The organism is Sanguibacter inulinus (genome assembly GCF_013415325.1).
Classification (GTDB): Bacteria; Actinomycetota; Actinomycetes; order Actinomycetales; family Cellulomonadaceae; genus Sanguibacter; species Sanguibacter inulinus.
Map to the genome: position 1 here is coordinate 1 of NZ_JACBYE010000002.1, position 56099 is coordinate 56099.

General features: G+C 71.5%; 53 protein-coding genes (1 of these 53 running past the window's edge). 9 read left to right on the plus strand and 44 right to left on the minus strand.

Annotated features, from left to right (window positions below):
* Nucleotides 1-83 precede the first annotated feature (83 nt).
* The 12 genes from HZZ10_RS00955 to HZZ10_RS01010 form a co-directional block, all read right to left on the minus strand.
* The gene (locus tag HZZ10_RS00955; protein WP_179912099.1) at nucleotides 84-1184 is read right to left on the minus strand and encodes a right-handed parallel beta-helix repeat-containing protein; all 1101 of its coding nucleotides are present in this window, start codon (nucleotides 1182-1184) and stop codon (nucleotides 84-86) included.
* Nucleotides 1172-3571: a right-handed parallel beta-helix repeat-containing protein gene (locus HZZ10_RS00960; protein ID WP_179912100.1), complete on the minus strand. Its 2400-nt coding sequence runs from the start codon at nucleotides 3569-3571 to the stop codon at nucleotides 1172-1174. The genes HZZ10_RS00955 and HZZ10_RS00960 overlap by 13 nt, the downstream gene beginning before the upstream one ends.
* On the minus strand, nucleotides 3568-4923 hold the full coding sequence (locus HZZ10_RS00965; protein WP_228086779.1) for a glycosyltransferase: 1356 nt from the start codon (nucleotides 4921-4923) through the stop codon (nucleotides 3568-3570). Before HZZ10_RS00965 ends, HZZ10_RS00960 begins: the two co-directional genes overlap by 4 nt.
* A 550-nt stretch (nucleotides 4924-5473) precedes the next feature.
* Complete coding sequence (locus HZZ10_RS00970) at nucleotides 5474-7222, minus strand: succinic semialdehyde dehydrogenase (RefSeq protein WP_179912101.1); 1749 nt, start codon at nucleotides 7220-7222, stop codon at nucleotides 5474-5476.
* Between the two features lie 107 nt (nucleotides 7223-7329).
* Nucleotides 7330-9000, minus strand: coding sequence for a phosphoenolpyruvate--protein phosphotransferase (ptsP, locus tag HZZ10_RS00975; protein ID WP_179912102.1), 1671 nt, complete (start codon nucleotides 8998-9000; stop codon nucleotides 7330-7332).
* Nucleotides 9000-9272, minus strand: coding sequence for an HPr family phosphocarrier protein (locus HZZ10_RS00980; RefSeq protein WP_056128838.1), 273 nt, complete (start codon nucleotides 9270-9272; stop codon nucleotides 9000-9002). Before HZZ10_RS00980 ends, ptsP begins: the two co-directional genes overlap by 1 nt.
* A 126-nt stretch (nucleotides 9273-9398) precedes the next feature.
* On the minus strand, nucleotides 9399-10916 hold the full coding sequence (locus tag HZZ10_RS00985; protein ID WP_056128835.1) for a PTS fructose transporter subunit IIC: 1518 nt from the start codon (nucleotides 10914-10916) through the stop codon (nucleotides 9399-9401).
* Nucleotides 10913-11377 carry a PTS sugar transporter subunit IIA gene (locus HZZ10_RS00990; protein WP_056128832.1) on the minus strand — a complete coding sequence of 155 codons (465 nt, stop codon included), beginning with the start codon at nucleotides 11375-11377 and terminating at the stop codon, nucleotides 10913-10915. The genes HZZ10_RS00985 and HZZ10_RS00990 overlap by 4 nt, the downstream gene beginning before the upstream one ends.
* Nucleotide 11378: 1 nt before the next feature.
* Complete coding sequence (locus HZZ10_RS00995; RefSeq protein ID WP_179912103.1) at nucleotides 11379-12377, minus strand: 1-phosphofructokinase family hexose kinase; 999 nt, start codon at nucleotides 12375-12377, stop codon at nucleotides 11379-11381.
* Nucleotides 12374-13135 carry a DeoR/GlpR family DNA-binding transcription regulator gene (locus HZZ10_RS01000; RefSeq protein ID WP_056128826.1) on the minus strand — a complete coding sequence of 254 codons (762 nt, stop codon included), beginning with the start codon at nucleotides 13133-13135 and terminating at the stop codon, nucleotides 12374-12376. The genes HZZ10_RS00995 and HZZ10_RS01000 overlap by 4 nt, the downstream gene beginning before the upstream one ends.
* A 375-nt stretch (nucleotides 13136-13510) precedes the next feature.
* A complete protein-coding gene (locus HZZ10_RS01005; protein ID WP_179912104.1) occupies nucleotides 13511-14056 on the minus strand; it encodes a GNAT family N-acetyltransferase in 546 nt (181 codons plus the stop codon).
* 24 nt (nucleotides 14057-14080) lie between these two features.
* On the minus strand, nucleotides 14081-15205 hold the full coding sequence (locus tag HZZ10_RS01010) for a GuaB3 family IMP dehydrogenase-related protein (protein ID WP_056128819.1): 1125 nt from the start codon (nucleotides 15203-15205) through the stop codon (nucleotides 14081-14083).
* Between the two features lie 107 nt (nucleotides 15206-15312).
* Between HZZ10_RS01010 and HZZ10_RS01015 the strand changes: the two genes are divergently transcribed.
* Nucleotides 15313-16038, plus strand: a complete 726-nt coding sequence (locus HZZ10_RS01015; protein WP_179912105.1) for an exonuclease domain-containing protein — start codon at nucleotides 15313-15315, stop codon at nucleotides 16036-16038.
* A 35-nt stretch (nucleotides 16039-16073) separates the two neighbouring features.
* Here HZZ10_RS01015 and HZZ10_RS01020 read toward each other — a convergent pair whose 3' ends face one another.
* The 3 genes from HZZ10_RS01020 to HZZ10_RS19260 all read right to left on the minus strand — a co-directional run bounded on the left by HZZ10_RS01020 (nucleotide 16074) and on the right by HZZ10_RS19260 (nucleotide 19998).
* Nucleotides 16074-16961, minus strand: coding sequence for an RluA family pseudouridine synthase (locus tag HZZ10_RS01020; RefSeq protein ID WP_308507452.1), 888 nt, complete (start codon nucleotides 16959-16961; stop codon nucleotides 16074-16076).
* 110 nt (nucleotides 16962-17071) lie between these two features.
* Nucleotides 17072-18595, minus strand: coding sequence for an IMP dehydrogenase (gene guaB / locus HZZ10_RS01025; RefSeq protein WP_056128814.1), 1524 nt, complete (start codon nucleotides 18593-18595; stop codon nucleotides 17072-17074).
* A 107-nt stretch (nucleotides 18596-18702) separates the two neighbouring features.
* Nucleotides 18703-19998 (minus strand): MerR family transcriptional regulator, encoded by a 1296-nt coding sequence (locus HZZ10_RS19260; RefSeq protein WP_228086781.1) that lies wholly within the window; start codon nucleotides 19996-19998, stop codon nucleotides 18703-18705.
* A 348-nt stretch (nucleotides 19999-20346) separates the two neighbouring features.
* On the opposite strand from HZZ10_RS19260, the gene HZZ10_RS01035 reads away from it, so the two are divergent.
* On the plus strand, nucleotides 20347-20652 hold the full coding sequence (locus HZZ10_RS01035) for a WhiB family transcriptional regulator (protein ID WP_012867840.1): 306 nt from the start codon (nucleotides 20347-20349) through the stop codon (nucleotides 20650-20652).
* A 240-nt stretch (nucleotides 20653-20892) separates the two neighbouring features.
* Here HZZ10_RS01035 and groES read toward each other — a convergent pair whose 3' ends face one another.
* Complete coding sequence (gene groES, locus HZZ10_RS01040) at nucleotides 20893-21186, minus strand: co-chaperone GroES (protein ID WP_056128811.1); 294 nt, start codon at nucleotides 21184-21186, stop codon at nucleotides 20893-20895.
* Nucleotides 21187-21928: 742 nt separating this feature from the next.
* On the opposite strand from groES, the gene HZZ10_RS01045 reads away from it, so the two are divergent.
* The gene (locus HZZ10_RS01045) at nucleotides 21929-22093 is read left to right on the plus strand and encodes a hypothetical protein (RefSeq protein WP_179912106.1); all 165 of its coding nucleotides are present in this window, start codon (nucleotides 21929-21931) and stop codon (nucleotides 22091-22093) included.
* A 131-nt stretch (nucleotides 22094-22224) separates the two neighbouring features.
* On the opposite strand, the gene HZZ10_RS01050 is transcribed toward HZZ10_RS01045, so the two are convergent.
* The 7 genes from HZZ10_RS01050 to HZZ10_RS01080 form a co-directional block, all read right to left on the minus strand.
* Complete coding sequence (locus tag HZZ10_RS01050; RefSeq protein WP_179912107.1) at nucleotides 22225-22872, minus strand: DUF1684 domain-containing protein; 648 nt, start codon at nucleotides 22870-22872, stop codon at nucleotides 22225-22227.
* 72 nt (nucleotides 22873-22944) lie between these two features.
* Entirely contained in the window at nucleotides 22945-23898 is a 954-nt protein-coding gene (locus tag HZZ10_RS01055; RefSeq protein ID WP_228086783.1) for a MurR/RpiR family transcriptional regulator, read from the minus strand.
* Nucleotides 23895-24725, minus strand: a complete 831-nt coding sequence (phnE, locus tag HZZ10_RS01060) for a phosphonate ABC transporter, permease protein PhnE (RefSeq protein WP_179912108.1) — start codon at nucleotides 24723-24725, stop codon at nucleotides 23895-23897. Before phnE (HZZ10_RS01060) ends, HZZ10_RS01055 begins: the two co-directional genes overlap by 4 nt.
* Nucleotides 24722-25579 carry a phosphonate ABC transporter, permease protein PhnE gene (gene phnE / locus HZZ10_RS01065; RefSeq protein ID WP_373367303.1) on the minus strand — a complete coding sequence of 286 codons (858 nt, stop codon included), beginning with the start codon at nucleotides 25577-25579 and terminating at the stop codon, nucleotides 24722-24724. Before phnE (HZZ10_RS01065) ends, phnE (HZZ10_RS01060) begins: the two co-directional genes overlap by 4 nt.
* A 38-nt stretch (nucleotides 25580-25617) precedes the next feature.
* Entirely contained in the window at nucleotides 25618-26421 is an 804-nt protein-coding gene (phnC, locus tag HZZ10_RS01070) for a phosphonate ABC transporter ATP-binding protein (RefSeq protein WP_056128803.1), read from the minus strand.
* Nucleotides 26418-27389 carry a phosphate/phosphite/phosphonate ABC transporter substrate-binding protein gene (gene phnD / locus HZZ10_RS01075; protein WP_056128799.1) on the minus strand — a complete coding sequence of 324 codons (972 nt, stop codon included), beginning with the start codon at nucleotides 27387-27389 and terminating at the stop codon, nucleotides 26418-26420. Before phnD ends, phnC begins: the two co-directional genes overlap by 4 nt.
* Complete coding sequence (locus HZZ10_RS01080; RefSeq protein ID WP_179912109.1) at nucleotides 27386-28198, minus strand: HAD family hydrolase; 813 nt, start codon at nucleotides 28196-28198, stop codon at nucleotides 27386-27388. Before HZZ10_RS01080 ends, phnD begins: the two co-directional genes overlap by 4 nt.
* A gap of 192 nt (nucleotides 28199-28390) precedes the next feature.
* Here HZZ10_RS01080 and HZZ10_RS01085 point away from each other — a divergent pair, with 192 nt between their 5' ends.
* Both HZZ10_RS01085 and HZZ10_RS01090 read left to right on the plus strand, forming a co-directional pair.
* Nucleotides 28391-29698: a class I SAM-dependent methyltransferase gene (locus HZZ10_RS01085; RefSeq protein WP_179912110.1), complete on the plus strand. Its 1308-nt coding sequence runs from the start codon at nucleotides 28391-28393 to the stop codon at nucleotides 29696-29698.
* Nucleotides 29699-29700: 2 nt separating this feature from the next.
* On the plus strand, nucleotides 29701-30837 hold the full coding sequence (locus HZZ10_RS01090; protein ID WP_179912111.1) for a glutamate--cysteine ligase: 1137 nt from the start codon (nucleotides 29701-29703) through the stop codon (nucleotides 30835-30837).
* Between the two features lie 151 nt (nucleotides 30838-30988).
* Here HZZ10_RS01090 and tsaD read toward each other — a convergent pair whose 3' ends face one another.
* The 8 genes from tsaD to HZZ10_RS01130 all read right to left on the minus strand — a co-directional run bounded on the left by tsaD (nucleotide 30989) and on the right by HZZ10_RS01130 (nucleotide 38574).
* Nucleotides 30989-32032 carry a tRNA (adenosine(37)-N6)-threonylcarbamoyltransferase complex transferase subunit TsaD gene (gene tsaD, locus HZZ10_RS01095; protein ID WP_179912112.1) on the minus strand — a complete coding sequence of 348 codons (1044 nt, stop codon included), beginning with the start codon at nucleotides 32030-32032 and terminating at the stop codon, nucleotides 30989-30991.
* A 98-nt stretch (nucleotides 32033-32130) separates the two neighbouring features.
* Nucleotides 32131-33024 (minus strand): sulfurtransferase, encoded by an 894-nt coding sequence (locus HZZ10_RS01100; protein WP_179912113.1) that lies wholly within the window; start codon nucleotides 33022-33024, stop codon nucleotides 32131-32133.
* Nucleotides 33021-33665 carry a GNAT family N-acetyltransferase gene (locus HZZ10_RS01105; protein WP_056128779.1) on the minus strand — a complete coding sequence of 215 codons (645 nt, stop codon included), beginning with the start codon at nucleotides 33663-33665 and terminating at the stop codon, nucleotides 33021-33023. The genes HZZ10_RS01100 and HZZ10_RS01105 overlap by 4 nt, the downstream gene beginning before the upstream one ends.
* Entirely contained in the window at nucleotides 33665-34372 is a 708-nt protein-coding gene (tsaB, locus tag HZZ10_RS01110) for a tRNA (adenosine(37)-N6)-threonylcarbamoyltransferase complex dimerization subunit type 1 TsaB (protein WP_179912114.1), read from the minus strand. The genes HZZ10_RS01105 and tsaB overlap by 1 nt, the downstream gene beginning before the upstream one ends.
* Before the next feature lie 4 nt (nucleotides 34373-34376).
* On the minus strand, nucleotides 34377-34967 hold the full coding sequence (gene tsaE, locus HZZ10_RS01115) for a tRNA (adenosine(37)-N6)-threonylcarbamoyltransferase complex ATPase subunit type 1 TsaE (RefSeq protein ID WP_179912115.1): 591 nt from the start codon (nucleotides 34965-34967) through the stop codon (nucleotides 34377-34379).
* Nucleotides 34968-34986: 19 nt separating this feature from the next.
* Nucleotides 34987-36207 carry an alanine racemase gene (gene alr, locus HZZ10_RS01120; RefSeq protein ID WP_179912116.1) on the minus strand — a complete coding sequence of 407 codons (1221 nt, stop codon included), beginning with the start codon at nucleotides 36205-36207 and terminating at the stop codon, nucleotides 34987-34989.
* A gap of 46 nt (nucleotides 36208-36253) precedes the next feature.
* Nucleotides 36254-36889, minus strand: coding sequence for a nucleoside/nucleotide kinase family protein (locus HZZ10_RS01125; RefSeq protein ID WP_444547560.1), 636 nt, complete (start codon nucleotides 36887-36889; stop codon nucleotides 36254-36256).
* Between the two features lie 23 nt (nucleotides 36890-36912).
* Nucleotides 36913-38574, minus strand: coding sequence for a bifunctional ADP-dependent NAD(P)H-hydrate dehydratase/NAD(P)H-hydrate epimerase (locus HZZ10_RS01130; protein ID WP_179912117.1), 1662 nt, complete (start codon nucleotides 38572-38574; stop codon nucleotides 36913-36915).
* An 84-nt stretch (nucleotides 38575-38658) separates the two neighbouring features.
* Here HZZ10_RS01130 and HZZ10_RS01135 point away from each other — a divergent pair, with 84 nt between their 5' ends.
* Entirely contained in the window at nucleotides 38659-39645 is a 987-nt protein-coding gene (locus HZZ10_RS01135) for an LLM class F420-dependent oxidoreductase (RefSeq protein WP_179912118.1), read from the plus strand.
* Nucleotides 39646-39888: 243 nt separating this feature from the next.
* On the opposite strand, the gene HZZ10_RS01140 is transcribed toward HZZ10_RS01135, so the two are convergent.
* Both HZZ10_RS01140 and glmS read right to left on the minus strand, forming a co-directional pair.
* Nucleotides 39889-40239 carry a holo-ACP synthase gene (locus tag HZZ10_RS01140; protein ID WP_056128760.1) on the minus strand — a complete coding sequence of 117 codons (351 nt, stop codon included), beginning with the start codon at nucleotides 40237-40239 and terminating at the stop codon, nucleotides 39889-39891.
* Nucleotides 40240-40342: 103 nt separating this feature from the next.
* Nucleotides 40343-42208 carry a glutamine--fructose-6-phosphate transaminase (isomerizing) gene (glmS, locus tag HZZ10_RS01145; protein WP_179912119.1) on the minus strand — a complete coding sequence of 622 codons (1866 nt, stop codon included), beginning with the start codon at nucleotides 42206-42208 and terminating at the stop codon, nucleotides 40343-40345.
* 53 nt (nucleotides 42209-42261) lie between these two features.
* Between glmS and coaA the strand changes: the two genes are divergently transcribed.
* Nucleotides 42262-43212 carry a type I pantothenate kinase gene (gene coaA, locus HZZ10_RS01150; RefSeq protein ID WP_156382652.1) on the plus strand — a complete coding sequence of 317 codons (951 nt, stop codon included), beginning with the start codon at nucleotides 42262-42264 and terminating at the stop codon, nucleotides 43210-43212.
* A gap of 23 nt (nucleotides 43213-43235) precedes the next feature.
* Here coaA and HZZ10_RS01155 read toward each other — a convergent pair whose 3' ends face one another.
* From HZZ10_RS01155 to HZZ10_RS01185, 7 genes are all read right to left on the minus strand, one after another.
* Complete coding sequence (locus HZZ10_RS01155) at nucleotides 43236-43991, minus strand: DedA family protein (protein WP_308507453.1); 756 nt, start codon at nucleotides 43989-43991, stop codon at nucleotides 43236-43238.
* Nucleotides 43992-44206: 215 nt separating this feature from the next.
* Nucleotides 44207-44842 (minus strand): peptide deformylase, encoded by a 636-nt coding sequence (locus HZZ10_RS01160; RefSeq protein ID WP_179912120.1) that lies wholly within the window; start codon nucleotides 44840-44842, stop codon nucleotides 44207-44209.
* A gap of 54 nt (nucleotides 44843-44896) precedes the next feature.
* Nucleotides 44897-46243 (minus strand): phosphoglucosamine mutase, encoded by a 1347-nt coding sequence (gene glmM, locus HZZ10_RS01165; protein WP_179912121.1) that lies wholly within the window; start codon nucleotides 46241-46243, stop codon nucleotides 44897-44899.
* 120 nt (nucleotides 46244-46363) lie between these two features.
* Nucleotides 46364-46852 carry a 30S ribosomal protein S9 gene (gene rpsI / locus HZZ10_RS01170; RefSeq protein WP_012867906.1) on the minus strand — a complete coding sequence of 163 codons (489 nt, stop codon included), beginning with the start codon at nucleotides 46850-46852 and terminating at the stop codon, nucleotides 46364-46366.
* A 45-nt stretch (nucleotides 46853-46897) separates the two neighbouring features.
* A complete protein-coding gene (gene rplM / locus HZZ10_RS01175; RefSeq protein WP_012867907.1) occupies nucleotides 46898-47341 on the minus strand; it encodes a 50S ribosomal protein L13 in 444 nt (147 codons plus the stop codon).
* 416 nt (nucleotides 47342-47757) lie between these two features.
* Nucleotides 47758-48687, minus strand: coding sequence for an oxygen-dependent tRNA uridine(34) hydroxylase TrhO (gene trhO / locus HZZ10_RS01180; RefSeq protein ID WP_056128744.1), 930 nt, complete (start codon nucleotides 48685-48687; stop codon nucleotides 47758-47760).
* Nucleotides 48688-48718: 31 nt separating this feature from the next.
* Complete coding sequence (locus HZZ10_RS01185) at nucleotides 48719-50407, minus strand: ABC-F family ATP-binding cassette domain-containing protein (RefSeq protein ID WP_056128740.1); 1689 nt, start codon at nucleotides 50405-50407, stop codon at nucleotides 48719-48721.
* A 145-nt stretch (nucleotides 50408-50552) separates the two neighbouring features.
* On the opposite strand from HZZ10_RS01185, the gene HZZ10_RS01190 reads away from it, so the two are divergent.
* Nucleotides 50553-50954: a DUF5709 domain-containing protein gene (locus tag HZZ10_RS01190; protein WP_056128737.1), complete on the plus strand. Its 402-nt coding sequence runs from the start codon at nucleotides 50553-50555 to the stop codon at nucleotides 50952-50954.
* 158 nt (nucleotides 50955-51112) lie between these two features.
* Here HZZ10_RS01190 and truA read toward each other — a convergent pair whose 3' ends face one another.
* Nucleotides 51113-51976 carry a tRNA pseudouridine(38-40) synthase TruA gene (truA, locus tag HZZ10_RS01195; protein ID WP_056130625.1) on the minus strand — a complete coding sequence of 288 codons (864 nt, stop codon included), beginning with the start codon at nucleotides 51974-51976 and terminating at the stop codon, nucleotides 51113-51115.
* Nucleotides 51977-52160: 184 nt separating this feature from the next.
* On the opposite strand from truA, the gene HZZ10_RS01200 reads away from it, so the two are divergent.
* Nucleotides 52161-52931: an ROK family protein gene (locus tag HZZ10_RS01200; protein ID WP_179912122.1), complete on the plus strand. Its 771-nt coding sequence runs from the start codon at nucleotides 52161-52163 to the stop codon at nucleotides 52929-52931.
* 61 nt (nucleotides 52932-52992) lie between these two features.
* Here the strand turns inward: HZZ10_RS01200 and HZZ10_RS01205 are convergent, their stop codons facing one another.
* From HZZ10_RS01205 to rplQ, 3 genes are all read right to left on the minus strand, one after another.
* Nucleotides 52993-53730, minus strand: a complete 738-nt coding sequence (locus HZZ10_RS01205; RefSeq protein ID WP_235533816.1) for an alpha/beta fold hydrolase — start codon at nucleotides 53728-53730, stop codon at nucleotides 52993-52995.
* 19 nt (nucleotides 53731-53749) lie between these two features.
* On the minus strand, nucleotides 53750-55855 hold the full coding sequence (locus tag HZZ10_RS01210) for a DUF6541 family protein (protein ID WP_179912123.1): 2106 nt from the start codon (nucleotides 55853-55855) through the stop codon (nucleotides 53750-53752).
* 155 nt (nucleotides 55856-56010) lie between these two features.
* Nucleotides 56011-56099 carry the end of a 50S ribosomal protein L17 gene (gene rplQ, locus HZZ10_RS01215; protein WP_056128725.1) on the minus strand. It continues 457 nt past the right edge of the window, so 89 of the gene's 546 nt are visible here — the last part of the coding sequence; its start codon lies beyond the right edge, outside the window — the gene reads right to left on this strand; its stop codon occupies nucleotides 56011-56013.

A 56099-nucleotide genomic window follows, 5' to 3' on the forward strand; every position in this document is an offset into this window, starting at 1 on the left:
GAGGGAGAGAGTCTGTGGTCGGGACAGATCGGTGGCCGGGCAGGGAGGTGGTCGGGACAGGGAGGTGCCCGCTGCGAGCAGGGTCAGCCCGCGCCGCACTCCACGTTGCTGAGACCCTCACCGGCGCCTGGCGCCGTGTTGTCGCACTCGACGACGTTGGAGAGCTCAGGGGTGAGCGAGAAGCCGAAGCCTGTGCCGTCGACGGTCGCGACGTTCCCGCGGAAGACGTTGTGGTCGCCCCAGCCCTCGAGGATCTCGTGGGTCTGGAAGCCGTCGGTCGGTGACGAGGTCCCGGTGTTGCCCTCGACGAGCCACCCGTTGCCCTTGACGTCGACCCACGAGTCGGCTGCGGAGATCGACGACCCGTCGAAGGTGTTGCCACGGACGATCCCGTCCGAGGTCCCCTCCTTGATGTCGATGCTCTCCGAGGTCGTCCCGCTGATCGTGTTGTCCTCGATGACGTTGCGGTCGGAGGGGTCGGGCTCGCAGGCCGTGATGTCGCACCAGTTGCTCTCGGCCGTCCCGACGTACACACCCTCGCCGAACTTCGGCTTGCGCAGCCCGGTGTCGCTGATGACGTTGCCCGACACCACGTTGTCCGTGCTGGCCTTGCGGAGGTGGATCGCCTCGTCACCGATCGACGTCACGGTCAGGCCCGAGATCACCGAGCCGACCGTTCCGTCGGCCATCACGCCCTTCTGACCGTCGGTGACAGTGAACCCGCCGAGGCGCCAGTGGCTCGCCCCGTCGAGGTGCATCACGTACCCGCCCTCGGGCCCACCGCCGTCGAGCACGGCGTCGGCCGGTCCGCAGAGCGTGATCGGCTCGTCAGCGGTGCCTGACGTCGTGGCGACGAACAACCCGTCGTAGGTCCCCGGAGCCAGGACGATCACCTCTCCGGGCTCGACCTCCGCGAGGCTCTCGGTGAGCTCGTCGGTGGTCGAGACCGTGGGCTCGGCCGGGCAGTCGACGGTGCTGTCCGGGACGGCGGCACCAGGAGAGTCCGCCGTGGCTGACGGGGATGGCTCCGGGCTCGAGGTCGACCCTGTCGGGTCGGACGAGGGTTCTGGGGTGCCGGGCGACGGGCTGCCCGGCGCTGTGCACCCCGCGAGGATCAGGCCACCGACCACGACCTCGCGGGCCCGTCGGCCCAGAGTCCTCAGGACGCCGGTCACGGTGCGCACCGCAGGTCCCTCGGGCGGCGGCCGGGTGCCCGTCCACCGGGCTCCGCGACCTGTGCGGGCTGCTGGCCCGGCTGCCGAGTGTCCTGCCGGGTCTCCTGGGCCTCTCGTCGGCCTTCTTGCCGCGCTGGGCCGGGCACGTCGTCCCCGGGGTGCCCGTCGTCGTGCAGCTCGAGATCGGCTGGTGCCTCACGGACCAGCAGGTCTCCCGCCGACCTGTCGGCGCGACGGGCTCGGGAGGGCTGCGGGCGAGGCAGCGTCGGTGCCAGGCTCCCGGCACCGTGCGGCTGCTCGTCCCGGGCTCCGCCCTGGGACTGGTCCAGGGTCTGATTCTGGGCCCGGTCCTGAGACTGACCCTGCGCCTGCCCGAAGATCTCGCTCGGGTCGACGACTCCGCGGGTGAGCGAGGTGAGCGGGGCCCGGTTCGCGTACGGGTGCCGGACACCCGCGTTGCGGTGTCGGATGCTCGTCAGCGCGGTGACGAGCACGAGCAGGGCGAGCAGCAGCCAGACGACGGTGAGCGGCTGGAAGATCTGCCGCAGGACCGTCGAGAGGGGCTTGGTGCTGTCCCAGTCTTCCGTCGAGTTGTCCGACACCGCGACCCCCGTCGTGCGGGCCACGTCGATCGCGCTCGGACCACGTCCGCCGACGCTGTTGTCCGAGACGACCGAACCACCGGTCGCACCGACCAGCGTGATCGCGTGGCTGGTCACGTCGTCGACGGTGTTGCGCTCGAAGGTCCCGCCCGCGTCACGGGCGTAGATGCCGATCTCACCACCGAGCACGGTGTTGCCTGTCACCACGGTGTCCGTGCCGGCCGACCTCAACGAGATCCCCTGCTGGTCCGCGCCCTCGACGGTGTTGTCCGTGAGCTCGACAGCCGTCGCGCCCTCGCTCACCACGATGCCCGCGGGGTTGTCTGTCACGGTGTTCGCGTCGACCTCGATGGTCGTCCCGCCGACCACGTCGATCCCGTACCGGCCGTTGCCTGTCACGGTGCTCTCCGAGACGCTGTTGGCGCCGGACATCTCCGTACCCGTGCCTGTCGCGCTCGGGCCGTCGGCGAGCGGCGTCCCCTCGATCGAGATGCCGTTGCGACCGTTGCCCGTCGAGGTCAGCCGCTCGAGGACGATGCCGCTCGTCGAGCGGGCCAGCCTGAAGCCGTCGACGGCGTTGCCCGTCGACGTGGTCGCCACGACTGTGCTCGCGGTGACGTCTCGGTGCATCACCAGACCGTCGACGAGGGAGTCCTCGATCCGCGACCCGCTCACCACGACACCCTCGGCGTTCATGACGAACAGCCCGAAGGCGTTGTCGGAGAACGTCACGTCCTGGATCTGCGCCGACACGAAGCTGTAGCCGCTGAGGTCCGCACCCAGACCGAGGGTCGGGGCACCCGCCCCTGTGGGCAAGAGCTCGGTCCCGAAGACCTTGGCGGAGGGCGGTGAGACGACAGTGCTCGTGGTGCCGGTCTCCGTGGGGGCACCTGCGCTCGTCGTGGAGGTGGTGGTCCCGTCGGGGGCTGCTCCCGGGTCCGCTGCGTCACCTGTCGCGACGGCGCCGGCCGTCCCGTCGGTCCCGGCTGTCCCGTCGGGCACCGGCGGCTCGTCGGCTGCGGGGATCTCCCCCGCCGCGAGGTCCTGCGAGCCGGGCGCTGTGTGCGGCAGGTCGGTCCCCGTGAGGGAGACTCCCCCGGTGGTCCCGCTCCAGAAGCCGAGGTGGTCGAAGGTCGCGTGCCGGAAGTCCGCATAGCCACCGACCACCCGCACGTAGGCCCGCCCGTCGGAGGTGTCGTCGTCCACGGTGCCGGTCCGTGGGTCCCAGGCGCTCACCACTGTCGGGTTCTCGGCCGTGCCGGCGACCGTCAGGTCTCCGCCGAGCGTGACGATCGAGACGAAGGCGTCGTCGGTCGACGTGAGGTTGAGGCGCAGCCCGTCGTCGCTCGTGAGGTCGAGGGTCGCACCCTCCTCCACGACGATGTTCTCGCCGAGGAGGTACGAGCCGTCGGGCTGGCGCACGAGGGTCTGCGGGGCGAGCTCGAGCAGGTCGTCGAAGCTGTAGGGCGCCTCGCGCTCGACGAGCACGAGCGTGTACGTCGTCCCCGTCTCGAGCCTGTACGGCCGCCACTGCGACGCGCCCGTCCACTGCGCACCGTTGGCGATCGACCGCACCTCGACGAGGCGGCGGTCTTCGGCCGCGACGAGCGCGGCCTCGGCGTCAGGGTCACCCGGGTAGGCGACGGGTGCGGGTGTGGGCACCGCGGTCGACGCGGCGCGCACCTGCACAGGCTGGAGGACCGGGGTCGCGGCAGCCATGCCCCCGGTCACGAGGACCGTGCACCCGACGGCTGTGGCGACGGCTGCGGCGCGGGTCGCCCGACGCGCGCTCATCGTGCAGCCTCCGGCGTCCGGGCCGCCGAGGCGTAGACCGCGGGAGAGACAGAGGTGGTCTGAGGTGCAGGCACGACCTCCTCGACAGGGTCGAGGCTCCGGGCGGTCTGCCCGTCGCCGCCGACCTGGTCGGCGTGGCGGGTCAGCCAGCCCTGCTTGTTCATCGTGACGAAGGCGTACAGCTTGATCGGCAGGGCGACCATGATCACCACGGCGGCGAGCAGCGGCAGCAAGAACACCTCCTGCGGGTGGCGTCGCAGGTGCGAGAACCCGCGGATGCCACGGCCGAGGAGCAGCCATCCCACGGCGGCCGCGATGCCCAGGGTGGTGAGCTCGAGCCTCGACGCCACCAGGTACCAGAGCGTCAAGCCCATCGTGAGCGGCGTGAGGAGGATCTGCAGCACGGTCACCTTGGTGACGAAGGGCGTCCGCCACAGCCAGCCCTTCGACACGGCCGTGAGGTAGCACCTGTAGGAGTTGCGGCTCCAGCGCACCCGCTGCTTGACGAAGGCGCTGAAGGTGTCGGGGAACATCGAGATCGCCCGGGCCGAGGACTGGTGGACGGTCTTGTAGCCCGAGGCGAGCACGAGCCAGGTGAGCCTGCCGTCGTCCCCCGCGATGCAGCGGCGACCGAGGAAGAACTCGTTCTCGAGGTCGTCGAGGACCGGGACGACGGCGTCACGCCTGTAGGCCGCGGTCCGACCGGACAGGCACGGCACAGCGCCCGCGCTGCCCATCGCCGGGACGTAGTCGTAGTAGCGCAGGTTGACGAGCCAGTCGGCGATGCGCCGCCAGACGCTCGACGTCCGCTGGTACACGTTCTGCTGCGTGCCCACACCACCCACGAGCGGGTCGGCGAAGGGCATCTGCACGGCCTCGAGCAGGCCCGGCTCCCAAGACGTGTCGGAGTCGGTCAGCACGAGGACCTCGTAGCGCGCGGCCCGGATGCCGGCGCCGAGCGCCGAGCGCTTGCCCGCGTGGTGGAACAAGACCGGACGCACCCTGGCGTCACCACGGGCCACGATCCGGGTGTAGGCCTCGAGGTCGGCGACGTCCAGCACGACGATGATCTCGGTCGGGTCCTGCGCCAGCCAGGAGTCCAGGCACCGCAGGAGGATGTCGGGGTCTTCGTGGAAGGACGGCACGACGACCGAGGTGGTCGCGCGGTGGTCGGTGACGATCGGGCGGGCCCTGCGGGACAGGACGACGCGGTAGATCCAGAGGGACCAGACGATGATGCCGGCGACGGCGAGCGGGAAGAGGTGGACGACCTGGTCGACCAGGTCACCGACGTCCACCTGTCCGACCGAGAGGGCCGAGGCTGGGGACGCCACGAGGATCGATGAAGGCATGGGGCACTCTCCGGAGTCGGAAGAAGGCGCGCAGAAGTGGAGCAGGAGGGGAGGGGGACGTCATCGTCCGGTTGACGCACGAGCGTCGTTCTGTCCAGCGTCCTAGGGCCACCGAGGGGGGAGGGGGGAGGGTGGCGGCCCGAGTGAGGCTCAAGGTATTCGGCAGGTTCTGCGACCGTCAATGGACCTCGGCGCGGGCGGGCAGCCCGGGGCCCGGAGGTCACACGATCGAAACTCCGTGAAGAACGGACGTTCCGGTGGGGTGCTGCGGGTGGTGCCCGCCTCCCGGTGACCGGCCGCGGACCCACCACCTGGGGAGACGTCCGCGCGTGGGACGGGACCTCTTGAGGGGCCGCGCCGGGTCCCTGCGAGCGCCAGGACCCTCTCGTCCCACTTGGTGGACGTCAACTTTCACCCGTCGGAAATCCTCATGGACCCGGGTCGACGGTCGACGCGCGGTCGGACGCGGGACCCGAGACTGGTCCGTGGGTACAGGCGCGGGCCACCGCCCGACCACCGGCGTCCCGCGACCCCGTCGCCACGTCTGTCCTCAGCGCACCCCGAGCGCGCGCAGCACCCGCAGACCGGTCGTCAGCAGCCGCTGCCCCTGCCCGTCGGGGAGTGCGAAGAGCTCGTCGAGAGACGCCCCGCTCATGACTCCGCGCTGGACCGAGACCGTCTGCGCCTCGGTGTACTGCTCGATGCCCTCACGCCCGTGGCGGCGTCCCTGACCCGACGCGCCGAAGCCGCCCATCGGCGCCTCGGCTGAGCCCCAGGCAGCGGCATAGCCGTCGTTGATGTTCACGGTGCCCGCGCGGACGCGCCCCGCGAGCACGCGGGCGCGGCGGGTGTCTGCGCTCCAGATGCTCGCGTTGAGCCCGAACTCCGTCTCGTTCATCACCGCGACGGCCTCGTCGTCGGAGGCGACCCGCACGACGCTGACCACCGGGCCGAAGGTCTCCTCCTGGGCGCAGAGCGCGTGGGGTGGGACGTCGGCGAGCACCGTCGGGGCGTAGAAGAGCGGCCCCACGTCAGTCCTGTGCACTCCCCCGGCGAGGATCCGCGCCCCCCGGGCGAGGGCGTCATGCACGTGCCCCTCGACCCTCTCGAGCTGAGCAGCCGAGGTGAGCGACCCGACGTCGGCCGTGTAGTCGAGGGCTGCCGACAGGCGCAGGCTCGAGACCCTCTCGAGGAAGAGGTCGAGGAACGCGTCCGCGACGTCTTCGTGGAGCACGAGCCTCTCGATCGACATGCACAGCTGGCCGCTGTTCGAGAAGCACGCCCGCACGGCGCCGAGCGCCGCGACGTCGAGATCGGCATCAGCCGCGACGTAGAGCGGGTTCTTCCCGCCGAGCTCGAGGGTCGCGCCGATGAGCCGCTCCCCCGCGCGACCGGCGATGATCCTCCCTGTCGCCGTCGACCCTGTGAAGGCGATGTGGTCCACCTCCTCGACGAGCGCAGCGCCCACGTCTCCCCCGCCCGCGACGACCTGGAACACGTCGGCCGGCAGGCCGCACTCTTCGAGGGCAGCGGCAGCCCACAGCGCTGTGAGCGTGGTCTGCGGGTCGGGCTTGAGGACGACGGCGTTGCCCGCCACGAGCGCGGGCAGCACGTCGGCCAGGGCGAGGGTCAACGGATAATTCCAGGGCGAGATCACCCCGACGACGCCGACGGGGATCCGGGCGACAGTCGTCCGGGTGAGGACAGGGAGCATCCCGCGGACCGTGCGCGGCGCGAGGTACGCACCAGCCCGGCGACCGTAGTGCCGCGAGACCTGGGCGACGTCGGCGACCTCCTCGAAGGCGCTCCCCCGGGACTTGCCGGACTCGTGCTGGACGAGGTCCAAGACCTCCGACTGCCGGTCGAGCACGAGGTCGTGCAGACGGAGCAGGACGGCGGCACGCTCGCGGACGTCTGTCGCTGCCCAGGCTGGCTGGGCGTCCCGCGCCCTGTCGACTGCTCGGGTCACGTCGTCGGGGCCGGACAGCGGGAGGTCGACGAGCACGTGCCCCGTCGCAGGGGCGACGACGCGGCGGGTGCCGGCCTCGTGGGTGGTGGCGACGCGGGCGAGCAGCGGGGCGAGGTCCTCGGGCTCGAGCAGGTAGGTCGCGCTCGCGTCGACCTCGGGGTCGAGCGGGCCCTCGCCGCCACCCGTGTGCTGGTCGCGCGAGCCCGGGGTGTGCTGGCCGCGCGAGACCGGCACGCCGTCTTCACGCCACTGCTCGTGGGCGCCTGGCCCGCCCTCTCCGTGCTGCTGCTCAGGACCGGGGACGGCGTCTGCACCAGGATCGTTCGGCATGGACCGAGCCTACGCCGCAGGAGGTGCGGGAGAGGAGGAAGCACCTGAGCTCCGAGACGACGCTGCCCCGCACCCCTCGTGGGGTGCGGGGCAGGTCTGCCCGTCTGTCAGGCGCCGAGGAGCGCCGCGACCTCAGGTGAGAGGGCCGCGACAGCAGCCGCGCGTCCCTCCGTCGCCGAGCGGGCACCGAGCGCCGCGGCAGCGACGGCGCGAGCCTGCTCCTGCGTGTGCCTGGACACCGCGAAGCGGACCGCGGGCACAGACCCCGAGGACATCGACAGGGACGTCACGCCGAGCCCGACGAGCACGACAGCCATGACGGGGTCGCCGGCGGACTCTCCGCAGACCCCGGCTGGCTTCCCGGCCTGCTGGCCGGCCCGTGCCGTCGCGGCCACGAGGTCGAGGACGGCCGGCTGCCACATCGAGATGAGGTCGCTCAGCTCGCCGCGCAGACGGTCCGAGGCCATGACGTACTGGGCCAGGTCGTTCGTGCCCATCGAGACGAAGTCCACCTCGGCGAGGATCGCCTCGGCCCTCAGCGCGGCGGCGGGGACCTCGACCATGACACCGACGGTCGTCAGCCCGTGGGCGCGTGCCGAGGTCGCGAAGTCGCGCGCCTCGTCGGGGGTCGAGATCATCGGGGCCATCACCCAGGGCTCGATCCCGGTCTCGCGCTGCGCGTCGGCGAGGGCCGCGAGCTGCGTCTCGAGCAGCTCAGGAGCCGTACGGACGAGCCTGTAGCCACGGACACCGAGGGCAGGGTTCTCCTCGTCGGGCTGCGTCGCGAAGGCGAGCGGCTTGTCGGCGCCCGCGTCGAGCGTCCGGACGACGACCTTGCGTCCGCCGAGGCTCCGCAAGACCTCTGCGTAGACGGCGGCCTGCTCTTCGCGGGTCGGCTCAGTGGTCCGCTCGAGGAAGAGCACCTCGGTGCGGAACAGCCCGACTCCCTCGACCGCCGTGCCGGCGGCACGCTCGGCGTCGGCCGCCGTGCCGATGTTGGCGAGCAGACCGACGGGGACGCCGTCGGCCGTGGCGCCCGCAGAGGTGTCCTCGGCGAGCTGCGCGGCGAGGCGCGCGCGCTCGGCGAAGGCCTCGGCGACCTCCGGGCCTGGGTCGACCTCGACGGTCCCCGACGCGGCGTCCACGGCCACGACGGTCCCGGGCTCGAGGTCGAGCGCCCCGGTCACGCGGACGACGCAGGGGATGCTGCGCTGCCCCGCGATGATCGCGGTGTGGCTCGTGGTGCCGCCCTGCTCGGTGACGATCGCGACGACGTGGCGCAGGTCGAGAGCGGCGGTGTCGGCCGGTGCGAGGTCTTCGGCGACGACGACCGCAGGACCTGTCAGCTGCGGGACGCCAGGGACGGGCACACCGAGGAGGTGCGCCGCGACCCTGTCACGGACGCTGCGCAGGTCGGTGACCCGCTCGAGCAGCATCCCGCCGGCGGCCGTGAACATGTCGACGAAGGTCTTCACTACGGCGTCGAGGGCTGCGACGGGCGGCTCGCCGTCGGCGATCCGGGCCAGCACCTTCGTGCGCAGCGCACGGTCCTGAGCCATCTGGGCCGTGGCCTGGAGGACGGCGACAGCCGCCCCCTCGGCACCGTCGGCCTGAGCACGCAGCGCAGCCGCGACGTCGTCGAAGGCCGCCGTGGCCCGCGCGGCTGTGGCCTCGCGGTCAGCCGGGGCCTGCTCGTCCGTGGGAGCGACCGGTGCCGGGCTGACCCGGACGACAGGTCCGATCCCGGCACCCCGGCCGACGCCCGCACCGGTGAGCATCAGTGCTCCTCGTCCAGGTCCGTCGCGAGCAGCGTGACGAGCTCGTCGAGGATCCTGTCGGCGTCCTCGCCCTCGGCTGCGAGGGTCACCTCGTCGCCGTGCGGGACACCGAGCGACATGACGAGCAGGATGCTCGCCGCGTCGACGGGCTCGCCCTCGCCGTGCGCGATGGTCACGTCGAGGCCGCTGTCGGCCGCAGCCTGGGTGAACAGGGACGCGGGACGGGCGTGCAGGCCGGATCGCGAGGCGACGGCCACGGTACGTGCGGGCATTGTTCTCTCCTTCGAGGGCCGTGGTCCGCACCGCTGCGAGCGGTGCGGACCCTGGCGGGTGGTGGTCTGCGCCGAGGTGCGGCGCAGACCGGGACGGGCGTGCGTGGGTCGGTCCGACCCGCCCGGTCAGGCTGTGGGCTGCGCCGCGGTGCTGGGGGCGCTGGCCGCGGCGGCGGCATCTGCCGCCTGCTCGGCCTCGAGGGCCGGGTTGGAGCCCAGTCCCTTGAAGATGATCACCAGGACCGCAGAGATCACCGTGCCGATCGCGACGGCCAGCAGGAACAGCAGCCAGTTGTCGACGAGCGGGAGGACCCAGACGCCACCGTGCGGGGCACGCTGCGAGGCGTCGAAGGCCATGATGAGCCCGCCGGTCACGCTCGAGCCGACGACCGAGGCACCGAGCACGCGGAGCGGGTCGGCAGCCGCGAACGGGATGGCACCCTCGGAGATGAACGAGAGACCGAGCAGCCAGGCTGCCTTGCCGTTCTCGCGCTCGGCCCTGGTGAACAGGCGCTTGCGGACCGTCGTGGCCAGTGCCATCGCGAGCGGTGCGACCATCCCGGCACCCATGACCGTGGCCATGACGCGGAACTGCGTGGCGCCGTCCGTGAGGCCGGCTGTCGAGAGCCCGGTGACGGCGAAGGTGTAGGCCACCTTGTTGACCGGACCACCGAGGTCGATGCCCATCATCGCGCCCAGGATCAGGCCGAGGAGGATGAGGTTGGAGCCGCTCAGGCCGCTGAGCCAGTCGGACAGCCCGTCCATGAGTGCGGCGAGCGGACGCCCGAGCACCACGAACATCAGCAGGCCTGTGACGAAGGTCGACAGCAGCGGGATCACCACGACGGGCATGATGCCGCGGACCCCCTTGGGGACCTTCCAGCGGCTGATCCACAGCGCGAGGAACCCGGCGACGAAGCCGGAGACCAGACCACCGAGGAAACCGGCGCCGACGGCGACGGAGATCGACCCACCGACGAAGCCGGGCACGAGTCCGGGCCTGTCGGCGATCGCGAAGGCGATGAACCCGGAGAGCACAGCCACGAGGAACCCGAAGGCGACACCGCCGGTGAGGTTCATCAGCGCGGCCCAGCTGGTCTTCGAGAGCACGTCGAAGTTGTTGATGACCTCGTCGGCCTTCACGTTCACGATCTCGTAGCCGCCGATCATGAAGCTCAGCGCGATGAGGATGCCACCTGCGGCGACGAACGGGATCATGTACGAGACGCCGGTCATGAGGTACTGGCGGACGCGCGTCCCCACGCTCGAGCTGCGGTCGATCGTCGTCGCGGGGTCCTTCGACCCGCCACCGGCTGTCGCGGCGGGCGTCGAGACACCGGCCTCGACGGCGGCGATGGCCTGGTTGAGGACACCTGGGGCGTCGTGGACGGCCTTCTTGACGCCGACGTCGATCGTCGGCTTGCCCGCGAATCGCTCCTTGTCGCGGACCTCGAGGTCTGCGGCGAAGATGACGCCGTCAGCGGCCTCGATGATCGCGGGGTCGAGGGGCGTCGAGCCGGCCGAGCCCTGGGTCTCGACCTGGACCTCGTGCCCGGCGGCCTTGCCAGCCTGCTCGAGCGCCTCTGCTGCCATGTAGGTGTGCGCGATGCCCGTGGGGCACGACGTCACGGCGACGAACTTCATGAGGGGTTGACCTCTCGGGTGACGATCTCGGCGACGGTCGCGGCGTCGGGGGCCTCGCGCAGGGAGGTGCGGAAGGACTCGTGGACGAGACGGCGGGCGAGCGACGCGAGGATCTTGAGGTGGTCGCTGTCACCGCTGGCCGGCGCCGCGATGAGGAAGATCAGCGTCGCGGGGCCGTCCGGGGCACCGAAGTCGACACCGGCGGGCACACGGGCGACGGCGAGCGTCGGGACCGTGACGTGCTCGGAGCGGGCGTGCGGCAGACCGACGCCTCCGGGCATGCCCGTCGCCATCTGCGCCTCGCGGGCACGGACGTCGGCGTGGAAGCCGTCGGCGTCCGTCACGCGGCCAGCGGCTGCGAGCAGGTCGATGAGGACACGGGTGGCCTCGTCACGGTCGGCTGCGACGACGTCGAGGGCGACGAGGTCGGCGGTGATCAGGGGGGTGAGGGAAGTGCTCACTTCACAGCTCCTTCAGTGCGATGTGGCGGGATGGGTCGGTGAGGGTCTCGACGTCGTCGAGGTGGATGTCGTGGGGTGCAGGGACTGCAGAGCCTGGGAGGAGGACCGCGGCGCGGCCCCATGCGACGGCGCGGCGCAAGGCGTCCGCCGAGATGTCGGAGTCGACCGAGGCCGGCCCGTGGGGTGCGTCGACGAGGGCGCTGAGGAACCCGGCGAGGGTCACGTCGCCCGCGCCCACGGTCGAGGCCGGGACGAGGGCCGGGCCACCGGCCCAGAGCACGCTGCCGGGTGCGACGAGCAGCGCGCCGTGCGCCCCGAGGGACACCAGGACGGCGGTGACGCCGCACTCCATCACCTGGTGCGCAGCGTCGACGACGGCCCCGACAGTGGTCAGCGGACGGCCGACGAGCTCAGCGAGCTCGTCTTCGTTCGGCTTGACGAGCGTCAGACCGCCTGCAGCGACGGCCGCACGGAGCGGTGCGCCCGAGGTGTCGAGGACCGTGGGGACCCCTGAGCGTGCCGCGACCTGCGCGACCCTGACGTAGAAGTCATCACCTGCACCAGCCGGCAGGCTGCCCGCGCCGACGACCAGGACGTGCTCCCCGGCGTCGACCGCGAGCCGCACCTCGTCCGCGAGGGCGTCGAGGAGGGCCTGGACGGCAGCCTCCGTCATGGGGGCGCCCGGCGCGTTGATCTTGGTCGTCGAACCACGGCCGTCGACCACGGTGATGTTGCTGCGGGTGTCGGTCCCGGTCTCGACAGGGCGGGCCACGACTCCCCCGTCGCGGAGCTCGGCGACCAGGCGGGCGCCGTCAGAGCCTCCCGACGGGAAGATCGCGACCGAGGAGAACCCGTCGGCCGACAGGGCACGGGTGACGTTGATGCCCTTGCCCCCGGCGTCGACCCGCGTCGCGTGCGCGCGGTTCACCTCGCCAGGCTCGAGGACCTGGACCTCGAGGGTCCGGTCCAGGCTCGGGTTGGGGGTGATCGTGATGATCATGCTTGCACCACCGTGAGGTCGACCGACTCGAGCTCCGCCGCGAGGTCCGCGTCGATCCCTGAGTCGGTGATGAAGAGGTCGACGTCGTCGAGACCGACGATCCGGGCGAAGTCTGAGCGTCCAACCTTGGTGTGGTCGGCGAGCAGCACGACCCGCCGCGCCGCCCGGGCGAGCGCCCGCTTGACCGCAGCCTCGCCGAGGTCGGGTGTGGTCGCGCCGTGGTCGGGGGTGATGCCGTTGGCACCGAGGAAGACGATGTCGGCGTGGATGTCGGCGAGAGCCCGCTCGGCCCAGGGACCGACCGAGGCGAGCGTCCGACCGCGGACCGCGCCGCCGACGAAGTGCACGGTGACCGTCGGGCGCTCTGCGAGCAGCGCGGCGATCGGCAACGAGTTCGTGACGACCTGGAGCTCGCGGTCCGTCGGGAGGATCTCAGCCAGGCGCAGGGTCGTGGTGCCAGCGTCGAGGACGATCGTGCCGGCGTCCGGGATCTCACGGAGGGCCGCGGCGGCGATGCGACGCTTCTCGTCGGAGAGCATGCCCTCACGGACGGCGACGGCAGGCTCGGAGCGCAGACGCTCGACGGGGATCGCACCTCCGTGGACCCTGCGCACCAGACCGTGGCGCTCGAGCACCGACAGGTCGCGCCGGATGGTCTCGGGGGTGACGTCGAAGGTCCGGGCCAGGCCTGCGACCTCTGCGCGCCCCTCGGCGCGTGCAGTCGCCAGGATCGCCTGGTGTCTCTCGGGTGCGTACACGTCAACTCCATCGTCGCTCGCGTCACCGACGACGCGGATATCTGTATTCACTTGTATACGCCCGTTTATGTTGGAGTGCAAGCGTCGATGTGTGTGTGCTGGTCAGGGCCACGCGCTGCGCGGCACGCGAGAGCCCCGCAATAGCTGGGCGGAGGACGGAATACCCAGGACACGGCAGTGCGCGGCCTGGATCCAGACACAATCGGACATGAGATATCGGTGTCGGTCGTGCGTGCGTGCGGGCGCCGTGGCCAGCCCTGCGCGATGACCCACCGGGCGCGGTCGCAGGTCGTCAGTGCCCAGAGGGAGGGAACGCGGCTGCGGGCGCGGCGACCAGCGGGACTGGACGACCGAGGGACTGGGAGACGATCCCGCTCAGTCGGTCCGGCGGCCCAGCACGACGCAGGACTGGTCGGTGTAGCCGAGGGCGGCGTAGAAGCCGAGCACGGCGGTGTTGGTCGTGCGGACCATGAGCTGCACCTTGGGTGCGCCCTGGGAGACGAGCCACGCCTCGGCCGCGACCATGAGAGCTCGACCGAGACCGGTCCCACGCTGCGCCTCGTCGACCGCGAGGTAGTACACCCATCCGCGGTGCCCGTCGTAGCCGACCATCACGGTCCCGACCAGAGTGCTGTCGGGCAGAGCACTGTCGGGTACAGCGCCGTCGGGTACAGCGCCGTCGGGCAGAGTTCCGTCGGGCAGAGTTCCGTCGAGGAGAGCGCCGCCGTGCAGGCGCGCCCCGAGCACAGTCGACGTCGGGGTCTCGAGCGCAGACCGCAGGTCGGCTGCAGGGTCGTTCCAGGGGCGGGTGAGCCCTGCTGCCTCCCACAACGCCACGACGGCACGCTCGTCGTCCCTGGTCACCGGGGAGATGGTGGTCTCGTGGGTGGCAGGGACGGCGGACGTGCCGTCGTGGGTCATCGAGAGTCTCGGGTCAGGCGCGGGTCAGCGCGGCTGGTAGGGCGAGACCACGACCTCGACCCGCTGGAACTCCTTGAGGTCGGAGTACCCGGTCGTAGCCATGGCGCGCTTGAGCGCACCGACGAGGTTGAGCGTGCCGTCGGCCTGGCGGCCCGGGCCGAAGAGGATCTCGGCGAGCGACCCGGCGGTGCCGACGCTCACCCGCTCTCCGCGAGGGAGCTCGGGGTGGTGCGCCTCGGAGCCCCAGTGCCAGCCCTGGCCCGGTGCCTCCTCGGCCCGCGCGAGCGCGGCACCGACCATCACGGCGTCAGCACCGCAGGCGACAGCCTTGACGAGGTCCCCGGCGCGCCCCACACCGCCGTCGGCGATCACGTGGACGTAGCGCCCCCCGGACTCGTCGAGGTAGTCGCGGCGCGCAGCGGCCACGTCGGCCACGGCTGTGGCCATCGGGGCGTGGATGCCGAGCGAGACGCGGGTGGTGTGCGCAGCGCCGCCGCCGAATCCGACGAGGACGCCGGCCGCACCGGTCCGCATGAGGTGCAGCGCCGCGGTGTAGGTCGAGGCACCGCCGACGATCACGGGGACGTCGAGCTCGTAGATGAAGCGCTTGAGGTTGAGCGGCTCGGCGTTGCCCGAGACGTGCTCGGCCGACACCGTCGTGCCACGGATGACGAAGAGGTCCACACCCGCGTCGATCACGGTCTGGTAGAACTCCTGGGTCCGCTGCGGCGAGAGCGCACCGGCGACGGTGACGCCCGCGGCGCGGATCTCCTTGAGACGCTGCGTGATGAGCTCGGGCTGGATCGGCGCGGAGTAGATCTCCTGCATGCGCCGGGTCGCCTGGGTCGGCTCGAGCTGCGCGATCTCGGAGAGCAGCGCGGTCGGGTCCTCGTAGCGCGTCCACAGACCTTCGAGGTCCAGGACGCCGAGCCCGCCGTGCTGCCCGAGCGCGACGGCGGTCGCGGGGCTCATCACCGAGTCCATCGGTGCAGCCACGATCGGCAGGTCGAAGTGGTACGCGTCGATCTGCCACCCGACAGACACGTCTTCTGGGTCGCGCGTACGGCGTGACGGCACCACCGCGATGTCGTCGAAGGAGAAGGCGCGCCGTCCGCGCTTGCCTCGGCCGATCTCGATCTCGTTGCTCACCCGACCAGGTTACCGTCCCGTGACGCCTGGACCGCGCGGCGGTCCACGTCCGTGTCGGTGGCGGCTGGGATGCTGGCCGCACACGACGACCTCGAGGAGACACCCCCATGACCTGGACCGCAGGCCCCCTGCTCGGATTCGACACCGAGACGACGGGTGTCGACGTGAGCCAGGACCGGATCGTCTCCGCGGCCCTCGTGCGCCGCGACTCCGCGACGACCGACGTCCGAACCTGGCTGCTCGACCCGGGTGTGCCGATCCCGCCGGAGGCCTCCGCCATCCACGGCATCACCACGGAGGTCGCCCGGGCGGAGGGTCAAGACCCTGCAGGCGCGATCGACGAGATCGCGAAAGAGCTCGCCGGGGCGCTCTCGAGCGGCATCCCCGTGGTCGCCTTCAACGCGACCTTCGACCTGTGCATCCTGCAGGCCGAGCTCGACCGCTACGGCCTGCCGAGCCTCGAGGACCGGATCGACGGGCGGGTGGCCCCTGTCATCGACCCGCTCGTCCTCGACAGGGCGCTCGACCGCTACCGCCGCGGGCCACGCAAGCTCGTCGACCTCTGCGGGGTGTACGCGGTCGTCGGCGACGGCGAGCTGCACACGGCCGACGTCGACGTCATCGCGACCCTCGACGTGCTCCACGCGATGCTCGCGCGCTACCCCGAGCTCGCCGAGCGCGAGCTCGACGCGCTGCACCTGTACCAGGCCGACGAGCACCGTCGGTGGGCGGAGAGCTTCAACTCCTGGCGGGAGCGCAAGGGGCTCACAGGCCCGGGGGCCGAGCTCACCTGGCTGCGAGACCACCGCCAGACTGGGCAGCGCACACTCTGAGAGGACCAGGGTCAGAGGACCAGGGTCTCCGGGGCTCACCCGGTCGACGGCTCCGGCGCCACCGATGTCACGGACGGCGCCGACGCCTCCGACGGCTCGGACGCCTCCGCCCACACCTCGAGGCTCCGCCGGCTCGTGAAGCTGCGCGGCGCACCGCTCAGCGGGTCCGTGAACTCGATAGACCGTGCCAGCAGCTGGAGCGGGGCCGAGTAGTCGTCGGGGGCCACGTCGTAGAACTCCGGGTAGAAGTTGTCGTTGACGATCGGCAGCCCGAGCGAGGCCATGTGCAGCCGCAGCTGGTGGGTCTTTCCCGTGTGCGGCTCGAGGACGTAGCGCCCCAGCATCTCGCCGCCGTCCCGGGCGACTGTGTCGACGAGGGTCACGCGGCTCTCGGCGTTCGGCTCCCCCGGGACCTCCTGGGCGACGAGGGTCCCGTGCTCCTTGACGATCCTGCTGCGCACCGTGCAGGGCAGGTCGAGCGCGGGGTCGACGGGGGCGACGGCCTCATAGGTCTTGCGGATCGTCCGGCTCGCGAAGAGCTGCTGGTATGCGCCGCGGACCTCGCGACGCGTGGTCAGCACGAGCACGCCCGCCGTGATCCTGTCGAGCCTGTGCGCAGGGCTGATCTCGGGCAGGCCGAGGTCCCGGCGCAGCCGCACGACGGCCGACTCGACCACGTACGCCCCGCGGGGCGTGCTGGCCAAGAAGTGCGGCTTGTCGATCACGAGGAGGTCGTCGTCGTGGTGCAGCACGTCGATCTCGAAGGGCACCCGGGGCTCGGGCGCGGCGTCCCTGTAGAGGTACACGAGCGTCCCGGCGACGTACGGGGCGTCCGGGCCGAGCGGGCGCCCGATCTCGTCGACGACCTCCCCCGCCGCGACCTTCTCGCGCATCCGGGCCTCGTCGTGGGGGAACCTCGCCACGAGGTGCTCCACCACGGTCGCCGCGTCAGCGCCGTGCGGCAGCTGGAGGCGGACAGGGTTGAGGCCGTCCCGGACCGGAAGCGGTACGGGACGGCCTCGACGAGACCTGCTCAGCGGCCCGTGTAGTTCGGGGCCTCGACGGTCATCTGGATGTCGTGAGGGTGCGACTCCTTCAGACCGGCCGGGGTGATGCGGACGAAGTTGCCACGCTCCTGCAGCTGCGGGATCGTGTGCGCACCGACGTAGAACATCGACTGGTGCAGACCGCCGACGAGCTGGTGCGCGACGGCTCCGAGCGGGCCGCGGTACGGCACCTGGCCCTCGATGCCCTCGGGCACGATCTTGTCGTCGCTGGCCACGTCCGCCTGGAAGTACCGGTCCTTGGAGTACGAGGCCTTCTTGCCGCGCGAGGCCATCGCACCGATCGAGCCCATGCCGCGGTACAGCTTGTACTGCTTGCCGTTGACGAAGACGAGGTCCCCCGGGCTCTCGTCGCAGCCGGCGAGGAGCGAGCCGAGCATGACGGTGTCGGCCCCGGCGACGAGAGCCTTCGCGATGTCGCCCGAGTACTGCAGGCCACCGTCGCCGATGACCGGGACGCCGGCCGGCTTGCAGGCGAGCGACGCCTCGTAGATCGCGGTGATCTGCGGGACGCCGACCCCGGCGACCACGCGGGTGGTGCAGATCGAGCCCGGTCCGACCCCGACCTTGACGGCGTCGACGCCCGCGTCCACGAGGGCCTGCGCGCCAGCACGGGTCGCGACGTTGCCACCGATGATCTGGACGTCCTTGAAGAACGGGTCTGCCTTGAGCTTGCGGATCATGTCGAGCAGCAGGCGCGCGTGCCCGTTCGCGGTGTCGGCGACGAGCACGTCGACGCCGGCCTCGGCGAGGGTCGTCGCGCGCTCCCACGCGTCTCCGAAGAACCCGATCGCGGCACCCACGACGAGGCGACCCTCGCCGTCCTTGGTCGCGTCGGGGTACTGCTCGGACTTGACGAAGTCCTTGACCGTGATGAGGCCCTGGAGGCGACCGGCGTCGTCGACCAGGGGGAGCTTCTCGATGCGGTGCGTGCCGAGCAGCGCCGCGGCGTCGTCGCGCGAGATGCCGACAGGGCCGGTGATGAGCGGCATCTTGGTCATGACCTCGTGGACCTTGCGGTGCGCGAAGTCGCCCGGGGAGACGAACCGCAGGTCGCGGTTGGTGATGATGCCGACGAGCAGGCCGTCGGGGTCGACGACCGGCAGGCCCGAGACGCGGTACTGGCCGCACAGCGCGTCGAGCTCGGCGAGCGTCGCGTCGGGGTGCACGGTGACCGGGTCGGTGATCATCCCGGACTCGGAGCGCTTGACCAGGTCGACCTCTTTGGCCTGCGCCTCGATCGAGAGGTTGCGGTGGATGATGCCGATGCCGCCCTGGCGTGCCATGGCGATGGCCATGCGCGACTCGGTGACGGTGTCCATCGCTGCGGAGAGCATCGGGATCGACACCGAGATCTCTCGCGTCAGCCGCGCGGTCGTGTCGACCTGGCTGGGGATGACGTCTGTCTCTCCGGGGAGGAGGAGCACGTCGTCGTAGGTGAGTCCGATGAATCCGAAGGGGTCGTGGGGCTGCGCGCTGCTCGACGAGTTCATGTCAGGAGTCTACGCACCGCCCACCGAGCACCCGGTGTCTGTCCGCTCACAGGACCGGTCCTGCCACCACGCTCCCCGGCACCCGCAGGCAGGCGCCCCGGGCGACGTCAGACCGCGACGGCGAGGACCTCGTGGAGCAGACCCTGGAAGCTGCGGACCCTGCTGACGAACCGCGACTGCGGGAGGTCGGCAGCCGCGTCGTCGCTGCTCAGGCCGACGAACACCGAGAGCTCGGGGTGGGTCTCGTGCAGGGCGTGCACGATCCCGAGCTCGGGGCGCGAGAGCGAGGTGACCAGGACCGTGGCGACGGGTCGCACCATGGTCACGAGCTCGAGGGCTCGGTGCGCGTTCGCAGGTCCGGTGACGATCCGGGCCGTCACGCCCTGCGAGACGAGGGCCGCAGCGAGGGCGTGCATCGCGAGCGGCTGCGCGTCGTCGGCCGCGGCGAAGAGCAGCACGATCTTCTTCATCTGGCTGGGGTGGGGCGACCTGACCCCGGTCTCCTGCGCGGTCTTCTCCTCGCGGGCCCGGATGAAGTCCGCGATCACCTTGAGGGTCGCCGAGGCGAGCAGCATCTCGGGCGCCTCGCCGGGCTTGGCCAGGACGGTCCGGGCTGCGAGCTTACGCAGGGTCGGCTCGACCAGGGTCAGCCACCACTGGGCAGGGTCTTCGTCGACGTCGAGGGCGAGCAGGCGCTCCGTCGCGGCGACGTTGCCGCGCAGGACCGCGTCGATGACGTCGATCGAGGTGACGGTCGAGTCGACCGGGGCCGCCAGTCGAAGGGCGGGTCGCTGCTGGCCGGCCTCGGTGTCGGTGGCCTCGGGCTCGGCACCGCGGAGAGAGCGGGGACCTGTCGGGAGGGAGGACACCTGCGCGGCTGCAGCACCTGCCGAGGTGTCGGCGTCGCCCTCGACCGTGAGGCGGGGCGCGAGGGACCCCTCACCCTGAGCGTCTCCGTCGAGACCGACGAGGCGTCGCGGTGCCTCTGCGAGCGGGAGGTCGCCGCGGCGACCGTGTCGCTGGCTCTCCTCGTCGACGTGGGCGATGGTCTCGCGCAGCTCGTCCTCGAGCTGTTCGCTGCTGGTGGTCGTGAGGTCGACGGCCAGTGCTGCCCGCGCGGCGTCGACGGGGGCGACGCCCTCGAGCGCGAGCCTGCGCATGACCATGAGCCGGGCGACGTCGTCGCTCGAGTACCGGCGGTGGGCGCCTGCGGAGTGCTCCGAGGGGCCCAGGCCGTAGCGACGGTCCCAGGTGCGCAACGTCGCCGGAGCCACCCCGAGCCTGCGTGCCACGGCTGCCACGGCGAGGCCGGGTTCGTTGACCTGGTCCGTGATCTCGTCGGGTGTCGTGCCGTCGGCAGGGTCGCCGCCGGTCTCTCCCTGTGCCGGTCGACCTGTGCTCATGAGTCGATTGTGCCGAGATCTGAGAGGTCGTGCCACCTGGCACCCTCCCGCGAGACGCCTGAAGTTGTTCGCTAGTTGTTCATCTCACGTCGAGCCGCGTGGACCGGGGACCTGCAGAGACGCCGAGGATGGCGGGTTTCCGCAGTTCCCAGAGAGGCTAGTCAGTGGTACTGGACCAGAACCTGGGCGACGGATGGCACGGTGAATCGTTTCTCATCCGGTCAGCGACTTGAACAACTGCTGGATCGGTTCTAAGTTAGTCACAGATCACCCGGGACCGAGGTCCTGGGCAGATGCACCGACCGGGGTCTATCGCCCCTCATCGACACTCAGAAGGACGGTACGACCATGACTGAGCTCTCTCGCCTCCCCGGCCCCGTGATGGACCTCTGGGAGTGGCAGTACCAGGGTTCGTGCCGCGACGTCGACGACACGCTGTTCTTCCACCCGGAGGGCGAGCGCGGCGCCGCACGCCGCCGCCGCGCCGAGGCCGCCAAGGCCATCTGCCACGGGTGCCCGGTCATGATGGAGTGCCGCGAGGCCTCGCTCCGTGTCCGTGAGCCCTACGGCGTCTGGGGCGGCCTCAGCGAGGACGAGCGCACAGCCGCGCTCGCCGCGATGCCCGCCTCGACCACCACACGCCGGGTCGGCTGACCCGAGCAGACCTCCAGCTCACGCTGAGTCGGTCAGCGCGAGCACCCAGAGCTCAGGCGTTCCCGAAGGGCCCCACGACTGCGGTCGTGGGGCTCTTTTCGTCGTGGGGTCTTTCTTGTCGTCGGGCCCGACTCTCGTCGTCCGGCCCTCCCCAGGTCGCTGAAGCCGGCGCCCGTCCCGGCATGCAGAAGGGCCCCACGACCATCGGTCGTGGGGCCCTTCGTCACGCGTGGTGCGTGATCAGCCGATCACTGCGAGCACGTCGCGGGCGGAGAGGATGAGGAACTCCTCGCCGTCGTACTTGACCTCGGTGCCGCCGTACTTGCTGTAGATGACCTTGTCACCGACAGAGACGTCGAGCGGGACGCGGTTGCCGTTGTCGTCGATACGACCGGGGCCGACTGCCAGGACCTCGCCCTCCTGGGGCTTCTCCTTGGCGGTGTCAGGGATAACGAGACCGGAGGGCGTGGTCAGCTCGACTTCGAGAGTCTTGACGACGATCCGGTCCTCGAGCGGCTTGATGGAGACCGACACGCGGACCTCCCCTTTCGCAGAGAAATGAGGGACAGTTCATGGCCGCCACGCTCGCACCGGGCCGCCGTCGCGGGGGTCGGTCAGGAGCTACGTGGAACCACGAGCAAATCTATGCCGGAGTTAGCACTCGGTCAAGGTGAGTGCCAGATCGGGCGCGGCACCAGGTGAGGACGAGGTCGAGGGCGACCGGCTGTTGAAGCCCGACCGGCCGTCGACGGCTTGGCCACACCGGGCCGGCTCGCTGCGAGCCGCTCGGTGCGACAGGACTCGCGCAGGGCTCGTCCACAGGCCGGGAGCTGAGCAGCTTGTCCCCAGGCGCACCGGAGAGCGTTACCTAGGACGAGCCCGATGACTACCGTCACGGGATGCCGACATCGATCGGGGTAGTCGTCGCGATCGCCACCCCAGCCCTCTCGTTCCTCGCTGTCCTGCTGGGGCAGTGGTTGACACGACGGAGCGCCCACGAGCTCGACGTCTGGCGTCGGAGAGGAGACGATGCGGATGCTGCGGTGGTCGGCAGAGGCCGCGGCATCAGAGCGTCCGGCGCTCAGCCGCACGGGTGTGGCGGTCCTCGAAGGGCTCGGCGAGTCTGAGCTGCTGCAGGACGAAGACCGCCCGCTCGTGCACACGGTCGCACGGATCACAGCACGACTGGCCTTGGCGGACAGAAGGCCCGAAAGGTACGGTATCGGAGGTGTCGTGGTCGAAGATGCCGAGCTGAGGACTACGGAGGGAGACGCTCATGACTGACCGGCGCGAACCAGAGGTCGAGGCTGCACCCAGCCCGATCCGCGTGACCCTGCTTCAGGTCGAGGCCGCACGGGTAGCGGTCAAGGCGAACGCCAGGCTCGGGCTGCCGTCGAGCCCGGGACTCATCAAGATCGCCGAGGCTGGGCACGCGACCTGAGGCACCCGGCCACGGGGTAGGGGCACCTGTCCTCAGAGCACCCTCTCCACCGTCTGCACGGTCTCCGGGGTGACCGCCCTGCGGGCCAGCGCGCCGTCCCGCTCCCTACGACCGACCTGGCCGCAGACGGGTCAGAGCTCCGCGACGAGCTCCTTGCTCGGGGCGCGCTCCCCCACGGGCAGAGGCACCGCGAGGGTGTTGTCCGGCGGGGCGAGCGGGCAGGCCCACGCCGGGTCGTAGGCGCACGACGGGTTGTAGGCGAAGTTGAGGTCGACCACGAGCCGCCCGCCGGCACCCTGGCCGAGGTCCGCACCCTTGATCGTGTCGAGCAGATAGCGTCCGCCGCCGTAGGTGCCGCCGTCCTGCCCGGCGCTCGAGTCCTTGAGCGGCACGAAGATCCCGCCCCCGTAGGAGCGCAGCGCCCAGAGCGACAGCGTCCCCAGACCGTCGAGCTCGACGAGCCCGACCCGTTCGAAGGGCACCACGCCGTCCGTCCCCGTGGCGACGTCCATCCGACCCTCGGGTGCGTCCTGGACCTCGAGCTCGAAGCGGTACGCCGGGTCGTAGGGGGCGACGTGGAGGCCGGTGAACTCTGCCTTGGCCTCGGGACCGAGGGCCGAGGCCGGGTGCGAGGCGAACATCTCGTCGCGGGCACGCACCCACAGCGCGTGGGCGGCCGCCGGGTCCTCGGCCGCGGCGGACCGGACCTGGGCGTAGATCGCCGCGGTCTTGCGTCGCCAGTCGGCGACGGCGAGCACGCTCTGCGCTGCGGGTGTCATCAGGTTCCTCCGTGGTCGGGACCGTCCCATGATTCCCGAGGCAGGCCGTGGCCGCGACCGGGTGGGGCGCACTCAGTCCGAGAGGTTGGTGCTCAGCACGTCGAGCACCCGCGAGCGCACCTGCCGGGACCGCTCCCCCAGCCTGTCGGCGACGACCTCGACGAAGGCCTCGAGGACGATCGCGTGCGGGACCCGCGACGTGTGCTCGAGCTCGGCACGGAACGAGCCCGCCGCCGGGCCGACGACCAGGGCTACGTCGGCGAGGGCTGTGAGCGGCGACTCGACGAAGCTCGTGAGCACCACCACGGGCACACCCGCGGCCCGTCCGGCGCGCGCGACCCGCAGGCTCGACTCGCTGGCGCCCGACCCGGAGACCACGAGGCACAGGTCCGCAGGGGTGAGCTGGGCGGCGGCGATCTGCTGGCCGATCGGGTCGGCCACGCACTCGGTCGGTCGCCCGACGGCCGTGAGCCGCAGGGCGAGGTCGGCGGCGAGCGGAGACGACAGCCCGTTGCCCGTCGCGAGGACCCGCCCGGCTCCGACGCAGAGGGCGACGGCTCGTTCGACGTGCTCGTCGGACAGCACGCTGGTGATCTGCTGGAGGGTCGCGGCGAGGGACTCGACGTGCGTCCTCACACGGCCGAGGGCCGTGTCGGGGTGGGCCGGGGGCTCGGCGCCCAGCGCGAGCTCGCGGGCGAGCGCCACCCGCAGCTGCGGATACCCGCGATAACCGAGCCGCTGGCACGTGCGGATGACCGACGACCGCGCCACCCCCGCCCTGTCGGCGATCTCCTGCGCCGTCGCCTCGACGGCCGCCGCGACGTCGTCGAGGACGAGGTCGACCACGCGTCGCTCGGTCGGCTGGAGGGCGTTGCGGACCGTCGCGATCCGGACCGAGGGCCAGACGTCGGGCCCGGGGTCGGCGTCGGTCGAGCTGCTGGTCGTGCTGGCGGCAGGCTCGGTGCCGTCGGCGGTGACCGTCGGGTGGTCTGCGCCGGGACCCGTGGCGGGCAGGGTAGCGCTCATCGTCCTGTGCTCCCGTCGGTGAGGCGGCGTCGCACCGCGGCGGAGACCGCGTCGATCGCCATCGTCACGACCACGACGACGATCAGCAGCACCCCGACGGTGGACCACTCACGGTACTGGGTGTACGAGGTGAGCATGTCGCCGATCCCACCCACGCCGATGAGCCCGAGGACGGCCGAGGCGCGCACGTTGATCTCGAACCTGTAGAGCCAGAACGAGAAGAAGTCTGTCGCCGCGCTCGGCCACACACCCCAGCGGAGCGCCTCGACCGTCGAGCCACCTGCGGCCCGTACGGCCTCGACAGGACCGTGGTCGACGCCTTCGACGGACTCGTAGCCCCACTTGCCGAGCGTCCCGACGCTGTTGACCGCGAGCGCGAGCGCCCCGGTGAGCGGGGTCAGTCCGGTGACCGACAAGATGATGATGGCGATGATGATCTCGGGGACTGCCCGGATGAGCGAGAAGAGACCGCGGAGCGCGCCTCGCACAGGTGCGGGTCCGTAGCCGCGTGCGGCGAGGAAGCTCAGCGGGAAGGACACGACGATGCCGAGCACCGTCCCCAGCCAGGCCATCTCGACCGAGCGCAGGGTCTGCCGCAGGGCCTCGGGGAGCTTGTCCCACGACGGCGCGGAAAACATGAGGTCGAGGTAGTGGACCACCTGGCCGGGCAGGCTGGCGAGCCGCGACCACTGGATGTCGATCGACCAGAAGGCGACGAGGGCTGTCGCCGTGGCGACGGTGAGGGCCACGGCGCGCAGGACTCGCACGGGCCGGCGAGGTGCGATGACCTCGATCGGGTCAGTGCGCATGGGGGCGAGGGTGGTCATACGAGCCTCCGGCGGACGATCGAGCTGACGAGGTCGATGACGAGCACGGCCACCAGGATCTCGAGGATGATGAGCGAGAGCTGGTCGTACCTGTAGTACGTGCGCACGGCGTCGACGAGGAGCCCGAGACCTCCGGCACCGACGAGTCCCAGGACGCTCGACGCACGCACGTTGAGCTCGAGGACGTAGAGCGTCTGGTTGACGAAGCTCGGCAGCATGTCCGGCAGGGCGATCGTCCGGTTGATCTGGGTCTGGGTACCGCCTGCTGCGCGACCGGCCTCGAGGGGGCCGCGGTCTGAGCCGTCGATGGTCTCGGAGACCATCTTGACGATGATCCCGACGTTGAACAGCACGAGGGCGATGACGCCGGGGAGCGCACCGACACCGACCATCGCGACGAGCACGGCGGCGTAGAGCAGCTCGGGGACGGCCCGGACGACGTTGAGCACGAGGCGCACGGCGCCTCGGGTCCAGCGGTCCGGGTTCGTGGGCCGCGCAGCCCACATGCTCACGGGCAGGGCGACTGCCGCCCCGACGACAGTCGCGACGACGGCCATCTGGAGGGTCTCGAGCATCGGCTCGACGGTCCGCGGGAAGAAGGACCAGTCGGGGCTGAACAGCCTGACGATCCTGTCGGCACCGTTGCGCCAGTTCCGCGCGATGGCGTCGGCGTCGAAGCCGATGGCCCACGGGCTGAGGGTCGCTGCGGTGAGGAGCAGGACGACGGCGAGCGCGGCCCACGGCTTCCAGCGTCCCGCCGGACGGGGCGGCACGGCGAGCGGAGGACGTCCGGCCGTACCGTCACCTGCGGCCGGTGTCCCGCCCGCTGCCTGCGCCCCTCCGGCGGCAGGCACCCCTCCTGCAGCCCCAGGTCTCGGGGTCTGTGTCGTCTTCATCCGCCGAGCACGTCCTGCTGGCGGATGCTGCGCCCGTAGATCTCCTCGAAGACGGCGTCGCTCGCGGTCGCCGCCGGACCGTCGTAGACGACCTTGCCTGCGCGCAGGCCGATCATCCGGGTGCCGTACTCGCGGGCGAGGTCGAGCAGGTGCAGGTTGGTGAGCACCGTGATGCCGAGCTCGGTGTTGATGCGGCGCAGGTCACCCATGACGGCGTGGGCGCTCGGCGGGTCGAGGCTCGCGACAGGCTCGTCCGCGAGGACGATCCGTGGCTGCTGCGTGAGGGCCCGGGCGATCGCGACGCGCTGCTGCTGCCCGCCCGAGAGGTTGCTGGCCCGCTGCCACGTCTTGTCGAGGATGCCGACGCTGTCGAGCGCCTCGAAGGCCAGCTGCTTGTCGGCTGCCGTGTAGGCACCGAGCAGGGTGCGCCAGGTCGGGGTGTGCGCGAGGCGTCCGACGAGCACGTTGTTGAGGACCGTCGTGCGCCTGGCGAGGTTGAAGCTCTGGAAGATCATCCCGATGCTGCCGCGCACGGCACGGGCCTGGCGCCCGGAGAGCCTGCCGAGGGTGTGCTCGCCGACGGTGACCTCGCCCGAGGTCACCGGGACCAGTCCGTTGATGGTGCGGATGAGCGTGGACTTCCCCGAGCCGGAGAGGCCGACGACCGAGACCATCTCACCGGCCTCGATGTCGAGGGTCACGCCGTCGAGGGCGGTCACGCCGCCGGGGTAGCGCACGGTGACGTCCCGCACCCGGACCGGCCAGGAGCGGGACGTCACCTGCTGGGGAGCGAGCGTCACTGGAGACCGAGCTTCTCGGCGGCCTGCGCCACGACGTCGAGCGTGCTCGGGTCGGCCGGGGCCAGCTTGCTGATGGAGTAGATGTCCGTGAGGATCTTCGACCCCTCAGGGGTGCTCGAGTAGTCCGCGAGCGCCGTGGTGATCTTGTCCTGCAGCTCGGGCGAGAGGTCGGCCGAGAGCGCGACGCCGTCGTTGGGGATCTCGTCGGTCAGCGCGAAGACGACGACCTTCTGGCCGACGTCGGGGACGTCCTTGGCGACGATGTCGCGGGCGTCCCAGAAGCTGAAGCCGACCTCGGCGTCGCCGTTGTAGACGGCCAGGACGCTCGCGTCGTTGGTGGTGACCGGGATCTGCTCGATCCCGGTGTCGGTGTCGATGCCCGCGTTCTTCAGCGCGAGGACCGGGTAGATGTAGCCGGCCGGGGACCCGGGGCCGAGGAGCGCGACCTTCGCACCCTCGACCTTGGTGATCGAGTCGAGACCGGCCGGTCCCACGAGGGCGTCGGCGCCGTTGCAGAACAGCTTGCCGTCGCGCTCGACGGGGGTGTCCTCGCAGTACTTGTCGGGGTTGTTCGTCATGAGCTGGGCCGGGTAGGAGATGTTCCCGTTGCGCTCGGTCTGCAGGACGACCGAGGCGTCGTACATGTCCGAGGCCTGCCACAGCTGGAGCGAGGGCAGGAACCCGATCTGCGCCTGTCCTGCGCCCATGGCCTCGACGGCGGCCTGGTAGTCCTTGGACACCACACCGGTGACCTCGATGCCGAGCTCGTCGGTGAGGAAGTCGGTGAGCGGCTTCGCGGTGTCGACGAGACCACCCTGGTCCTGCGAGGGCACGAGGGCGAGGGTGAGCGACGTCGGGTCGGCGGCGGGGCTGCCGTCGGTGCTGCCCGACGCGTCCGAGCTGCAGGCGGCGAGGGAGCCGAGGGTGAGGAGTGCGACGGAGGTGAGTGCCAGCTTCGTGAGCTTCACAGGTCTGCCTTTGCGGTGGTTGCGGTGGTGAGGTGGTGGACAGGACGTGCAGGTGGCGGCTGGTGCAGATGGTGGGGCTCGAGGTCGGCTGCGGCCCAGGCGGTGATGCCGGGGACGAGGCCGCCGAGGGTGTCGGCGCTGTAGGTCGCCCGGACGTCGCCGACGCCGCCTCGGGTCAGGAGCGCTGTCGCGGCGCCGCGGGCCCACACGGGCTCGAGGTCGTTGTGCCACACGTCGCCGACGCTCAGGACGGGGCCGCGGGCGAGCATCTCGTCGGCGAGGGCGTGCATCCCGGTGGGCTTGCCGACCGAGGTGCGGACCTCGTCGAAGGCGTCGGTGACCCCGAGGACCGCCAGCGCCCTGTCGAGCCCTGTGGCCGGGGCGTTCGTGGCGAGCACCAGGTAGGCCTGCGTGCTGAGCCTGCGCAGCCACGAGGCGAGGTCGTCGCGCCCTGCGGCAGTCGTGCCTGCCGACCGGGTGATGACCGGGGCCAAGATCACGGCGTGCTCTGTCGCGAGCAGCTCCCGGCTGGCCAGGTAGGCCGCCGAGAGCACTGCAGAGTCTGCGCCGTGGACGAGGGCGACCTGGCGGACCAGGTCGTAGTCGTCGACCGGGGCGGCTGCCGGCGAGCCGGTCAGCCCTGTGCGGCCGTGCAGACCTGCGGTGACGGCTGCCCGGAAGCCGTCGGCGAGACCAGGTGCGAGACGGACCGCGACCTGCTCTGCGTAGGCGAGCACGGGGCCGTCCCCGACGGTGATGGTGCCGTCGAAGTCGAAGATGATCACGCGGTCGCGTGCCGTTCTCGTCACGTGCCCTCCGGAGCCGGTGCTGTGCGCACCACGGCTGTGGACGCGATGTCCACACTAGGAGGGGTGCATGGACGCTTTGGCTACGGCGCGGTGAACACTGCGTGACGTTCGCGGGACGGTCCGGGGTGGTGGTCCGTCCCGCGCCGGGCCCACCTCGCAGCGCACCCGTCCCAGTCGTGAAAAGATCACCGCATGGAACCGTCCGCGCTCGCCAAGCTGCTCGACCAGGAGGCGTGGGCTCTGCTCAACGCTCTCCCGCCCTACGAGGAGAAGCTCGCGATGGTCCTCTCCGAGCGGCTGCGCGCCAAGGGCTTCGACCCCGAGGTCGTCGCGCTCGTCCTCACCCAGTCGCGGCTGCGCGCCAAGGCCGAGGTCAAGTTCGGACCCTTCGCCGAGGGGATGCTCTTCACCCCCGCCGGCCTCGAGCAGGCGACCCGCCTCGTCGTCGCCGCCCACCACGCGCAGCGGTACCTCGCCGCCGGGGTGACCACCGTCGCCGACCTCACCTGCGGGATCGGCGCCGACTCCATGGCCTTCGCAGGTGTCGGCCTCAAGGTCGTCGCGACAGACCTCGACGAGGCGACAGCCGCCGTGGCCACGGTCAACCTGCGCGCCTTCCCCGAGGCCGTGGTCCGCCACGCCGACGGTCTCGCGCTCGACCTCGCCGCCGAGGGCCTCACCGACGGGACCGGCGGCATCTACGCCGACCCCGCCCGCCGCACCCGATCGGGCAAGCGGATCTTCGACCCCAAGGCCTACGCCCCCGCCCTCGACGACGTGTGGGCGCTGCGCTCGCAGGTCCCGGCCGTCGGCATCAAGGTCGGCCCCGGGATCCCCCACGAGGGACTGCCCGCAGACTGCGAGGCGCAGTGGGTCTCGGTCGACGGGGACGTCGTCGAGGCCGGTCTGTGGTTCGGGCCGCTCGCCCCCGACGGCCCTGGGCGCTCCGCGCTCCTGCTGCGCACCGAGGGTGGCCAGACCCTCGCACGTACCTACCGCGGCGACGGGATCGCCACCGGGACCGGCGAGGGCGAGACCTTGCCTGAGGCCGTAGACGATGCCGAGGGCGTCGGCCGCTATCTCTACGAGCCCGACGGAGCCGTCATCCGCGCCGGCCTGGTCGCCGACGTCTCGCGCGCGCTGAACGGCCGCCTGCTCGACCGCACCATCGCGTACGTCACGACGGACGAGAGGCTCGACGACGGCGAGCAGGTCCCGCTCGCGACCGGGTACAGGGTGCTCGACACCATGCCCTTCGGCGTCAAGCGGCTCAAGAGCTATCTCCGCGCCCGCGACGTGGGACGCGTGACCATCAAGAAGCGTGGCACCGCCGTCACCCCCGAGTCGCTGCGTGCCCAGCTCGCGCTCAAGGGCTCGGCCGAGGCTACGCTCGTCCTCACCCGCGTCGCCGGCGCCCAGCACATCCTGGTCGTCGAGCCCCTCGGCCACCCCGGGCAGCCTGTCGCGCCGCTCACCTCTCCCCCGTCAGACTCGGAGTGACCATGCACCTGCCCTTCGCCACGTCAGAGCGGTCGACCGTCGGGATCGAGTGGGAGCTCGCCCTCGTCGACAAGGACTCCGGCGACCTGCGCCAGGTCGCCCAGCACGTCCTGGACGCCGTGACCCCGGCCGACGGCTCGCAGCACCCGCACATCCGGCAAGAGCTGCTGCTCAACACCGTCGAGGTCGTCTCGGGCGTCTCGCGCACGGTCCGCCAGGCTGGCGACGACCTCGAGCGCAGCATGGACGAGATCCGCGAGCTGACCGATCCCCTGCGGGTCGAGCTCATGTGCGCCGGCACGCACCCCTTCGCCCGGTGGGCCCAGCAGAAGGTCACCGACAAGGAGCGCTACGCCACCCTCATCGACCGCACCCAGTGGTGGGGCCGCCAGATGCTCATCTACGGCGTGCACGTGCACGTCGGCATCGAAGACCGCGACAAGGTCCTGCCCATCTCCCGCGCGATGCTCGGGTACTTCGGCCTGTTCCAGTCGCTGTCCGCCTCCAGCCCGTTCTGGGGCGGCAAGGACACCGGCTACGCGTCCAACCGCGCGCTGATGTTCCAGCAGCTGCCGACGGCCGGTCTCGGCTTCCAGTTCGAGGAGTGGGAGCAGCTCGAGGGCTACGTCGCCGACATGATGCACACGGGCGTCATCGACCAGTTCGACGAGGTCCGCTGGGACCTGCGCCCCTCCCCCAGGTTCGGGACCCTCGAGACGCGCATCTGCGACGGCGCCTCGAACATCACCGAGGTGCTCGCCTTCGCAGCCCTCAACCACTGCCTGGTCGAGCACCTGTCGACGATGCTCGACGAGGGCAAGGAGCTCCCGACCATCCAGCCGTGGTTCGCCCAGGAGAACAAGTGGCGCTCGGCCCGCTACGGCATGGACGCGATCCTCATCCTCGACAGGGCCGGCAACGAAGAGCTCGTCACCGACGCGATCTCGAGGTTGCTCGTCGAGCTCGAGCCTGTCGCCCGGCGTCTGGGCTGCCTCGACGAGCTCGACGGCATCCGGACGATCATGCGCAAGGGTGCCGGCTACCAGCGCCAGCGCGCCGTCGCCCGCCGCAACGGCGGAGAGCTCGACGCCGTGGTGGCCTCGCTCGTCGCCGAGATGCGGGCCGGCAAGCCGTTGTGAGGCTCAGGGGCCCGGGATCCCGCTGAGGCTGCGTCCCGCAAGGGCACCCCGTCGTCAGTCCGCCCGCGCGGTCCGGGCCCTCGGCGCCGAGGAGCCCCGGGACGCCGTCCTGAGGAGCCTGGGCCTAGGGCTCGGGCCCAGACGGTCCGCCTCAGACGCTCACCGTCGTGAGCGGCATCGACGAGTCGACGGGGATGTCCAGGCTCGAGGGCGCGACACCTGCGCGCACCACCGCTGAACCGAGGGCAGCGATCATCGCACCGTTGTCCGTGCAGTAGCGGATCGGCGGGATGCGCAGCGTGATACCAGCCTGCGCGCACCGCTCGGCCGCGAGGTCACGCAGCTGAGAGTTCGCCGAGAATCCCCCACCGATGACGAGGGTGTCGACGCCGTTGCGCTCGCACGCCGCGATCGTCTTGGCGGTGAGGACGTCGGCGACGGCGGCCGCGAAGGACGCGGCGACGTCAGCCGTCGGCAGCGGCGACCCGCTGTCGGTGTGCGCCTCGACCCACCGCGCCACGGCCGTCTTGAGACCGGAGAACGAGAAGTCGTACATGTGCTTGGCCTGGTCCTTCGCCGCGGTCAGGCCGCGCGGGAACCTGATCGCCGTCGGGTCGCCCTCGCGTGCGAGCCTGTCGACGTGCGGGCCGCCCGGGTAGGGCAGTCCGAGCAGACGGCCGACCTTGTCGAAGGCCTCACCGGCAGCGTCGTCGAGGGTCGACCCGAGCTCGGTCACGTCGGTCGCGATGTCGTCGACCAGCAGCAGGGAGGAGTGCCCGCCCGAGACGACCAGCGCCATGAACCGCTCGGGGAACTCCCCGTGCACCAGCTGGTCGACGGCCGCGTGGCCGACGACGTGGTTGACGCCGTACAAGGGCTTGCCGAGCGCGACCGCGAGAGCCTTCGCGGCTGAGGCGCCGACTGTCAGCGGGCCGACGAGCCCAGGTCCGGCGGTGACGGCGATCGCGTCGACGTCGGACAGCCTGACGTCGGCCTCGGCGAGCGCGCGCTCGAGGGTCGGGACCATGGCTTCGAGGTGCGCACGCGAGGCGACCTCCGGGATGATGCCGCCGAAGCGGGCGTGCTCGTCGACCGAGCTGGCGACGGCGTCGACCAGCAGGTCGTTCCCGCGGACGAGCGCGACACCGGTCTCGTCGCACGAGCTCTCGATGCCGAGGATGAGGGGCGCAGACATGCTCCCCAGCCTAGGACACCTCAGGGCTGCGTCCGGTACCGGTCCAGCCGTGACGCTGGCCTCGTCGGGAGGCGGATGGCGCTCAGGACCTCGCCGTCTCAGGCGCCGACGGCCGCCGGACGCTCGGGGTCGTTCGACCACTGAGACCACGAGCCCGGGTACAGCGCCGCGTCGATGCCGAGGCTCGCGAGGACGGCGACCTGGTGCGAGGCCGTGACACCCGAGCCGCAGTAGACCGCGAGCTGCTGGTCCTCCCCCGATGCCAGGTGCGGTGCGCCGCTCAGCACGCCGGCAGCGACGAACCTGTCGAGCAGGGCCTCCGGCGCGAGCGTGCGGCCCGTGGCGTCGAGGTTGCCGGCCGTCGGCAGGCTGACCGCACCAGGGATGTGGCCGGCCCGGGGGTCGACGGGCTCGACCTCTCCGCGGAACCTCTCGCCGGCACGCGCGTCGAGGAGGACACCTGTCGTCGCGACCCGCTGCGCCTCGTCGGCGTCGACCACGGGCAGGTGGCCCGGGGTCAGGACGATCGAGCTCTCGGGGACGACGACGTCGCCGCTCTCGACAGCGCCACCGCGAGCGCGCCAGGCGCTCAGACCACCGTCGAGGATGCGCACGTCGTCGACACCGGCCCAGCGGAGCAGCCACCAGGCCCGCGCGGCCGACATGCCGGACACGTCGTCGTAGACGACGACGGGGACGCCGCGCCGCACACCCCAGCTGCGGGCAGAGTCTTGGAGGGCCTCGAGCCCGGGCAGCGGGTGCCGACCGGCTGCGGGCGACGCTGGGCCTGCGAGCTCGGTCTCCAGGTCGACGAAGACCGCGCCGGGGACGTGAGCCGACTCGTACTGCGCGCGGCCGTCGCTGCGGCCGAGAGCCCACCGCACGTCGAGGACCGTGAGCGGCTTGCCTGAGTCGAGCAGCCCCTGCAGGCCTGCGGGCCCGACGACGACGCGGGCTCGCCGCTCGTCGAGGTCGACGGTGTGGTCGCTCATGCTGTGCCCGCCCGGGCCGCGGCTGCCGCTGCGGCCGCTGCGCCTGCGGGGTCGGAGACCACCGAGGGGCTCGGTGCGGACGTGGGGTTCGGTAAAGAGGTGGTCTCAGGAGCACCGCCCGAGTCCGCCGCTGCGGAGAGGTCGAGGCGCATCGTCCACGCGTCGACGTCTTCTGGCTGGTAGTAGCGCTTGCGCAGGCCGAGCCTGACGAATCCGAACTTCTCGTACATGGTGATCGCGGCGGCGTTGTTCACGGCCACCTCGAGCAGGACGCCTGTCGCGCCGATCTCGCGGGACCTCTCGACGAGGGCTGTGAGCAGCTGCGAGCCGATCCCGCAGTGCTGGGCGCGGGTCGCGACCCCGAGGGTCATCACCTGGGTGATCTCGCCGTCGAACCACAGTCCCGCGTAGCCGACCAGGTCACCGGGACCTGCCCGGTCCAGGCGGACCTCTTCGGCGGCGACGTACCAGCGTCCGAGGCCGCCGAGCTCTTCGGCGAGCATGCCGTGGCTCCACGCGCCACGGCCGAAGAGCTCGACCTCGAGCTCGACCACGCGTGGCAGGTCGCTCGCCCGCAGGGGTCGGACCCTGGCGACGGTCCGTCCCCCGTCGAGGGTCGACGACCCGTCGGAGCCTGGCATCAGGTCGCCCGCTTCGGGGCTGCGGGCTCCTGCGCGTCCGGGCGCCGGAGGTAGAGGGGTTCGCTCGAGAGCTCTTCGCCCTGCGACACCCGGGCCAGGGCGAGGCGCGCCAGGTACGCGGGGTCGGGCAGGCACGGCGCACCGTCGCGGGTGCTCGTGCCCTCGAAGGCCTCGGCGTACAGCTCTGTGCCCTGCCCGACGACCACGGCGCCCTCGGCGAGGCCAGCGGCGACGACGTCGGCCGCCGTGCCGACCTGGGGTCCTGCCATGGTGTGGACGGCGCGGGCACCGAGCACCCCGACCTCGTCGACCGTGTAGCGGGCGTAGTAGACCTCCCGGCGCCGGGCGTCGGCGGCCACGAGCACGTGGGCGTCGTGCGGGAGGTCGAAGACCTCGGCCGTCTCGGAGGCGATCGCGTCGAGGCTCGAGATGCCGAAGACCGGGATCTCGAGAGCCCGGGCCATCGTGCGTGCGGTCACCAGCCCGACGCGCAGCCCTGTGAAGGGTGCCGGGCCTGTGCCGACCACGACCGCCTTGAGGTCGCCGGGGGTGATCCCGGCCTCCGCGAGGACCTCTTCGATCATCGGGGCGAGGAGCTCGGCGTGGCGGCGCTGCTCGACGACCCGGCGTGCAGCGAGCTGCGTGCCGAGGTTGTCGAGGAGAGCGACGGCCACCGCCGCTGACGTGTCGAGCGCTAGAACTGCCACGACCTCAGCCTACTGACTCGTGGCGGTCGGTGGGAGCCGCGGGGTCCTGGGCCGCATCGTCTGCGTCGATCGCACCCGGGAGCTCGAGACCGGCCCACCGCTCGCCGAAGCCCTCGACGGTGAGGCGGCGCGTGCCGGACTCGGCGTCGTCGAGGATCGCGGCGAGCTCGTCCTGCGTCGCGCCAGCGGCCCCGCGCGGGCGGCTGAGCGTGAGCTCGAGCCGGTCCCGGGCGATCGACTCGACGAGGCCGCGGCCCCACTCGACGACAGTCACCGACTCGTCGAGGCTCGCGTCGAGGTCGAGGGCGTCGACCTCGTCGAGGGACCCGAGCCTGTAGGCGTCGACGTGGACGAGGGCGGGCCCGTCCCCGAGCGGCGGGTGGACCCGCGCGATGACGAAGGTCGGCGAGGCCACCTGCCCGCGGACGTCGAGGCCTGCCCCGATGCCCTGCGTGAGCGTGGTCTTCCCGGCTCCGAGGTCACCGGTGAGCATGACGAGGTCCCCGGCCCGCAGCAGGGCTGCGAGCGCGCGGCCGAGCGCACGGGTCGCGTCGGCGTCGGGCAGGTCGATCGTGAGATGAGAGGTGCGAGTCACCCCACCAGTATCTCCGGCGTCAGACCGCAGGACCACCCTGCCGGGCCTCGGGCAGGTCGACGTCGCCGACGTACTCCCGCGGGACCCGGGTGCCGAGGCGGGTGACGATCTCGTAGCTGATGGTCTCGGCGGCGTCGGCCCAGTCCTGCGCCGTGGGTCCTCCGTCGGTCCCCGGGCCGAAGAGCACGACGGTGTCTCCGGCCTGCTCGGCCGCGTCGGGCCCGAGGTCGACGACGACCTGGTCCATGCAGACCCGGCCGGCCACGGCGAGCGTCCGGGCGCTCGCGCCCGAGCCGACCCGGACAGGCCCTCCGGGCCGCCGGGGCAGGTCGCCCGAGGCGTGCCGCGGCACCCCGTCGCCGTAGCCCAGCGGGACGACGCCGAGGGTCGTCCGCTCCGTCGTCGTGTACTGGTGGCCGTAGGACACTCCGCTCCCCTCGGGCACCTCCTTGACCGTCGCGAGGCGTGCCTCGAGGGTCATCGCCGGGACGAGCCCGTAGTCGGCGGCGCTGCCCAGGTCCGGGACCGGGGTGAGCCCGTAGACGGCGAGGCCCGGGCGGACCAGGTCGTAGTGCAGACGAGGATTCGTGAGGGTCGCCGCCGAGTTCGCCAGGTGCCGCACCTCGAGGTGGGCCCCGGCCTGCTCGGCGCGACGGACGGCGTCGTCGAAGACTGCCGCCTGCGCGAGCACCGTGGGGTGGGCCGGGTCGTCTGCGAGCGCGAGGTGCGACCAGATGCCGACGACCTCGACGAGCCCGTCGGACTGGGCTGCGACAGCGGAGGCGAGGACGGTGCCGAGCTCCTCGGGCATGATCCCGTTGCGCCCGAGCCCGGTGTCGACCTTGAGGTGGATGCGGGCCGTCCGGCCCGTCTCCTGCGCCGCTGCGAGCACGGCGTCGAGGGCCCAGGACGCTGAGACCGCGACGTCGACGTCTGCGCGGAGGAGGTCTGCGAGGGGCGCACCGGGGGCGTACAACCAGGTGAGGATCCGCGAGGAGATGCCTGCTGCGCGCAGCGCGAGGGCCTCGCCGAGCTGGGCGGTCCCGAGCCAGGTCGCCCCGCCGGCGAGCGCAGCCCGGGCGGCCGGGACGAGCCCGTGGCCGTAGCCGTCGGCCTTGACGACAGCGAGGACCTGGGCACCGCTCCCGGCTGACGGCGAGGCGGTGCGGAGGAGCGAGCCGACGTTGTCCCGGATGGCCCCGAGGTCCACGACAGCGCGCGCGGGGTAGTAGCTGGTCATGCCCCCACGATCTCACGCACGACCCGCAAGCAGCGGCGAGCGGGGGTCAGCGACGCACGATCCTGTCGGCGCGGGACCTCCCCGGTGCGACGAGCCGGGCGTTGCGCTCGTCGGGCCCGCTCGCCCACGCGCGGGCGTCGTCGGGGCTGCGGCCGTGGCGCTCGAGCCGCGCGACGAGCCTCTCGACCCGGGTCGTCTGCGGGAGGTCCAGGTACCAGACCGTGTCGAGCAGCCCGCGCACCTGGTCCCACCCGTGGTCGTCGTGCAGCAGGTAGTTCCCCTCGGTCACCACGACCCTGGCGTCCGGGCCGACCGCGACGGCCCCGGCGACAGGTTCCTCGATCTCACGACGGAACTCTGGGGCGTAGACCGTACGACCACCGGGGGCCCGCAGCCGCGCCAGGAGCGCGACGTACCCGTCCACGTCGAAGGTGTCCGGCGCTCCCTTGCGGTCAGCGCGGCCGAGCCACTCGAGCTCGCGCTGGGCCAGGTGGAAGCCGTCCATCGGCACGTGGACGGCCGTGGTCCCGGCCGCGAGCAGGGCGCCGACGAGCTCGGAGGCGAGCGTGGACTTGCCGGCACCGGGCTGGCCGGCGATCCCGAGGAGCAGCCGCGGGCGGACGAGGGAGGCGAGCACCTCGTCGGCCAGCTCGGTCACCGAGTAGGACCTGTCGCCGGTCACGTCCTCGGTCTGAGCGGCTCGCGTCACAGGTCGCCGCGCAGCAGGGCGGCGACGGTCCCGGGGACGGCCTCGGCCACGTCGAGCGCCGAGACCGGACCACCAGGGTTGGCCCTGTGGGCTGCTCGGCCGTGCAGCAGAGCCGCGCTGGCCGCGAGGAGGGCAGGCAGGCCCGGGTCACGCACAGCATCCTCCGAGCGGGCGGCGAGCAACGACCCGAGGATCCCTGTGAGCACGTCGCCAGCACCCGCCGTCGCGAGCCACGACGGTCCGTCCGCCTGGGCGTAGGCACCCGAGGGTCCCACGACGACGGTCACCTCTCCCTTGAGCAAGACCGTGGCACCGGTCAGGTCGCGGGCCCGGCGGGCCCAGCGCAGCGGCTCGGCCTCGACGTCGGACCTCTCGACGTCGTCGCCGCGGGACCTGAGCAGCGTCGCGAGCTCGCCGGCGTGCGGGGTGAGGACGACCCAGGGCGGGCAGCGGTCGGGCAGCAGCGGCAGCGCGCCGGCGTCGACGACCACGGGGACGGCGTCACCGACGACGTCGGAGGACAGCTCGCCTGTCGCCTGGGCGAGGGCGTGCCGCACCCGGGTGCGCTGCGACCTGGCGGCGTCACCGTTCCCTGAGTGCCCTGACTGCCCTGCGGGTGCTGCCGGTGCTGCCGGTGCTGCAGGGAGGCCGGGTCCCACGGCCCAGGCCTGGACCCGGCCTGCGGCGGGGACCACCTCGGGCCGCGCGGCGAGGACAGCGGCCGTGACCGACGGGTCTCCCAGGTAGCGGACCATGCCGACCCCCGTGCGGACCGCGCCCGAGACCGTGAGCACTGCAGCCCCCGGGAAGTCTTCGGTCCCGGCCACGACACCCAGCACACCCCGGCTGTACTTGTGCGCAGTCCCTGTCGGCGCGGCGAGCGCCCCCTGGTCCACGAGGTCCTGGGGTGCCAGCCTGCGGACGGCTCCGGGATGCCAGGTGCGGTCGTCGTCGAGACCCAGCCCGATGTCGACCACCTCGACCTCTCCGGCGAGGGCCGCAGCCGGAGGCAGCAGCAGACCGGGCTTCGCGGCGCCGAAGGTCACCGTGCGGTCGGCGCGCAGCACGACGGGGTCGCCCGGCTGCTGCGCCCCGCGGCTCCCGCTCCGTGCGGGGTCTGGTCGCGGCAACGACCCGTCGTCGACCCCGATGCCGCTCGGGACGTCGACCGCGACGACGAGCGGCCTCCGCGGGGCAGTCTCGAGACGCCGGACGACAGCCCGCACGACGTCGCCCGCGAGCCCGCGCAGCCCTCCCGAGGCGCCGATGCCGAGGATCCCGTCGAGCACGACGTCCGCCTCGACGACGTGCCGCGCGACGTCGTCGAAGGTCCGCCCCGCGGCGTGCGTCACGATCCCGCCGGCGGCGCGCAGGGCAGCCAGTCCGTCACGGTGGACCCTGTCGTCGAGGAGCACAGCGCTCAAGCGCACGCCACGACCGGCGAGCCGCGCCCCGGCGAAGAGCGTGTCTCCCCCGTTGTTGCCCGAGCCCACGAGCAGGCAGACGTGCGCCCCCCGGACAGCGCCTCGGGCCGTCCGCAGCTCGCGGAGCACCGCCCCGGCCAGCGCCCACGACGCGCGCTGCATGAGCGGCTCTCCTCGCGCGAGCAGAAGGTCTTCGGCCGCACGCACGGCCCGGGCGTCGTGTGCCTGGATCATCTGGCCATCATGCCGCAGTCGACAGGCCTCGCACCTGGGCCGACACCGGTGCACGGCAGCACACCCGAACGTAAGGTGGGTCACATGCGATTCGGACTCTTCATCCCCCAGGGCTGGCGCCAGGACCTCACAGGCATCGCGCCGGCCGACCAGTGGTCTGTCATGGACGGCCTCGCCCAGCACGCCGACACAGGCTCTGCCTTCGACTCCGTGTGGGTCTACGACCACTTCCACACAGTGCCCGAGCCGACCGAGGAGGCCACGCACGAGGCCTGGTCGCTCATGGCCGCCTTCGCCGCGTCGACCTCACGGGTCAAGCTCGGTCAGATGTGCACCTGCATGGCCTACCGCAACCCCGCCTACCTCGCGAAGGTCGCCACGACGGTCGACGTCATCAGCGGCGGCCGTGCCCAGATGGGGATCGGTGCCGGCTGGTACGAGCACGAGTGGCGTGCCTACGGCTACGGCTTCCCGAGGGCCGGCGAGCGCCTCGACATGCTCGACGAGGGCGTGCAGATCATGCGGCAGATGTGGATCGAGGGCACAGCGACCCTCGACGGGAAGCACTACCAGGTCGACGGGGCCCGCAACTACCCCCTGCCCCTCCAGGAGGGCGGCATCCCGCTGTGGATCGCCGGCGGCGGTGAGAAGAAGACGCTGCGCATCGCCGCGCAGCACGCCGACTACACCAACTTCGACGGCACGGCCGAGACCTTCACGGCCAAGTCGGAGATCCTCCGCGGCCACTGCGAGACCGTGGGCCGCGACTTCGCGGAGATCACCCGCTCGGCCAACTACAACGTGATCATCGGCGAGACCGCACAGGACGTCGAGGACCGGCTCGCCTGGCTCGGGGAGCACTACGCCAAGACCGTCCCCAGCAAGGCCGCCGAGACCGTCGAGTCCCTCCGCCAGGGCCCCTTGGTCGGCACCCCCGAGCAGATCGTCGAAGAGCTCACCCGCCTCGAGCAGCTCGGCATGACCTACGCGATCACCTATTTCGCCGAGGCTGCGTACGACCGCTCAGGCATCGAGCTCTTCGAGTCCCAGGTGGTCCCCGAGCTCAGGTAGCAGCAACCCGTCGGCCGGTCGCCCATGTCGACCGGCCGACACGAGCGACGCGCAGCGAGCCCGCCCCCGTCAGGCGATGCGCAGCGAGCCGTCCTCGGCAGCGAAGCGACCCGAGCAGATGCCCCCGGAGAGGAGCGAGGCGCAGCGAGCGTGCGCGCGATCGTGGTGGGCCTGGCACGGCGTGCCCAGGCACGCCGCGGAGATCGCGCGCACGCTCGCGGAGCCTCGCGGACCCCACGCACATCAGCTCTCAGCCACCACCATGGCAGTAGCGATCCCACCGTCGTGCGACAACGACAGGTGGAAGTACGCCACCCCCAGCTCCGCAGCCCGCGCAGCGACGGTCCCCCGCACCTCGACGACAGGCGCCCCGCCCCGTACGCGCGGGATCGTGCAGTCGTGCCACAGCAGGTTCCCCGGAGCGCCGAGCGCCTTGGCGAGGGCCTCCTTGGCGGCGAACCTGGCCGCGAGCGACGAGGGCGCAAGGTCGCGCTCGGGAGGGGTGAAGAGCTTCTCCCGCAGTCGCGGTGCCCGTTCGAGGGTCGCCATGAACCGTGCGATGTCGACGACGTCGACCCCCACCCCGACGATCATCGGGCAGCCCGGTGTCGCGGTGCGCGGCCCTGCAGGACCCAAGGCACGCGGACGGCCGCCGCCACCGAGGTGACGACGGCCGGTCCGTGCGAGGACGTCGGGGTCATTCGACCGTGACGGACTTCGCGAGGTTGCGCGGCTGGTCGACGTCGAGCCCACGGGCTGTCGCGAGCTCGCAGGCGAAGATCTGCAGCGGGACGACGGTGAGCAGCGGCGCGAGGAGCGTCGGGGCCTGCGGGACCCAGAACACCTCGTCGGCGTAGGGCAGCACGGCCTCGTCGCCGTCTTCGGCGAGCACGAGGGTGCGAGCCCCACGGGCGCGGATCTCCTGGATGTTGGAGATCACCTTGGAGTGCAGCGAGTGACGTCCGCGAGGCGACGGCACGATGACGAAGACCGCCTGGCCGGGCTCGATGAGCGCGATCGGTCCGTGCTTGAGCTCACCGGCGGCGAAGCCCTCGGCGTGGATGTAGGCCAGCTCCTTGAGCTTGAGCGCGCCCTCCATCGCGACGGGGAAACCGACGTGGCGGCCCAGGAACAGCACGGACGACGTGTCGGCCATCCATCGGGCGATCTCTCGCACGCGGGTCCCGCGGTCGATGACCTCCTGGATCTTGCCGGGCATCTCGCGGAGCTCGTCGTAGATCTTCGCGATCTCGTCGGGGAACATGTTGCCGCGCAGCTGGGCGAGGTACAGGCCGAGCAGGTAGGCCGCGGTGATCTGCGAGAGGAAAGCCTTGGTCGAGGCGACGGCGATCTCGGGCCCGGCGTGCGTGTAGAGCACGGCGTCGGACTCGCGCGGGATGGTCGACCCGTGCGTGTTGACGATCGAGATGACCTTGGCGCCCTGCTCGCGGGCGTGGCGCACGGCCATGAGCGTGTCCATGGTCTCGCCCGACTGGGTGATGGCCACGACGAGGGTCTTCTCGTTGACGACGGGGTCGCGGTAGCGGAACTCGTGGGCGAGCTCTACCTCGACGGGGATGCGGCACCAGTGCTCGATCGCGTACTTGGCGACGTGCCCGGCGTAGGCGGCTGTCCCGCAGGCGATCACGACGATCTTGTCGACGGTGCGGAGCACGGACTCGTCGATGCGCAGGTCGTCGAGGACGAGACGCCCCTCGAGGTCGGTGCGTCCGAGGAGGGTGTCGCCGACGGCCTGGGGCTGGTCGTGGATCTCCTTGTCCATGAAGGACGCGAAGCCGCCCTTCTCGGCGGCCTCGGCGTCCCAGTCGACCGTGAAGCGGCGCGGCTCGACGACAGTGCCCTCGAAGTCGATGACGGAGACGGCGTCGGGGGTGATCGTCGCGATCTGGTCCTGCCCGAGCTCGAGAGCCTCGCGGGTGAAGGCGATGAAGGCGGCGACGTCGGAGCCGAGGAAGTTCTCGCCGTCTCCGAGCCCGACGACGAGCGGAGAGTCGTGACGGGCGCCCACGACGGTGTCGGGGCGGTCGGCGTGGACGGCGAGGAGCGTGAAGGTGCCCTCGAGCCTGACGGCCGTGCGGCGCATCGCCTCGGTGAGGTCTCCAGTCTCGGCGAGCTCCTTGGCCAGGAGGTGGGCGGCGACCTCGGTGTCCGTCTCGGACAGGAAGGTGACACCGTCGCCGGCGAGCTCGAGGCGCAGCGCTGCGAAGTTCTCGACGATCCCGTTGTGGATCACGGCGAGGCGTCCGCCGTCCGCGAGGTGCGGGTGGGCGTTGAGGTCGTTGGGTGCGCCGTGGGTGGCCCAGCGGGTGTGCCCGATGGACGCGGTGGCATTAGCCAGCGGGTGGGCCTCGAGCTCTGCCGTGAGGTTCAGCAGCTTCCCGGCCTTCTTGGCCGAGACGACACGGTCGACCCCGGGGGCGACGAGCGCCACACCTGCGGAGTCGTAGCCGCGGTACTCGAGCCGCTTGAGGCCGTTGAGCGCTACCTCGAGGGGGCGCGAGGAGGGGACTTGGGATCCGACGTAACCAACGATTCCGCACATGGTCCCAGAGTCTAGACGACGCACGGCTCTGATCGATCAGGCAGAATCGTCGGGTGGTAGCCCAGAACATCGTCCCCGCGACGCCCTACGTCGATCTCGACAGGGCGGCGTGGTACCGGCTCTCCGAGTCGACCCCCCTCCCGCTGACCGACGCCGACGTCGCCAGGCTCCGTGGTCTCGGCGACCCCGTCGACCTGGCCGAGGTCGACACTGTCTACAGGCCGCTCTCGCGCCTGCTCAACCTCTACGTCGCGACGGCGGGCAGCCTGCACCAGGCGACGTCGACCTTCTTGCGGGAGGACTCGGGCCGGACGCCCTACGTGATCGGGGTCGCCGGCTCGGTGGCCGTCGGGAAGTCCACGACGGCCCGCGTGCTGCGCGAGATGATGGCCCGCTGGCCGGACACGCCCCGTGTGGAGCTGGTGACGACCGACGGCTTCCTCTACCCCAACGCCGAGCTCGAGCGCCGCGGCCTCATGGAGCGCAAGGGGTTCCCCGAGTCCTACGACCGTCGGTCGCTCATCAGGTTCTTGTCGAAGGTCAAGGCCGGGCGCCCCGAGGTCCGTGCGCCCGTGTACGACCACCTCACCTACGACATCGTCCCCGGGGCCGAGACCGTGGTGCACAGACCTGACGTGCTGATCGTCGAGGGCCTCAACGTCCTCCAGCCCGGACGCGCCACGCAGTCGGGGTCAGACCTGTCGGTCAGCGACTTCTTCGACTTCTCGATCTACGTCGACGCCCGGACGGCGGACGTGCGCCAGTGGTACGTCGACAGGTTCTTGTCCTTGCGCTCGACGGCGTTCTCACGCCCCGAGTCGTACTTCCACAGGTACGCGGGGCTCTCGGACGACGAGGCTGTCGCCCGGGCCGAGCACATCTGGGACACGATCAACGAGCCGAACCTGCTGCAGAACGTCGCACCGACCCGGAGCCGTGCGACTCTCGTGCTGCACAAGGGCCGCGACCACTCGGTCGAGCGGGTGCGGCTCCGCAAGATCTGAGGGCCGCTCGCGACCGGGCTGGCTCAGGCCGCGGAGGCACCCACGGTGGCCGCCTCACGGACCGCCGGCACGGCTGGGTCGGCCGCCTCGTCGGCTGCCGCTCCCGCGACGTCAGCGCCGCTGCGCCCGAGCAGGCGTCCGACGACGAGGTCGACCACATAGCCGAGGGCGATGCCGCCGACCACCCCGACGGCCATCGCGACGAGCGGCCTGTCACCGAGCCACATCCCTGACCCGATGCCGATGAGGGTCGAGTAGCCCGCCCACGTGACCCCGCCGACTGTCGCGAGAGCCACGAACCGTGGCGCCGGCATCTTGATGGCCCCCGCGGTCATGTTCACGGCGACCCGCCCGACGGGCACGTACCGCGCCGAGACGATGAACCTCGCCGGGCGGGCAGCCAGTGCGCCCTCGGCCCAGTCGAAGGCGGCCTGGAGACGACGTGCGCGCATGACCCGCCACGCACGGATGTGCAGATGACGACCCAGCAGGTAGGCGATCGAGTCCCCCAGCACAGCACCCACGGCTGCGGCCGCGACGATCGCCCAGAGGGGTGGTCCTCCTGTCGACACCGCGTACGCGGCGACCGCGATGACGAGGGTCTCGCTCGGCACCGGCGGGAAGAACGCGTCGACCACCACGAAGAGCACGAGGACAGCGAAGACCCAGGGTGACGCGGCGAGGCCCACGGCCCAGGCCTCGACGGAGTGCAGCACGTTCTCGATGATCTCCAGCACGTGCGTCGTCCCCTCCTCGGCCCGGACGTCCCGGTGTCCCACCAGCGTAGAAATCCGACGTGGCAGGCACCATCGGGTATCTCCCCGATGTGTCCCTGACAGTTCAGCACGCAGCCTCAGGGGTGGGCATCGGCCGCACGGATGACCGCAGGACGCACGAGGCCCACCTCAGGGACGAGCCGAGGTGGGCCAGAAGGTGCAGACGGAGTGCCACGCGGGCCGTGGCGGCCGCGATCACGCAGGGGGGCCAGAGGCAGTCAGGCAGTCGGGAAGCGGAGAGCCTGAGCGGCCTCGGCCGGGCCCTCGTGCCCACCCCAGAGCGTGGCGAGGTTGTCGTTCGAGGTGAGCGAGCGGATCTCGGCGTGGTCGAGGTACAGCTGGCCTCGGAGGTGGTCCGTCTCGTGCTGGACGATCCGCGCCGGCCAGCCCGTGAGCTCTTCGTCGAGCTGGCGCCCCGTCTCGTCCTGACCTGTCAGACGGACGGTGCGGAACCGCGTCACGACGGCCTGGTAGCCCTCGACGCTGAGGCAGCCCTCGAAGAACGAGCGTCGCTCGTCGCCGACGCCCTCGTAGGACGGGTTCACGAGCACCCTGTGCTCGAGCGGGGTCCGCTCGCGCGGGTCCTGGGCGTCGGGGGCCCCGGCGTCGTGCACCACGGCGATCTGCAGACCGATGCCGATCTGCGGAGCCGCCAGACCCACCCCGGGGGCGTCCACCATGGTCAGGCGCATGGCGTCGAGGAGGGCCGGCAGCAGGTCGCCGAGCTGACCGTCGTAGGCCGCCGCCGGCTGGCGGAGCACAGGGTGCCCCGCCTGCACGATCGGCAGCACACCACGGTCGAAGGTGTCGAGGTAGCGCTCGACAGCGTCACGGAACGACGGCTGGAGTGTCATGTCACGGGCTCCTGGGGCGACGGCGGCTCGAGGGACGAGCGCTCGGGGTGAGGGTCAGAGGGCGAGGCGCACGCGGACGACGTCCGCGAGAGACTCTGCGACGGTGTCAGCCTGCTCCTGGGTCGCGGCCTCGACCATGACCCGGACGAGCGACTCCGTGCCCGAGGGGCGCAGCAGGACGCGTCCGGTCTCGCCCAGCAGGACCTCGGCCTCGGCCACGGCGGCGAGGACGTCGCTGTCGCTGCTCGCACGGGTCTTGTCGACGCCCTTGACGTTGACCAGAGACTGCGGCAGACGACCGATGGCCGAGGCGAGCTCCGACATCGTCTTCTTGGTCTCCGCCAGACGGCTCAGCAGGTGCAGCGCCGTGAGCGTGCCGTCACCCGTGGTCGCGTAGTCCGTGAGGAGGACGTGACCTGACTGCTCGCCGCCGACGGAGTAGCCGCTGCGGCGCATCTCCTCGAGGACGTACCTGTCCCCCACGGCCGTCTCGACGGTCCTGATGCCCGACTTCTGCATCGCGAGCTTGAGCCCGAGGTTCGACATGACCGTCGTCACGAGGGTGCCGTTGGTCAACGTGCCGCGCTCGGCGTGAGCCTGCGCGAGGATCCCCATGATCTGGTCGCCGTCGACGATGTTGCCGTCTTCGTCGGCCGCGATGCAGCGGTCGGCGTCGCCGTCGAAGGACACGCCCGCGTGGGCCCAGTGGCCGACTGTCGCCGCCGCCATGCGGCGGGGGTGGGTGGCGCCGTAGCCGGAGTTGATGTTGATGCCGTCGGGGTAGGACCCGATGACCACGACCTCCGCGCCAGCGCGGCGCAGGGCCTCGGGGCCCACCTCGCTCGCGGCACCGTTGGCCGAGTCCACGACCACCTTGAGCCCGTCGAGACGGTAGGGCACGGTCGAGACGAGGAAGTCGACGTAGCGCCACACGGCTGTGTAGTCCTGCGTCATGCGACCCACGTCGGCACCTGTCGGACGGTCCCAGTCAGCGCGCAGACGCGCCTCGATCTGGTCTTCGACCTCGTCGGCGAGCTTGTACCCCGACCTGTCGAAGAACTTGATGCCGTTGTCTTCCATCGGGTTGTGCGAGGCCGAGAGCATGACGCCGAGGTCCACGTCCATGCTGTGGGTCAGGTACGCGACGGCAGGGGTGGGGACGACACCGACGTCGATGACGTCGACGCCAGCGCTCGCGAGGCCGGCGCAGACGGCGGCCGAGAGGAACTCGCCCGAGGCGCGGGGGTCACGGCCCACGACGGCCTTCGGGCGGTGGCCCGAGAACACACCGCGCTGCCCGAGCACGTGCGCTGCTGCGACCGCGAGGTCGAGAGCGATCTCGGCCGTGACGTCACGGTTCGCGAGCCCGCGCACACCGTCTGTTCCGAAGATACGAGCCATCTGCTGGTACACCCCTGTGAGAAGAGAGAGATCACGGCAGCGGGACTCCGCAGCCCGCCGGTCGAACGGCGAACGGCCCCGATGGGGTCACCATCGGGGCCGTCGCAGAGCGCGAAAGAATCAGCGCTTGGAGTACTGAGGAGCCTTGCGGGCCTTCTTGAGACCAGCCTTCTTGCGCTCGACGACGCGTGCGTCGCGAGTGAGGAAGCCAGCCTTCTTCAGCGTCGCGCGGTTGTGCTCCTCGTCGATCTCGTTGAGGGCACGGGCGATGCCGAGGCGCAGCGCGCCGGCCTGGCCGGAGGTGCCGCCACCGACGATGCGGGCGATGACGTCGAAGCGACCCTCGACGTCGACCAGCTTCAGCGGGGAGTTCACGAGCTGCTGGTGGACCTTGTTCGGGAAGTAGCCCTCGAGCGTGCGCCCGTTGATCTTCCACTGTCCGGTGCCGGGGACGAGACGCACACGTGCGACCGCCTCCTTGCGACGACCCAGAGCCTGGGCCGGCGCGGTGATGCTCTGGCCACGGCCCGCGGGGGCGGTGGTCTCAGAGGTGTAGGTGCTGGGTGCTTCTTCGTCCAGCGCGTCGATGTCGACGGTGGTCTCCGCCACGGTGATGTCCTCGCGTCCTTGGTATGTCAGCTGAGCAGGCGGGGCCTACTGAGCGACCTGGGTGATCTCGAACGGCTTCGGCTGCTGCGCAGCGTGGGGGTGCTCAGTGCCACGGTAGACCTTGAGCTTGCCCAGCTGGTTGCGACCGAGGGTGGTCTTGGGGAGCATGCCGCGGACGGCCTTCTCCACTGCGCGCTCCGGGTGCTTCTCGAGCAGGTCGGAGTACGCGACAGCACGCAGACCACCCGGGTAGCCGGAGTGGGTGTAGGCCAGCTTCTGCTCGCGCTTGTTGCCGGTCAGGGCGACCTTGTCCGCGTTGATGACGATGACGAAGTCACCGCCGTCGACGTGCGGAGCGAAGGTGGCCTTGTGCTTGCCACGGAGCAGAGTCGCCACGTGGGTAGCGAGGCGGCCCAGGACGACATCGGTCGCGTCGATGACGTACCAGTCACTCTGGACGTCGCCGGGCTTCGGGGTGTACGTACGCACGGTCGTAGCCTTCGTTTCGTATCGTGTCTTGCCAGACGCAGAGTTCTGCGGCCGGCGAGGTCGGCGAGCGCTCCGTCTCAGACCTAGCGAGTGGGCGCACCGGTCACGTATGGAAGCACAACGACTAGTCACACTATCTGCTCCACGGGTCGCCGGTCAAAACCGACTGCGTCACAACAGACCTCGGGAGGAGGTCGTCCGCGGCCCCTCGGGGCCGGGCCCCGGCGTCAGAGCCGAGGAGGACGGTGGTAGAAGCACGGAGCACTGTGATCCAGCCGCAGCAGATACTACCCGAGAGCCGCGCCGGCCACGTCATGGGTGCGCTGTCCGGGTAGAGGAGCCGGCACCGGAGCCGGGGACCACGATCACCGGCAGGGGGTCCACGAGGGGCAGGGCGATCGCGCCGACGCCGTAGGTCAGGCCGAGACCCGGTCCCCCACCTGGTGCGACGCCTGCCCGGCCTCAGCCGCCGCGCAGGTCGGGCAGGTCTGGGACCGCGCCTGCTCCGAGCAGCCTGCGCACACCACCCGCAGGGTCGTGCACGCCGTGGACGCGCAGTTCTCGTACGAGGCCGTCACGGCCGAGCAGAGCACGCAGGTGCCGAGCGGGACGGTCTCCGGGTCGAAGTCGACGTGCATCCGCTCGTCGAAGACGTACAGCGACCCCTCCCACAGGCTCGACGTCCCGAGCTCCTCGCCGTAGCGGACGATCCCACCGTCGATCTGGTAGACCTCCTCGAAGCCGCGGGCCGTCATGAGCGCCGAGAGCACCTCGCAGCGCACGCCGCCCGTGCAGTAGGTGACGACGGGCCGACCCTTGAGGTCGTCGTACCGGCCCGAGTCGAGCTCGGCCACGAAGTCGCGGGTGGTCCGCACGTCGGGAACGACAGCGCCCCGGAACCTGCCGATCTGAGCCTCGAAGGCATTGCGTCCGTCGAAGAACACGACCTCGTCCCCGCGCTCGGCGACGAGCGCGTCGACCTCCTTCGGGCTGAGGTGGGTGCCACCGCCCACGACCCCGTCGGCGTCGACCTCGAGCTCGTCCGGCGCGCCGAAGCTCACGAGCTCGGGACGCACCTTGACGCTCAGCCGCGGGAAGTCGGCGCCTGTGCCGTCGGACCACTTGACGTCCATGGAGGCGAAACCCGGGTACTGGCGCGTCGTCTTCACGTACTGCTTGAGGTCCTCGACCGTGCCGCCGAGGGTCGCGTTGATGCCGTGCTCCGACACGATCACCCGCCCCCTGAGGTTCCAGCGCTCGGCGAGCGCCGACTGCCACAGGCGCAGGGCGAGCGGGTCGGGGACCGGGGTGAAGGCGTAGAAGAGGACGATCTTGTGGACAGCCATGCCCCCAGGATAGGCGGCTCAGCCGTCGGGCTCACCGCTCCCGGCGGACCCGCTCCACGTCCCAGACGGGCTCCTGGGTGGCCCGGACCGTGCCGTCGCCCCCGAAGACGAGGAACCTCTCGAAGCCGCGGGCGAACCAGCGGTCGTGGGTCACGGCGACGACGGTCCCCTCGAACTGGGCGAGCCCGGCCTCGAGAGCCTCGGCCGAGTGCAGGTCCAGGTTGTCCGTCGGCTCGTCGAGCAGCAGCAGGGTCGCTCCGCCGAGCTCGAGCAGCAAGATCTGGAAGCGTGCCTGCTGACCACCGGACAAGGTCTCGAACTTCTGCTCCGCCTGCCCGGCGAGCTCGTACCTGTCGAGCGCCTTGCTCGCGGGCTCCCGGCTCATGCCGTCCCGGCTGCCCTCACCGCGGTGCAGGATGTCGAGGAGCGTGCGCCCGTCCCACTCGGGGTGGACGTGGTTCTGGGCGAACCACCCTGGGCGCACCCGCGAGCCGAGCGTGACGACGCCTGTGTGCTTGACAGGCTCCTGCGAGGCGGGCATGCCCTCGACCACCGGGGCGTGGTCCGCGGGGTCGGAGCCGCCTGCTGCCAGCAGGCGCATGAAGTGCGACTTGCCCGAGCCGTTCGACCCCAGCACGGCGACCCTGTCGCCGAACCAGATCTCGGTGTCGAAGGGCTTCATGAGGCCTGTGAGCTCGAGCTTCTCGGCCACGACGGCACGCTTGGCCGTCCGTCCGCCGGTCAGGCGCACGCGGACGTTCTGCTCCCGCGCGACGACCTCGGGCGGCCCGGCCTCCTCGAACTTGCGCAGCCGGGTCTGGGCCGCCTGGTAGCGGCTCGCCAGACCGTCGTTGAAGGCAGCCCGCGTCTTGAGGCCGTTGACCAGGTCTTTGAGCTTCGTGTGCTCTTCGTCCCAGCGGCGGCGCAGCTCTTCGAGACGGCTCATCCGGTCTTCGCGAGCGGCCGCGTAGGTGTCGAAGCCCTGTCCGTGGACCCAGACCGACGACCCCGACGCACCCGGCTCGAGCGAGGCCACCTGGGTCGCCGTGCGCGAGAGCAGCTCACGGTCGTGGCTGATGAACAGGACGGTCTTGCGGCTCGCGGCGAGCTGCTGCTCGAGCCAGCGCTTGGTCGGGACGTCGAGGAAGTTGTCCGGCTCGTCGAGAAGGAGCACCTCGTCGGGGCCGCGGAGCAGGGAGGTGAGCACGAGGCGCTTCTGCTCACCTCCGGACAGGGTCCGCATCGCGCGGTGCTGCGCCGAGTCGAAGGGGATCGAGAGGACCTCGTCGGTCACGTGGTCCCAGTCGTTCTCGGCGTCGTAGCCGCCGGCGTCGGCCCAGTCGGCGATCGCCTGGGCGTAGCGCATCTGGGTCGGCTCGTCGTCCGTGGTCATCATCGCGATCTCGGAGTCCGCGAGCTCGACGCCCGCCGCCCTGACGGCAGGGTTCGCGAGGTCGACCAGGACGTCGCGGATGGTCCTGTCGTCGTCGATCCGTCCGACGAGCTGACGCATGACGCCGAGCCCGCCGCTGCGGTTCACCCGGCCGCCGTGAGCCTCGAGGTCGCCCGAGACGATGCGCATGAGCGTGGTCTTGCCAGCGCCGTTGGGGCCCACCAGGGCCACCTTCGCGCCGTCGCCGACACGCAGGTCGACCCCCGACAGCAACGGACGCCCGTCGGGGAGGAAATAGCTGACGTCGTTGATGTCGATGTGTCCCACGGGGCTAGTGTGCCGTCTCGGCAGGGCTGGGAGCGAGCTCAATACCCGTCGGCGCCTGCGGCGACGTCCAGGCTCGCCGCCTGCACGAGGGTCCGGGCGCTCCCCTCGACGTGCGGACCGTGCTGCGCGGTGACACCGTGGAGGGATGAGCGAAGACACACCGGCAACCAGCACCGACGCCGCGCTGAACAGCGAGGGCGACACCGACCAGCTGCCCAAGGAGGACACCCTCACCCAGCGTGGGGTCGACGACCTCCTCGACGAGGGCTACTCCCCGCCCGAGAGGCCGCGGAGCAACCACTTCGGCGAGACGGCTCTCGAGGAGATCCAGGGCGAGACCCTCGACCAGCGACTCGCCGAGGAAGAACCCGACATCTTCGACGCCCCGGACTCCGGCGCGACGCAGCCCGACCGCGCAGGACGCCTCGTGGCCGACCCCGACGCCCTCGACGGGCGGGTCAACGACACCTTCGCCGAAGACACCGGTGTCGACGGCGGAGCGGCGAGCGCCGAAGAGGCAGCCGTGCACATCGTCGAGGAACCCTGAGCGCAGGGATCCCCGACCACCCGACGAGCGCGGCGACGCCGTCACGCTCGTCAGCACCGCAGGCCCGTCCGGCTCCGGACGGGCCTGCGGTGTCTCCGACGTCGTGCGGTGGCTACCGCGCTGCGCGGCGGCGCCCTCTCGAGCCGGGACCGTGCGGCCTACTGCCAGATGTGCTCTTCGATCCTCCGGGCTCGTGAGCGCTCCGCCTGGGCGGCGACCTCGTCGTCGGAGGGGTAGAAGACCTCTTCGAGGGTGAGCCCGTGCGGCGGGACCACCCCGGCGAGGGGGTCGCGCACTCCCCCGCGCAAGATCTCCCCGGGCCACTCCACGGGGCGCTGGCCGTAGCCCACAGCCATCGAGGCCCCGACGAGCGCGCGGACCATGTTGTGGCAGAACGCGTCCGACTGGACGCTCGCGACGACGAGCCCGTCGTCAGGCCCACCCACCCGGCGCTCCCACCGGAGCTCCTGCAGGTGCCGGATGGTCGTCGCGCCAGGCCTGGGACGGCAGAAGGCCGCGAAGTCCCGCACCCCCACGAGCGGCTCGGTGGCCGCGCGCATCGCGTCGACGTCGAGGGGCCGCCGGGACCACAGGGTCCAGTCGGCGCGCAAGGGGTCGCGCAGCTCGGCGCGGTCGACGATCCGATAGCTGTAGCGCCGCCACAGCGCACTGAACCTGGCATCGAAGCCTGGCGGCGCGACTGTCACCGCCCGGACCACGACGTCGGCCGGCAGCACACCGCTGATGCGGGAGAGCAGCGCCTGCTCGCTCGTCCTGTCTCCCCGACCCTCGAGCTTGATCCAGGTCTCGTCCGGGACGTCGATGTGCGTGACCTGCCCCCGGGAGTGCACACCGGCGTCGGTGCGCCCGGCCACCGTCAGACGCACCCGGGTGCGCAAGACCTGGGCGAGACCGTCTTCGAGGGTCCCCTGGACCGTCCGCAGCCCAGGCTGGACAGCCCAGCCGGCAAAGTCTGTCCCCCTGTAGGAGATGTCTAGTCTGATGCGCATCACGTCCTCCATGATGACGCACCGCGGGCTGCCGGGCGGACCCCGGTGGGCCCTGCGCACAGCAGCACCTGGACAGCGGCAGCGAGGCCTGCGCCGCGGCAGCGGGACCAGGGCGCCACCGGACCGAGGGACGTCACACCACCTGGCAGGGCCTCAGACACACCACGGGCACAGGGACGGACGTATCCTGCACCTCATGTCTGTTTCCGGCTCTCCGGCCCCGCTCACGCTCTCCGTCGACTGCGGGGGCGGCGGCATCAAGGCTGCGGTGCTCGACGCCGCAGGGACGGCGCACGCGCCTGCGGTCCGGGTCCCGACGCCGTACCCGCTCTCGCCGGAGCTGCTCGTGGACACCGTCGCCGGCCTCGCCCGTGACCTGCCGCCCGCGGACAGGGTGAGCCTGGGGATGCCGGGGATGATCCGGCACGGTGTCGTGATCCACACGCCGCACTACATCACCCGGACAGGTCCTCGCTCGCGGATCGACCCCGAGCTGCGTGAGCTGTGGTCCGGCTTCGACGCGAGGGCCGCCCTCGAGGGGCGTCTGGGTGTCCCGGTCCTCGTGCTCAACGACGCGGAGATCCACGGCGCCGGCGTGGTCGCGGGGACAGGCCTCGAGCTCGTGCTGACCCTCGGGACCGGGCTCGGCAGCGCGCACTTCGACGGCGGCCGGGTAGCACCCCACCTCGAGCTCTCCCACGCACCCGTGCGACGCGGCACCACCTATGACGCGTACATCGGCGAGATCGAGCGGCACAGGCTCGGGGACGGTCTGTGGTCGAGGCGCGTCGCACGCGTCGTCGACGGCCTGCGGCCCGTCTTCTTGTGGGACCGGCTGTACATCGGCGGGGGCAACTCGCGCCGGATCACCCAGGCTGTGCTCGACAGGCTGGGCGACGAGGTCGTCATCGTGCCGAACTCGGCAGCCCTCGTCGGCGGCGCCAGGGCCTGGGACCTCTTCGGATAGCTGGTGCGCCAGGCGCGGGTGGGGGTGCTGCTCCCGGCCATCCGTGAGCCGCTCTGGCCGTCTAGGGCCGCGCAGACGGGTCGACAGCCTCGAGGGCCTCGAGCACGACCCGTGTGAAGGCGACGGGCGCGTCGAGGCTGACCAGGTGCCGGGCCCTCGGGACCACCACCGTCCGGACAGGCTGGCCAGAGCGCTCCGCGGCCCTGCGGAACGCTGCCTGCTGGGTGCGGAAGTGGTCGAGGGCGCCGTTGACGAGCCACACCGGGCACCGCGACCTCGGCAAGGAGCCGAGCGGGTCGAGGCCACCGACGGCATCGAGCGCCTCGGACATCACGCGGAGCGCGAAGCCGCCGGCCGCGATGTCGTCCTGTGCCTGCGGAGAGAGCGCCGCACGGACGACGAAGGCGTTCAACCGGGCCCCAGAGTCCGGTGTCCGCTCGATCCAGCGGGAGAGCCGCGCCCACGCGGCCCGCAGCGGCACCCGGGGGTCTGTGCAGCAGCCGGCGGCGACCAGCCCGCGCACGGCGTCAGGGTGCTTGTCCGCGAACTCGACCGACAAGAACCCACCGAGCGACAGCCCGACGAGGAGCACCTCGCCGCCCAGGTCGTCGACGGCCTCGGCGATCACGGCGTCGCAGGCGGCGAGCGTGAAGGGCTCCCCGAGGCGGGTGCCGTGCCCCGGGAGGTCGACCGCCCGGACACGACGCCCCGCGGCCTCGAGGGAGGCGACCTGCGCCCGCCACATGGTCGACGAGGTCCGGATGCCGTGGACCAGCACGACAGGGAGCCCGGCCTGCACCCCACGCACTGTCGGCACGTCAACCACAGGCCGTCAGCTCGTAGAGAGCGGCGTCCCCTGCCGTGGCGACGGGGACGAAGCCTGTCGACACGTCGACCTCAGACAGGGCTGGTCCGAGCGGGCTGCGCTTGGCGCCGTCGCGAGGCTTCGTCCGGTCGACGTAGAAGTGGGTCACCCCGAGCTCACGCACGGCCTCGCACACCCTCGGGTCTGTCGTGACGTCGTCGAAGTGGTCGACGAGGTACTGCCGGTCCGGGTCGAGCCCGGAGATGTTCAGCTGCGGGAGCACGACGTGGGTGCGCCCCACAGACCACGCGTAGGGAGCGCCGCTGAACGGGTCCCCCAGCACGACGGCGTCGTCGCCGACGATCTCCGGCAGGTCGCGCATCAGCTCGAGCTCGTCGACGCTGAGCATGGTCCCCCACTGGATGCTCGCCGGGTCGTAGGCCTGGGCGAACCTCACGGCCCGCTGCGGGGCCTGGAAGGCCGCCGACGTCACGAAGGCGACCAGCAGCAGCGCGCCTGTCAGCGCGACCGGAGACCGGAGCCATGGCGCGCCGGGAGCCTTGTCCCGGACCCGTCCGCTCGCACGCACCCTGTCGACCACGGCCAGCGCGCCGACCGCCGCGAGGACCGCCGCAGGCACCGGGTAGAAAGCCTCGATCCGAGCTGCCTGGGTGTACCAGATCCCGGTGACCAGCCTCAGTGGGTTCTCCGGACCGGCGGCCAGGGCAGCGAGTGCCACGACGAGACCCGCGGAGACCACGAGCCAACGGTGCCGTCGCCGACGCAGGAGCACCACAGCCCCGACGACCACGAGCACCGACACCACGATGTTGCCGGGTACAGGGGTCAGGACCGTGTCGGTGAGGATCCGGGCGACCGACACGGGGATGCTCCGTTGCGGGGCCCGTGCGAAGCCGAAGACCATGTCGAGGACCGACGACCGGCTGAGCACGAGAGCAGCAGCTGTCACGAAGACCACCACGAGGACGGCCGGCACGAGCACCGCAGTCCTGCGCCCGCCGCGCCACGCGTCGCGGACGACGACGGCGAGCACCGTCACCACGAAGGGCGCGAGGACCACCGCCAACCCCACGAAGCCGCTCGGCTGTGCGAGTGCTACACCAGCAGCACTGCCCAGGGCCAGGGCCGTCAAGACCACAGAGGTCACCCGGGCGACAGGGGGCGAGGTCCGGTCCGCGCGGGACCGCCACGACCTCGTGGCCGTGACCACGGCGGCGGCCGCCCCAGGGATCAGCATGGTCGCGAGACCGTTGGGCCACTGCGCGAGGGTGGCCAGCTGGACCGTCGGGAACATCGAGAAGGCCGAGACGGCCAGTGCTGCGAGCACGGTGACCGCAGGTCGGTGCGGGAGCACGGCGCGGGCGAAGGCCGCGGCACCCAAGACCCACACGACGCTCATGACGAGGGTCGAGGCATTCGCCGCAGCCGTGATCGACGAGGCAGTCAGCGGACCGCCGAGGCTCACGACGAGCGACACAGCCGCGTGCCAGGCCGTCGGGTAGTAGACGCTCGCGCCTGCGCCGTAGAGCCCGTTGAGCTGGCTCGCGTCCCCGGTCTCCTGGATCAGGGCGAGCCCGTTGAGGTGGTAGACCGCGTCCCACTGCTGGAGCGGGGCGTCCGGCGTGCCCATGCCGATCATGGTCGGGACGACAGTCACGACAGCGGACACCGCGACCGCGGCACAGACCCAGACCCGCCACGACCACGTCGACGGTGCCCAGCGTCGGCCTGCGCCGCGAGACGAACCCTCTGACGGCGTCCCGGACCAGGCAGGCCCAGCACCGAGCCCGTCTGCGCCGGGCAGCAGACCGGTGACGCGCGCCCACCCAGAGCGGGTCGCGCGCCTGGCCAGGACGGCGACCGCAGCGACGACGACCAGGCACCCCAGCGCGAGAAGACCGACCGTCACGGGCGACCAGGCGACCCCGGACCTCGCGAGGACGACGGCGAGCACTGCGTAGAAGGCGACCGACAGTCCGGGGCCGGCACCGAGGGCCAGCCAGGCCGGGACGCCGGCGGCTCGCGCGACGAGCGCTCCAGGCGCGACCAGCACGGCCGCGCACGCCACGAAGGCTGGCACGAGCTCGATCCAGGACACGGACCGCTCCCCTCGTCGTCGTCTCTCGGCCCGTGGACGTGCTCGTGCACGCGCACCGGGGTCGACGTTAGCGCACGAGGCCCGGTCCGTGACGAGTCACGGACCGGGCCTCGTGGATGAAGCTCAGGCACTCGCCCCTGGGGACGAGGGCGGCGTCAGGCGTCCTTCTCGGACGACTCCTCTGCCGGTGCCTCGGCGTCAGCGGCCGGAGCCTCGGACGCGGGTGCCTCGTCAGCCTTGGCAG

What these genes read in the sequence shown, in the direction of transcription:
- HZZ10_RS00960 (WP_179912100.1), bottom strand. Translation starts at nt 3,571, where the DNA reads ATGAGCGCGCGTCGGGCGACCCGCGCCGCAGCCGTCGCCACAGCCGTC.
- HZZ10_RS00965 (WP_228086779.1), bottom strand. Translation starts at nt 4,923, where the DNA reads ATGCCTTCATCGATCCTCGTGGCGTCCCCAGCCTCGGCCCTCTCGGTC.
- HZZ10_RS00970 (WP_179912101.1), bottom strand. Translation starts at nt 7,222, where the DNA reads ATGCCGAACGATCCTGGTGCAGACGCCGTCCCCGGTCCTGAGCAGCAG.
- ptsP (WP_179912102.1), bottom strand. Translation starts at nt 9,000, where the DNA reads ATGCTCACCGGTGCGGGCGTCGGCCGGGGTGCCGGGATCGGACCTGTC.
- HZZ10_RS00980 (WP_056128838.1), bottom strand. Translation starts at nt 9,272, where the DNA reads ATGCCCGCACGTACCGTGGCCGTCGCCTCGCGATCCGGCCTGCACGCC.
- HZZ10_RS00985 (WP_056128835.1), bottom strand. Translation starts at nt 10,916, where the DNA reads ATGAAGTTCGTCGCCGTGACGTCGTGCCCCACGGGCATCGCGCACACC.
- HZZ10_RS00995 (WP_179912103.1), bottom strand. Translation starts at nt 12,377, where the DNA reads ATGATCATCACGATCACCCCCAACCCGAGCCTGGACCGGACCCTCGAG.
- HZZ10_RS01005 (WP_179912104.1), bottom strand. Translation starts at nt 14,056, where the DNA reads ATGACCCACGACGGCACGTCCGCCGTCCCTGCCACCCACGAGACCACC.
- HZZ10_RS01015 (WP_179912105.1), top strand. Translation starts at nt 15,313, where the DNA reads ATGACCTGGACCGCAGGCCCCCTGCTCGGATTCGACACCGAGACGACG.
- guaB (WP_056128814.1), bottom strand. Translation starts at nt 18,595, where the DNA reads ATGAACTCGTCGAGCAGCGCGCAGCCCCACGACCCCTTCGGATTCATC.
- HZZ10_RS19260 (WP_228086781.1), bottom strand. Translation starts at nt 19,998, where the DNA reads ATGAGCACAGGTCGACCGGCACAGGGAGAGACCGGCGGCGACCCTGCC.
- HZZ10_RS01035 (WP_012867840.1), top strand. Translation starts at nt 20,347, where the DNA reads ATGACTGAGCTCTCTCGCCTCCCCGGCCCCGTGATGGACCTCTGGGAG.
- HZZ10_RS01045 (WP_179912106.1), top strand. Translation starts at nt 21,929, where the DNA reads ATGACTGACCGGCGCGAACCAGAGGTCGAGGCTGCACCCAGCCCGATC.
- HZZ10_RS01050 (WP_179912107.1), bottom strand. Translation starts at nt 22,872, where the DNA reads ATGACACCCGCAGCGCAGAGCGTGCTCGCCGTCGCCGACTGGCGACGC.
- HZZ10_RS01055 (WP_228086783.1), bottom strand. Translation starts at nt 23,898, where the DNA reads ATGAGCGCTACCCTGCCCGCCACGGGTCCCGGCGCAGACCACCCGACG.
- phnE (WP_179912108.1), bottom strand. Translation starts at nt 24,725, where the DNA reads ATGACCACCCTCGCCCCCATGCGCACTGACCCGATCGAGGTCATCGCA.
- HZZ10_RS01085 (WP_179912110.1), top strand. Translation starts at nt 28,391, where the DNA reads ATGGAACCGTCCGCGCTCGCCAAGCTGCTCGACCAGGAGGCGTGGGCT.
- HZZ10_RS01090 (WP_179912111.1), top strand. Translation starts at nt 29,701, where the DNA reads ATGCACCTGCCCTTCGCCACGTCAGAGCGGTCGACCGTCGGGATCGAG.
- tsaD (WP_179912112.1), bottom strand. Translation starts at nt 32,032, where the DNA reads ATGTCTGCGCCCCTCATCCTCGGCATCGAGAGCTCGTGCGACGAGACC.
- HZZ10_RS01100 (WP_179912113.1), bottom strand. Translation starts at nt 33,024, where the DNA reads ATGAGCGACCACACCGTCGACCTCGACGAGCGGCGAGCCCGCGTCGTC.
- HZZ10_RS01105 (WP_056128779.1), bottom strand. Translation starts at nt 33,665, where the DNA reads ATGCCAGGCTCCGACGGGTCGTCGACCCTCGACGGGGGACGGACCGTC.
- alr (WP_179912116.1), bottom strand. Translation starts at nt 36,207, where the DNA reads ATGACCAGCTACTACCCCGCGCGCGCTGTCGTGGACCTCGGGGCCATC.
- HZZ10_RS01130 (WP_179912117.1), bottom strand. Translation starts at nt 38,574, where the DNA reads ATGATCCAGGCACACGACGCCCGGGCCGTGCGTGCGGCCGAAGACCTT.
- HZZ10_RS01135 (WP_179912118.1), top strand. Translation starts at nt 38,659, where the DNA reads ATGCGATTCGGACTCTTCATCCCCCAGGGCTGGCGCCAGGACCTCACA.
- HZZ10_RS01140 (WP_056128760.1), bottom strand. Translation starts at nt 40,239, where the DNA reads ATGATCGTCGGGGTGGGGGTCGACGTCGTCGACATCGCACGGTTCATG.
- glmS (WP_179912119.1), bottom strand. Translation starts at nt 42,208, where the DNA reads ATGTGCGGAATCGTTGGTTACGTCGGATCCCAAGTCCCCTCCTCGCGC.
- HZZ10_RS01160 (WP_179912120.1), bottom strand. Translation starts at nt 44,842, where the DNA reads ATGACACTCCAGCCGTCGTTCCGTGACGCTGTCGAGCGCTACCTCGAC.
- glmM (WP_179912121.1), bottom strand. Translation starts at nt 46,243, where the DNA reads ATGGCTCGTATCTTCGGAACAGACGGTGTGCGCGGGCTCGCGAACCGT.
- trhO (WP_056128744.1), bottom strand. Translation starts at nt 48,687, where the DNA reads ATGGCTGTCCACAAGATCGTCCTCTTCTACGCCTTCACCCCGGTCCCC.
- HZZ10_RS01190 (WP_056128737.1), top strand. Translation starts at nt 50,553, where the DNA reads ATGAGCGAAGACACACCGGCAACCAGCACCGACGCCGCGCTGAACAGC.
- truA (WP_056130625.1), bottom strand. Translation starts at nt 51,976, where the DNA reads ATGGAGGACGTGATGCGCATCAGACTAGACATCTCCTACAGGGGGACA.
- HZZ10_RS01200 (WP_179912122.1), top strand. Translation starts at nt 52,161, where the DNA reads ATGTCTGTTTCCGGCTCTCCGGCCCCGCTCACGCTCTCCGTCGACTGC.